Source organism: Anaerococcus sp. NML200537 (assembly GCF_026131715.1).
In the GTDB taxonomy this organism is placed as follows: domain Bacteria; phylum Bacillota; class Clostridia; order Tissierellales; family Peptoniphilaceae; genus Anaerococcus; species Anaerococcus kampingae.
The window spans coordinates 1-57356 of the sequence record NZ_JAMXSL010000010.1 but is presented as its reverse complement, the minus strand read 5'-3'; the positions used below and the strand labels follow the sequence as shown (position 1 = coordinate 57356).

At 34.2% G+C, this 57356-nt stretch carries 68 protein-coding genes (1 of these 68 running past the window's edge); 61 read left to right on the top strand and 7 right to left on the bottom strand.

What is annotated here, in order from left to right; translation table 11 throughout:
• The 19 genes from NH288_RS04360 to rpe all read left to right on the top strand — a co-directional run.
• Positions 1 to 289: the 3' portion of a type II secretion system protein gene (locus NH288_RS04360; protein ID WP_265213376.1), read on the top strand. The gene continues 149 nt to the left of window position 1, outside the view; 289 of the gene's 438 nt are visible here — the last part of the coding sequence; its start codon lies off the left edge, out of view; it ends in the stop codon at positions 287 to 289.
• The gene (locus NH288_RS04355) at positions 279 to 641 is read left to right on the top strand and encodes a type II secretion system protein (protein ID WP_265213373.1); all 363 of its coding nucleotides are present in this window, start codon (positions 279 to 281) and stop codon (positions 639 to 641) included. Before NH288_RS04360 ends, NH288_RS04355 begins: the two co-directional genes overlap by 11 nt.
• The gene (locus tag NH288_RS04350; protein WP_265213372.1) at positions 625 to 1095 is read left to right on the top strand and encodes a prepilin-type N-terminal cleavage/methylation domain-containing protein; all 471 of its coding nucleotides are present in this window, start codon (positions 625 to 627) and stop codon (positions 1093 to 1095) included. Before NH288_RS04355 ends, NH288_RS04350 begins: the two co-directional genes overlap by 17 nt.
• Positions 1092 to 1472, top strand: coding sequence for a hypothetical protein (locus NH288_RS04345; RefSeq protein ID WP_265213370.1), 381 nt, complete (start codon positions 1092 to 1094; stop codon positions 1470 to 1472). Before NH288_RS04350 ends, NH288_RS04345 begins: the two co-directional genes overlap by 4 nt.
• 62 nt (positions 1473 to 1534) lie before the next feature.
• Positions 1535 to 2746 (top strand): acetate/propionate family kinase, encoded by a 1212-nt coding sequence (locus tag NH288_RS04340; RefSeq protein WP_265213368.1) that lies wholly within the window; start codon positions 1535 to 1537, stop codon positions 2744 to 2746.
• Between the two features lie 64 nt (positions 2747 to 2810).
• Entirely contained in the window at positions 2811 to 2990 is a 180-nt protein-coding gene (gene rpmF / locus NH288_RS04335; RefSeq protein ID WP_265213366.1) for a 50S ribosomal protein L32, read from the top strand.
• A 109-nt stretch (positions 2991 to 3099) separates the two neighbouring features.
• Positions 3100 to 4077, top strand: coding sequence for a phosphate acyltransferase PlsX (gene plsX, locus NH288_RS04330; protein WP_265213364.1), 978 nt, complete (start codon positions 3100 to 3102; stop codon positions 4075 to 4077).
• A complete protein-coding gene (locus tag NH288_RS04325) occupies positions 4070 to 4294 on the top strand; it encodes a phosphopantetheine-binding protein (protein ID WP_106460058.1) in 225 nt (74 codons plus the stop codon). The genes plsX and NH288_RS04325 overlap by 8 nt, the downstream gene beginning before the upstream one ends.
• A complete protein-coding gene (gene rnc / locus NH288_RS04320; protein ID WP_106460059.1) occupies positions 4294 to 5007 on the top strand; it encodes a ribonuclease III in 714 nt (237 codons plus the stop codon). Before NH288_RS04325 ends, rnc begins: the two co-directional genes overlap by 1 nt.
• Positions 5000 to 6070: an elongator complex protein 3 gene (locus tag NH288_RS04315; RefSeq protein WP_265213362.1), complete on the top strand. Its 1071-nt coding sequence runs from the start codon at positions 5000 to 5002 to the stop codon at positions 6068 to 6070. The genes rnc and NH288_RS04315 overlap by 8 nt, the downstream gene beginning before the upstream one ends.
• Complete coding sequence (smc, locus tag NH288_RS04310; RefSeq protein WP_265213390.1) at positions 6066 to 9578, top strand: chromosome segregation protein SMC; 3513 nt, start codon at positions 6066 to 6068, stop codon at positions 9576 to 9578. Before NH288_RS04315 ends, smc begins: the two co-directional genes overlap by 5 nt.
• A gap of 72 nt (positions 9579 to 9650) precedes the next feature.
• On the top strand, positions 9651 to 10136 hold the full coding sequence (def, locus tag NH288_RS04305) for a peptide deformylase (RefSeq protein WP_265213360.1): 486 nt from the start codon (positions 9651 to 9653) through the stop codon (positions 10134 to 10136).
• On the top strand, positions 10129 to 11067 hold the full coding sequence (gene fmt, locus NH288_RS04300) for a methionyl-tRNA formyltransferase (RefSeq protein ID WP_265213359.1): 939 nt from the start codon (positions 10129 to 10131) through the stop codon (positions 11065 to 11067). The genes def and fmt overlap by 8 nt, the downstream gene beginning before the upstream one ends.
• Positions 11060 to 12346, top strand: coding sequence for a 16S rRNA (cytosine(967)-C(5))-methyltransferase RsmB (gene rsmB / locus NH288_RS04295; protein WP_265213357.1), 1287 nt, complete (start codon positions 11060 to 11062; stop codon positions 12344 to 12346). Before fmt ends, rsmB begins: the two co-directional genes overlap by 8 nt.
• Positions 12339 to 13361: a 23S rRNA (adenine(2503)-C(2))-methyltransferase RlmN gene (rlmN, locus tag NH288_RS04290; protein WP_265213355.1), complete on the top strand. Its 1023-nt coding sequence runs from the start codon at positions 12339 to 12341 to the stop codon at positions 13359 to 13361. Before rsmB ends, rlmN begins: the two co-directional genes overlap by 8 nt.
• A gap of 2 nt (positions 13362 to 13363) precedes the next feature.
• A complete protein-coding gene (locus tag NH288_RS04285; RefSeq protein WP_265213353.1) occupies positions 13364 to 14089 on the top strand; it encodes a Stp1/IreP family PP2C-type Ser/Thr phosphatase in 726 nt (241 codons plus the stop codon).
• Positions 14090 to 14098: 9 nt separating this feature from the next.
• On the top strand, positions 14099 to 16039 hold the full coding sequence (gene pknB / locus NH288_RS04280; protein ID WP_265213351.1) for a Stk1 family PASTA domain-containing Ser/Thr kinase: 1941 nt from the start codon (positions 14099 to 14101) through the stop codon (positions 16037 to 16039).
• Complete coding sequence (rsgA, locus tag NH288_RS04275) at positions 16040 to 16909, top strand: ribosome small subunit-dependent GTPase A (RefSeq protein ID WP_265213349.1); 870 nt, start codon at positions 16040 to 16042, stop codon at positions 16907 to 16909. It begins immediately after the preceding gene.
• A complete protein-coding gene (gene rpe / locus NH288_RS04270) occupies positions 16903 to 17559 on the top strand; it encodes a ribulose-phosphate 3-epimerase (RefSeq protein ID WP_265213347.1) in 657 nt (218 codons plus the stop codon). The genes rsgA and rpe overlap by 7 nt, the downstream gene beginning before the upstream one ends.
• A 107-nt stretch (positions 17560 to 17666) precedes the next feature.
• On the opposite strand, the gene rpmB is transcribed toward rpe, so the two are convergent.
• Positions 17667 to 17855: a 50S ribosomal protein L28 gene (rpmB, locus tag NH288_RS04265; RefSeq protein WP_265213345.1), complete on the bottom strand. Its 189-nt coding sequence runs from the start codon at positions 17853 to 17855 to the stop codon at positions 17667 to 17669.
• A 149-nt stretch (positions 17856 to 18004) separates the two neighbouring features.
• On the opposite strand from rpmB, the gene murB reads away from it, so the two are divergent.
• The 8 genes from murB to rlmD are packed head-to-tail and all read left to right on the top strand — an operon-like array spanning position 18005 to position 28847.
• Positions 18005 to 18907: a UDP-N-acetylmuramate dehydrogenase gene (murB, locus tag NH288_RS04260; protein ID WP_265213343.1), complete on the top strand. Its 903-nt coding sequence runs from the start codon at positions 18005 to 18007 to the stop codon at positions 18905 to 18907.
• Positions 18908 to 19756, top strand: coding sequence for an RNase adapter RapZ (gene rapZ / locus NH288_RS04255; protein WP_265213341.1), 849 nt, complete (start codon positions 18908 to 18910; stop codon positions 19754 to 19756). It begins immediately after the preceding gene.
• Position 19757: 1 nt separating this feature from the next.
• Entirely contained in the window at positions 19758 to 20474 is a 717-nt protein-coding gene (locus NH288_RS04250) for a tyrosine-protein phosphatase (RefSeq protein WP_265213340.1), read from the top strand.
• A gap of 1 nt (position 20475) precedes the next feature.
• Positions 20476 to 21378 carry a DNA-binding protein WhiA gene (gene whiA / locus NH288_RS04245; RefSeq protein ID WP_265213339.1) on the top strand — a complete coding sequence of 301 codons (903 nt, stop codon included), beginning with the start codon at positions 20476 to 20478 and terminating at the stop codon, positions 21376 to 21378.
• 31 nt (positions 21379 to 21409) lie between these two features.
• Positions 21410 to 24856, top strand: a complete 3447-nt coding sequence (locus tag NH288_RS04240) for a DNA polymerase III subunit alpha (RefSeq protein WP_265213338.1) — start codon at positions 21410 to 21412, stop codon at positions 24854 to 24856.
• A gap of 9 nt (positions 24857 to 24865) precedes the next feature.
• Positions 24866 to 25825 (top strand): 6-phosphofructokinase, encoded by a 960-nt coding sequence (gene pfkA, locus NH288_RS04235; protein ID WP_106460076.1) that lies wholly within the window; start codon positions 24866 to 24868, stop codon positions 25823 to 25825.
• An 8-nt stretch (positions 25826 to 25833) separates the two neighbouring features.
• A complete protein-coding gene (gene pyk, locus NH288_RS04230; RefSeq protein WP_265213336.1) occupies positions 25834 to 27606 on the top strand; it encodes a pyruvate kinase in 1773 nt (590 codons plus the stop codon).
• Positions 27606 to 28847: a 23S rRNA (uracil(1939)-C(5))-methyltransferase RlmD gene (gene rlmD, locus NH288_RS04225; protein WP_265213334.1), complete on the top strand. Its 1242-nt coding sequence runs from the start codon at positions 27606 to 27608 to the stop codon at positions 28845 to 28847. Before pyk ends, rlmD begins: the two co-directional genes overlap by 1 nt.
• 224 nt (positions 28848 to 29071) lie before the next feature.
• On the opposite strand, the gene NH288_RS04220 is transcribed toward rlmD, so the two are convergent.
• Entirely contained in the window at positions 29072 to 30367 is a 1296-nt protein-coding gene (locus tag NH288_RS04220) for an ImmA/IrrE family metallo-endopeptidase (protein WP_265213332.1), read from the bottom strand.
• Positions 30367 to 30714 (bottom strand): helix-turn-helix domain-containing protein, encoded by a 348-nt coding sequence (locus NH288_RS04215; protein ID WP_265213330.1) that lies wholly within the window; start codon positions 30712 to 30714, stop codon positions 30367 to 30369. The genes NH288_RS04220 and NH288_RS04215 overlap by 1 nt, the downstream gene beginning before the upstream one ends.
• A gap of 181 nt (positions 30715 to 30895) precedes the next feature.
• On the opposite strand from NH288_RS04215, the gene NH288_RS04210 reads away from it, so the two are divergent.
• The 14 genes from NH288_RS04210 (at position 30896) to NH288_RS04145 (ending at position 41736) form a co-directional block, all read left to right on the top strand.
• Entirely contained in the window at positions 30896 to 31120 is a 225-nt protein-coding gene (locus NH288_RS04210; RefSeq protein ID WP_049690752.1) for a hypothetical protein, read from the top strand.
• A gap of 261 nt (positions 31121 to 31381) precedes the next feature.
• Positions 31382 to 31969 carry an RNA polymerase sigma factor gene (locus tag NH288_RS04205; protein WP_265213327.1) on the top strand — a complete coding sequence of 196 codons (588 nt, stop codon included), beginning with the start codon at positions 31382 to 31384 and terminating at the stop codon, positions 31967 to 31969.
• Positions 31970 to 32247: 278 nt separating this feature from the next.
• Positions 32248 to 32544, top strand: a complete 297-nt coding sequence (locus NH288_RS04200) for a hypothetical protein (protein ID WP_265213326.1) — start codon at positions 32248 to 32250, stop codon at positions 32542 to 32544.
• Positions 32544 to 33668 carry a DUF2800 domain-containing protein gene (locus tag NH288_RS04195; RefSeq protein WP_265213324.1) on the top strand — a complete coding sequence of 375 codons (1125 nt, stop codon included), beginning with the start codon at positions 32544 to 32546 and terminating at the stop codon, positions 33666 to 33668. The genes NH288_RS04200 and NH288_RS04195 overlap by 1 nt, the downstream gene beginning before the upstream one ends.
• Complete coding sequence (locus tag NH288_RS04190) at positions 33658 to 34203, top strand: DUF2815 family protein (protein ID WP_265213322.1); 546 nt, start codon at positions 33658 to 33660, stop codon at positions 34201 to 34203. The genes NH288_RS04195 and NH288_RS04190 overlap by 11 nt, the downstream gene beginning before the upstream one ends.
• A 9-nt stretch (positions 34204 to 34212) precedes the next feature.
• Positions 34213 to 34434: a hypothetical protein gene (locus NH288_RS04185; protein WP_049690757.1), complete on the top strand. Its 222-nt coding sequence runs from the start codon at positions 34213 to 34215 to the stop codon at positions 34432 to 34434.
• A complete protein-coding gene (locus NH288_RS04180) occupies positions 34409 to 36340 on the top strand; it encodes a DNA polymerase (protein WP_265213320.1) in 1932 nt (643 codons plus the stop codon). The genes NH288_RS04185 and NH288_RS04180 overlap by 26 nt, the downstream gene beginning before the upstream one ends.
• Before the next feature lie 11 nt (positions 36341 to 36351).
• Positions 36352 to 36552: a hypothetical protein gene (locus NH288_RS04175; RefSeq protein WP_265213318.1), complete on the top strand. Its 201-nt coding sequence runs from the start codon at positions 36352 to 36354 to the stop codon at positions 36550 to 36552.
• Positions 36545 to 36931 carry a DUF4406 domain-containing protein gene (locus NH288_RS04170; RefSeq protein WP_265213317.1) on the top strand — a complete coding sequence of 129 codons (387 nt, stop codon included), beginning with the start codon at positions 36545 to 36547 and terminating at the stop codon, positions 36929 to 36931. The genes NH288_RS04175 and NH288_RS04170 overlap by 8 nt, the downstream gene beginning before the upstream one ends.
• Positions 36932 to 39133: a phage/plasmid primase, P4 family gene (locus NH288_RS04165; RefSeq protein WP_265213315.1), complete on the top strand. Its 2202-nt coding sequence runs from the start codon at positions 36932 to 36934 to the stop codon at positions 39131 to 39133.
• A 264-nt stretch (positions 39134 to 39397) separates the two neighbouring features.
• Positions 39398 to 39655 (top strand): sterile alpha motif-like domain-containing protein, encoded by a 258-nt coding sequence (locus tag NH288_RS04160; protein WP_265213313.1) that lies wholly within the window; start codon positions 39398 to 39400, stop codon positions 39653 to 39655.
• Positions 39613 to 39894 (top strand): VRR-NUC domain-containing protein, encoded by a 282-nt coding sequence (locus NH288_RS04155; protein ID WP_265213312.1) that lies wholly within the window; start codon positions 39613 to 39615, stop codon positions 39892 to 39894. Before NH288_RS04160 ends, NH288_RS04155 begins: the two co-directional genes overlap by 43 nt.
• Positions 39895 to 41241: a DEAD/DEAH box helicase gene (locus NH288_RS04150; RefSeq protein WP_265213310.1), complete on the top strand. Its 1347-nt coding sequence runs from the start codon at positions 39895 to 39897 to the stop codon at positions 41239 to 41241.
• Between the two features lie 93 nt (positions 41242 to 41334).
• Entirely contained in the window at positions 41335 to 41736 is a 402-nt protein-coding gene (locus tag NH288_RS04145; protein WP_065735292.1) for a DUF1492 domain-containing protein, read from the top strand.
• A gap of 76 nt (positions 41737 to 41812) precedes the next feature.
• On the opposite strand, the gene NH288_RS04140 is transcribed toward NH288_RS04145, so the two are convergent.
• Positions 41813 to 42079: a type II toxin-antitoxin system YafQ family toxin gene (locus tag NH288_RS04140; RefSeq protein WP_002834890.1), complete on the bottom strand. Its 267-nt coding sequence runs from the start codon at positions 42077 to 42079 to the stop codon at positions 41813 to 41815.
• Positions 42079 to 42336: an AbrB/MazE/SpoVT family DNA-binding domain-containing protein gene (locus NH288_RS04135; RefSeq protein WP_065735293.1), complete on the bottom strand. Its 258-nt coding sequence runs from the start codon at positions 42334 to 42336 to the stop codon at positions 42079 to 42081. The genes NH288_RS04140 and NH288_RS04135 overlap by 1 nt, the downstream gene beginning before the upstream one ends.
• 189 nt (positions 42337 to 42525) lie before the next feature.
• Between NH288_RS04135 and NH288_RS04130 the strand changes: the two genes are divergently transcribed.
• The 19 genes from NH288_RS04130 to NH288_RS04040 all read left to right on the top strand — a co-directional run bounded on the left by NH288_RS04130 (position 42526) and on the right by NH288_RS04040 (position 54945).
• Positions 42526 to 42882 carry an HNH endonuclease gene (locus NH288_RS04130; RefSeq protein ID WP_065735294.1) on the top strand — a complete coding sequence of 119 codons (357 nt, stop codon included), beginning with the start codon at positions 42526 to 42528 and terminating at the stop codon, positions 42880 to 42882.
• Between the two features lie 128 nt (positions 42883 to 43010).
• On the top strand, positions 43011 to 43583 hold the full coding sequence (locus tag NH288_RS04125) for a P27 family phage terminase small subunit (protein ID WP_151409016.1): 573 nt from the start codon (positions 43011 to 43013) through the stop codon (positions 43581 to 43583).
• A gap of 5 nt (positions 43584 to 43588) precedes the next feature.
• Positions 43589 to 44371: an S-adenosylmethionine synthetase N-terminal domain-containing protein gene (locus NH288_RS04120; protein ID WP_265213300.1), complete on the top strand. Its 783-nt coding sequence runs from the start codon at positions 43589 to 43591 to the stop codon at positions 44369 to 44371.
• Positions 44368 to 45603 carry a site-specific DNA-methyltransferase gene (locus tag NH288_RS04115; protein ID WP_265213298.1) on the top strand — a complete coding sequence of 412 codons (1236 nt, stop codon included), beginning with the start codon at positions 44368 to 44370 and terminating at the stop codon, positions 45601 to 45603. The genes NH288_RS04120 and NH288_RS04115 overlap by 4 nt, the downstream gene beginning before the upstream one ends.
• A 43-nt stretch (positions 45604 to 45646) precedes the next feature.
• On the top strand, positions 45647 to 45871 hold the full coding sequence (locus NH288_RS04110; protein ID WP_019125135.1) for a DUF4314 domain-containing protein: 225 nt from the start codon (positions 45647 to 45649) through the stop codon (positions 45869 to 45871).
• Positions 45872 to 45958: 87 nt separating this feature from the next.
• Entirely contained in the window at positions 45959 to 46264 is a 306-nt protein-coding gene (locus NH288_RS04105) for a hypothetical protein (RefSeq protein ID WP_265213295.1), read from the top strand.
• Positions 46265 to 46362: 98 nt separating this feature from the next.
• Complete coding sequence (locus tag NH288_RS04100; protein WP_265213293.1) at positions 46363 to 46650, top strand: transcriptional regulator; 288 nt, start codon at positions 46363 to 46365, stop codon at positions 46648 to 46650.
• Between the two features lie 97 nt (positions 46651 to 46747).
• Positions 46748 to 48337 (top strand): terminase large subunit, encoded by a 1590-nt coding sequence (locus NH288_RS04095; RefSeq protein ID WP_265213292.1) that lies wholly within the window; start codon positions 46748 to 46750, stop codon positions 48335 to 48337.
• Positions 48338 to 48437: 100 nt separating this feature from the next.
• Complete coding sequence (locus NH288_RS04090; RefSeq protein WP_265213290.1) at positions 48438 to 49334, top strand: Fic family protein; 897 nt, start codon at positions 48438 to 48440, stop codon at positions 49332 to 49334.
• A gap of 62 nt (positions 49335 to 49396) precedes the next feature.
• Positions 49397 to 50638 (top strand): phage portal protein, encoded by a 1242-nt coding sequence (locus tag NH288_RS04085; RefSeq protein ID WP_414731749.1) that lies wholly within the window; start codon positions 49397 to 49399, stop codon positions 50636 to 50638.
• Positions 50625 to 51311: a head maturation protease, ClpP-related gene (locus tag NH288_RS04080; protein WP_265213287.1), complete on the top strand. Its 687-nt coding sequence runs from the start codon at positions 50625 to 50627 to the stop codon at positions 51309 to 51311. The genes NH288_RS04085 and NH288_RS04080 overlap by 14 nt, the downstream gene beginning before the upstream one ends.
• A 2-nt stretch (positions 51312 to 51313) precedes the next feature.
• Positions 51314 to 52504 carry a phage major capsid protein gene (locus NH288_RS04075; protein ID WP_265213286.1) on the top strand — a complete coding sequence of 397 codons (1191 nt, stop codon included), beginning with the start codon at positions 51314 to 51316 and terminating at the stop codon, positions 52502 to 52504.
• Between the two features lie 10 nt (positions 52505 to 52514).
• Positions 52515 to 52787, top strand: coding sequence for a head-tail connector protein (locus NH288_RS04070; RefSeq protein WP_068370105.1), 273 nt, complete (start codon positions 52515 to 52517; stop codon positions 52785 to 52787).
• Positions 52787 to 53119 (top strand): phage head closure protein, encoded by a 333-nt coding sequence (locus NH288_RS04065; protein WP_070611487.1) that lies wholly within the window; start codon positions 52787 to 52789, stop codon positions 53117 to 53119. Before NH288_RS04070 ends, NH288_RS04065 begins: the two co-directional genes overlap by 1 nt.
• A complete protein-coding gene (locus NH288_RS04060; RefSeq protein WP_070611488.1) occupies positions 53116 to 53496 on the top strand; it encodes an HK97 gp10 family phage protein in 381 nt (126 codons plus the stop codon). Before NH288_RS04065 ends, NH288_RS04060 begins: the two co-directional genes overlap by 4 nt.
• Complete coding sequence (locus NH288_RS04055; RefSeq protein WP_070611490.1) at positions 53489 to 53815, top strand: hypothetical protein; 327 nt, start codon at positions 53489 to 53491, stop codon at positions 53813 to 53815. The genes NH288_RS04060 and NH288_RS04055 overlap by 8 nt, the downstream gene beginning before the upstream one ends.
• Positions 53808 to 54404, top strand: coding sequence for a major tail protein (locus NH288_RS04050; RefSeq protein WP_265213280.1), 597 nt, complete (start codon positions 53808 to 53810; stop codon positions 54402 to 54404). The genes NH288_RS04055 and NH288_RS04050 overlap by 8 nt, the downstream gene beginning before the upstream one ends.
• A 2-nt stretch (positions 54405 to 54406) precedes the next feature.
• Positions 54407 to 54763 carry a hypothetical protein gene (locus NH288_RS04045; protein ID WP_019117844.1) on the top strand — a complete coding sequence of 119 codons (357 nt, stop codon included), beginning with the start codon at positions 54407 to 54409 and terminating at the stop codon, positions 54761 to 54763.
• Between the two features lie 17 nt (positions 54764 to 54780).
• A complete protein-coding gene (locus tag NH288_RS04040; RefSeq protein ID WP_004816339.1) occupies positions 54781 to 54945 on the top strand; it encodes a hypothetical protein in 165 nt (54 codons plus the stop codon).
• Here NH288_RS04040 and NH288_RS04035 read toward each other — a convergent pair.
• Positions 54942 to 55271 carry a type II toxin-antitoxin system RelE family toxin gene (locus tag NH288_RS04035; RefSeq protein WP_265213276.1) on the bottom strand — a complete coding sequence of 110 codons (330 nt, stop codon included), beginning with the start codon at positions 55269 to 55271 and terminating at the stop codon, positions 54942 to 54944. The genes NH288_RS04040 and NH288_RS04035 overlap by 4 nt on opposite strands.
• A complete protein-coding gene (locus tag NH288_RS04030) occupies positions 55268 to 55591 on the bottom strand; it encodes a type II toxin-antitoxin system Phd/YefM family antitoxin (protein WP_009430049.1) in 324 nt (107 codons plus the stop codon). Before NH288_RS04030 ends, NH288_RS04035 begins: the two co-directional genes overlap by 4 nt.
• 89 nt (positions 55592 to 55680) lie before the next feature.
• On the opposite strand from NH288_RS04030, the gene NH288_RS04025 reads away from it, so the two are divergent.
• Positions 55681 to 57261, top strand: a complete 1581-nt coding sequence (locus tag NH288_RS04025; RefSeq protein WP_265213275.1) for a phage tail tape measure protein — start codon at positions 55681 to 55683, stop codon at positions 57259 to 57261.
• Positions 57262 to 57356 lie beyond the last annotated feature (95 nt).

Sequence of the window (57356 nt, the reverse complement as noted above, 5' to 3'; positions counted from 1 at the left end):
ACGAAAAAAAGCTATGGCTTTAGGGATTTCGTATTATCTTGATTTAAGGAAAGATTTTTACAACCTAAATACTAATCATAGTTATGAGACCACTATGAAGGATCCAAAATCCAAGGCCTTTAAACATATAAGCTACGCGTATTCAGATACTGTTGTAGAATTTAAATCAGATGGCTATGCGAGTACTATTAATAACGGGACATACGAGCTGGTATTTATAAACAATAAAAGCAAAAAAATTAGAAAATTTACCATAAGCGCACTGACAGGATATTTAAATGAAAAGTAAAGCCTTTAGCCTAATAGAAATAATTGTATCACTTATGATTTTAAGCCTTATAGCCTTATTTGTATTTCCTTCTGCTAGGAATAGTATGAAAATCTCAGAGAAAATAAAAGATAAGGCCCAAGTGACATTTGCCCTTCAAGCAGGACTAGAGCTTGGTAAGGATATGGCAAGGAAAAATAAGAATGTAGATAAACTAGAAAATGAAGTACAAATTGGGGATTATAAGATAAAAATCTCAATAGGTCCTTATAAAAATTCAGGACTTAAGTCAGATAGATACATAAAAGTAAAGGCATCTTATGGAAATGATAGCTTAGAAGTAATAGAGGTTAGAGATGAAGAAAGCCTTTAGTCTTTTAGAATTGATAATAAGCCTTGCTATAATCTCAATCTTAGTCGTTATTTTATCATCTTTTTTCAAGGTGAATTTCAATATTCTTTCATCATCCATTACTAGAGAGGCCGAGTATAAGGAAGCATGTACCGCCATGCTTTATGTTGATACTAATATCAGAAGGTCAAAAAAGATTGAAACTAGGGATAATGAAGTGTGTAATTTTTATTTTTATAAGACTAATAGGGATGGTAAAGATTCAAAATGCTATTTTTATCGTGACAATAAATTTCTAAAAATTAATAGAGATAACCTGTCAACAGATGCTTCTGGCAGAGATAATAATATAGCTAAAATTAAAGATATAAAATTAGTATTGGATGAGGATAGTAAGCTAATTAGGGTTTATATAAGAAGTTTAAGAGGCAATTTCAACTTTGAAACAGCCATTGATGTGGGAGATAAGCTATGAAAAAAGCCTTTATTAGTATATATGTGCTCATAATATTATTATTACTTTCCCTTAGCGTCAGCTTTATAGCAGGACAAAATGAAGTGGATACAGAATTATCAAATGATATTAGCGATAAAAAACAAAGCTTATTTGATGCAGAAAGTTTTGCAAATGTACTTATAGAGGAATTAAGTCTTGATAAAAACCTTGACCCAAATTTTATAAAGGAAGTTCTATATTTAAAATCTGACATTGAAATCTACCAAGCTAAGGAGGAAGGTAACCTACAGATAAATTTAAAAGCAAAGTACAAAAATACAATAAGCAAAGCTCAAATAAAATACAAATACGACGAAAATAATAAATTCATTCTTATAAATAAGCGAATTTATTAATATTGCTAAAGTAACATTTAAGGTATAATGTAGGTAAATAGAAGAAAAATATTGGAGGAAAAATGAAAGTATTAGTAATTAATTGTGGTTCTTCATCACTAAAATATCAATTATTCAACATGGAAAATGAAGAAGTAATGGTAAAAGGCCTAGTAGAAAGAATTGGTATCGAAGGTTCAAAACTTATCCAAGAAAAGGGTGATGACGAATATATAATAGAAGAAGCTATGAAAGATCACACAGAAGCTGTTGCTCATGTATTTGATGCTCTAGTTGATAAAGACAACGGTGTCATAGCAGACCTTTCAGAAATTGACGCAGTAGGCCACAGATTTGTACACGGTGGCGAAAAAATCACTAAATCTGCCTTAATAGATAAAGAAGTAAGAGATGCTATAGAAGAATATACAAAATTTGCACCACTTCATAACCCAGCTAACCTAATGGGACTTGAAGCTTGTGAAAAATTACTTCCAAACGTTAAAAACGTAGCAGTATTTGATACAGCTTTCCACCAAACAATGCCTGCAAAAACTTATTTATATGGTATAGACTACAAATATTACGAAGAAGAAGCTATAAGAAAATACGGCTTCCACGGCACAAGCCACAACTTTATTACTAATAAAGCAGCAGAAGTACTTGGCAAAGATGTAAATGATTTAAATATCATTTCAGCCCACCTTGGTAATGGTTCATCAATTTGTGCTGTTAAAAATGGTAAATCATTTGATACATCAATGGGACTTACTCCACTTGAAGGACTTGTAATGGGAACAAGATCTGGTGATATAGATCCAGCTGCTGTAACCTACATCATGAAAAAAGAAAATCTTTCTCCAGAAGAAATGGAAAATGTCCTAAATAAAAAATCAGGTGTTCTAGGAGTATCAGGTGTTCTAGGAGTATCAGGTGTATCATCTGACTTTAGAGACCTAGAAAATGCTGCAAATGAAGGCAATGAAAGAGCCAAAGCTGCCCTAGACATGTTTGCTACAAGAGTAAAAAGATATATAGCAGGATATATGGCAGAAGTAGGAGCTTGTGATGCTATAGTATTTACAGGTGGTATCGGCGAAAACTCAATTTCTATGAGAGAAGATATCATGGAAGGCTTTGAATTATTTGGTATTAAAATAGACAAAGAAAAGAACAACGTACGTGGTGGTTGCCATGTAGTTTCTACAGATGATTCTAAAGTTAAGGTTATGGTAATAGCTACAAACGAAGAATTAATGATAGCAAGAGATACAAAATCTCTCGTAGAAGCTTGACAAGCAAAGTTTTAGCTTATATAATATAAAGGATTGCTAAAACTGATAAGAGGAGGTGTCATAGATGGCAGTACCAAAAAGAAGAACATCAAAAACAAGAAAAAATAAAAGAAGAGCCTCAGCTTATACTTTGAACAAATCAAACTATGTTGAGTGTCCAAATTGCCACGAAATGAAGCTACCACACAGAGTTTGCCCATCCTGTGGAGAGTACAAAGGCGTAGCAGTAGTTGAAGAAAATTAATTTTTAAAAGAGATAGTGTTTTTGCACTATCTTTTTTATTACCTAAAGATAGCCTAAGTTTGTAAGAAAAGTATAATATGTATAAATTATTGTAGATAAAGAGGATTAAATGAAAATTGTTATAGATACCTATGGTGCAGATGAAGGCGCTAGGGTCTTAGTAGAAGGTGCCATACTTGCACTAAAGGATGAGGACTTTATTCCTGTATTTGTAGGAAAGGAAAGTCAATTAAAAGAAATCATAAATGGAAGGATCAAAGATTACGAGATAGTTCATACAGATGAATTTATATCAAATGATGAAGAGCCTGTAAGGGCTATTAGAAGGAAGAAAGATGCATCAATAGTCTTAGCCTATAATAAATTAAAGGAAGAAGGCTATGACGGACTCTTATCAGCTGGTTCCACTGGTGCCCTCCTCGCAGGTGGCATCTTTATTTCAAAGAGAATAGAAGGTGTAGATAGGCCATCCCTAGCAGCGAGTCTGCCAAGCACAGGTGAGATATGTATGCTCATGGATACAGGTGCAAATATGGACTGCAAGCCAGCTTATCTTGAAGAATTTGCTATTATGGGTAAGATATTTTTACAAAATGTCCTAGGAGTTGAAAATCCTAAGATAGGCCTTTTAAATGTAGGGGTTGAAAGCCATAAGGGTAACAAGCTTACCAAAGAAACCTACAAGCTCTTAGAAGAAAGAGACATCAACTTTGTAGGCAACATCGAGGCAAGAGATCTATTTACAGGCAAGGTCAATGTACTTCTTGCTGATGGTTTTGCAGGAAATGTAGCTATAAAGACTGCAGAAGGAGTCCTAGACCTCCTTAAGGGCGAGCTTAAGGGAGTATTTTATAAGTCATTTAAGAATAAAATGGCAGCCCTTGCTATAAAAAATGACCTTAAAGAATCCTTAGGCAAATTCAGTGCCCAAAAAGTTGGAGGAGCTCCTTTATTAGGGGTAAAATCCTATGTATATAAGGCACATGGTAATGCAAATGAAATAGCCATATCAAATGCCATCAAAGGCCTAATTAAATATATAAACATGGATGTAATTAATAAAATTCAAGGAGAATTAAATGATTAGAGAACAATTAACAAAATTAGCAGAAGAAAACTTAGATATTGATGTAGCAAATATCGATTTTGAAAGCAAGATTTCTGACTTAGACATTGATTCAATCGACCTTGTAGACTTTATAATGCTTGTTGAAGAAGAGTTTGAGATTGAGTTTTCCGAAGAAGAACTTGATGAAATTGAAAGCTTAGCAGATATAGTAAGCCTCATAGAAAGTAAAAACTAATGTCTTTGTCAAAAGATAGACTAGAAAAAATAGAAGAATTTGAGAAAAATATAGGCTACACATTCAATGACAAGGCGTTGATAGATGTAGCCTTAACTCATTCTTCCTTCACAAATGAAGCAAGAGGAAACATTAAGTCAAACGAAAGGCTAGAATTTTTGGGAGATACCATCCTAGATATGGTAGTAAGCGAGTATTTATTCAAACACTACACACAAAAGCCTGAAGGTTGGCTAACAAGAACAAGGTCAAGAATAGTCTGCACAGATTCCTTTGCCAAGGCAAGCGAAAAATTTGGCTTAACTAAATATTTAAGATTTGGAATGGGAGAGAAAAAACAAGGTGGCAAGCTTAAAAAGCATGTCAAAGCAGATACTTTTGAGGCAACTTGTGCTGCAATTTACCTAGATTCCTCCTATGATGACTTGTGCAAATTTTTATACAAAAATTATAAGGATGAAGTATTAGAGATAATAAATGATGATTCATTATTCTTAGACTATAAGACCCGTCTGCAAGAGTATTACAATGCCAAGAACAAGAAAAATTTGACCTATGAACTTATAAAAGAAGAAGGTCCTGAGCATGATAAGACTTTTACTATGGAAGTTAGGTTAAATGGCAAGGCCTTAGCAGAGGGAATTGGCAAGAATAAAAAAACAGCCGAGCAGATGGCAGCAAAACTTGCCTATGAGCGTATCAAAAATGTCTAATCAAATAATACCAATCTTTATTCCATTTTTGGGCTGCCCTCACGATTGTGCCTTTTGTAACCAGGTAAAGATTACAAATTACAAAGATAAGGCAGATGAGTCAAGTATTGTAAGGCAAATAGAAGACTACCTAAAATATTTTAAAGATAAGCAAACAAGCAAGGAAATAGCCTTCTATGGAGGATCTTTTACAGGACTTCCCCTTGATACAATGATTTCATACTTAAAAATAGCAAGGGCCTACAAAAAGAAGGGAATTATTGATAGAATCAGACTTTCAACTAGACCTGATTATATAAATAATTCCATTCTGGAAATCTTAAAATCTTATGAAGTCGATACCATAGAACTAGGAATCCAATCCTTTGATCAAGAAGTACTAGATTCAAACGAAAGGGGCCATAAGGTAAGCGATAGCGAGAAAGCAAGTAAGCTAATAAAAGAATTTGGATTTAAGCTTGGCCATCAAATAATGCCAGGCTTATATAAGGATTCTAGGGAGAAAATAATTACAACAGCTCTAAAATCAGCAAAGATTGGCCCAGATATAGCTAGGATTTATCCAACCTTAGTAATCAAGGACACCAAGCTTGAAAAACTCTACCAGGCAGGTCTTTACAAGCCTCTAAGCCTGGATAATGCCATAGAAATATCTGCAGAAGTCCTAATGATTTATGAATATAGAAATATTAATGTCATTAGAATTGGCCTTCAGCCTACAGAAAATATCAACGAAGGAGCAGATGTAGTTGCAGGACCCTTCCATCCGGCCCTAAGGCAAGAAGTAGAATCCTATATCTATAAGTTATATTTAGAAAAGCTCATTAAAGAATTAGATTTAAAGGATGACCTAGAAATTTTTAAAAATGATAGGGATATTTCAATAATTGCAGGCAATAAAAAATCAAACAAGAATTACTTTTATCAAAAATATAAGGTTAAGCTTAAATTTAAATCAAGCGATTCATCTTATATTATTTCTTGTGGGAAAAAATACGACTTAGATATAGATAAATTTATCGATGATTATGTAGAAGAAAAATACGGTGGTGATTTAAATTAGACTAGAAAGTATAGAACTAAAGGGTTTTAAATCCTTTGCAAATAAAACAAAAATTGAATTTGATAGTCAAATTACTGCTGTAGTTGGACCTAATGGATCTGGCAAATCTAACATTTCTGATGCTGTAAGATGGGTCTTGGGAGAGCAATCTATAAAGAGCCTCCGTGGTTCAAATATGAAGGATGTAATCTTTCAAGGTGCAAAAAATGCGATGAACATAGCAGAAGTCTGTCTTAATTTCTCAAACGAGGATAAAAGGCTAGACCTTGCCTATGATAAGGTGAGCATCACCAGGAGAATTTATCGTTCTGGGGAAAATGAATACAAGATAAATGGCAAAAGGTGCAGGCTTAAGGACATTAGAGAATTATTTTTCGACACTGGTGTAGGAAAAGAAGGCTACTCAATAATTGGCCAGGGTAGGATTGATGAAATAATTATGTCAACTCCTGCTGATAGGAGGGCGATTTTTGAGGAAGCTGCCGGAATTTCAAAACACAAGTACAGAAGAGAAGAAGCTGATAAGAAATTAAAAGCTGTAAGCGAAGACCTAGAGATAATCGAAAAGGAATTAGAATATAAGAAAAAGGATTATGACCTTCTCAAGGCCTACAAGGATAATTACCTAGCCCATAAAGAATTAAGCGAAGATATTAACAAAAAAGCTTACTTCTACCTTAAAAATAAATCCTACGATTTGATTAAAAAAAGGGATGAGATAAATTTAAAACTTAAGGAAAGCGAAAAAAAATTAGCAAGCCTAGAATCAAGTCATTCTGAAATTTTAGAAAAACTTGGACCTTTTAAGAAAAAATATGAGACTTTAAGAGAAGACCTAGATAGGTCCAAGGCAGAAGCAGAGACTTATGAGAAAAACATCGAACGCTCTAAGGCGAATCTTGACCTAAATATCCAAAAAAAGGATTACGATCTTAGAGATAAGGCTAGGATAGAAGAAGATCTAGAAAATTTAAAGGATTCTTTAATAAGTGAAAATAAATCCTTTGACCTAAAAAATAAGGAACTAGGAGAAATTGCCGAAAAGATATCATCCTTAGAAAATGATTTGGGAAAGGCCAAAGATTTAAAAATATCTTTAGAAAAAGAGATATCAGAATTAAATACTATCTTAGATAGTCAAAGGTCAAGTGCAAAAGAGATAAAAGAACAAATTTTAGATTATGAAGTCTTTGAAAAATCTAGGGCTATTATTGATCAAAAAAGACAAAAAGATTTGGCAGAGAAAAAACAAAGATTAGAGGCCCTAGATAAGGAAATTTTAGATTTAAGTCAAAAGCTTGATTCAAGCAAAGAAAATCAAGAGATTTTATTTAAAGAAAAAAATGACCAAGAAATGGCTATAACCACTCTAGCAAACGACATCAAAAATGCGGATGAAAAGTATAGAGAAACTTTAAATGAATTAAACAATTTGAAGCTAGAAAATAAGTCGTTAATGGCTGATATGAGGATAGAAAAAGATAGCCTTGATAAAAACCAGGGATACTTTTATCAAATCCAAGACTTCCTCAAAAAGACCAAAGAAAGCGCCATGGCAGGTTTTTATGTAGACACTCTTGCCAATCTAATCTCAGTTAAAATTGGCTATGAGGAAATAATTGATAACCTAATGGGAGCTGGCCTACAAAATATTGTCACAAGGTCAAAAGAAGATACTAGAGAGCTTATTAACTTTATAAATAGGGAAAAGCTTGGAAGGATTACCTTCCTGCCTATAGATTCGATCAATTCATATAGAAAAGAAAGGCCAAATTTTCCAGAAGTAATAGCTATGGCCTACGAGCTCGTGGCTTACGATGATAAATTATCTGAGGTAATTAACCATTTCCTAGGTTCTACCGTTGTTGTAAAAGACATTGATGCTGCAATCAATCTATCAAAAAAGATAAAGGGTTATAGGATAATAAGTCTTAACCTCGATATCATCAATAATTGGGGATCAATGGTAGCAGGTTCTGATAAAAATAAGAGGTCAAATGTAAATCTTTTAAATCGAAAGAAAAAACTAAGAGATTTAAGTCTTAATTTACAAAAATCGGATGAGAAAAGACAGGAACTAGAAGAAAACTTAAGCAAGTTAGATTCTGAAATTAATAACAAAAGAGAAAGACTTTTTAGAGAAAATGAAGCCTACGATTTAAGAGAAGGAAAAATCAAAGAGATAAGTGATGAAATCTCAAGACTTAGTTTAAGGATAGAATCTTTAACAAGTCATAAGGAAAGTTTAAATAACTCTAATCTTGACTATGAAGAAGCAATAAATAACATCGATATAGAATCTTTAAGAAATGATTTTGATAGACTTAGTCAAAGCTTATCTGAAAATGAAGCGAAATTAGAAGACAAAAATAAAATAATTGATAAATTAAGAGATGAAATATCAGCTCTTACAAATAAGCTAGAGATAAGTAAACGTGATAAGGTCTTAGCTGGAAATGTAAGGGCAAATATTGAAGAAAAACTTGCAGATATAAAAGAAAATATCAGAATCCAAGAAAAACTTGCCAAAAATTTAAATAAGGACCTTGAAGAATCCTTATTAAAAAATGATAAACTTATAGCTTCGATTGACCTATACGTAAAAGAATTCGATAATCTCAAAGAAAAAATAAAAGTCTTAGGTCAAGATATTGAAGCTTGCGAGTCAGAAAATTCAAAATTGATTGACCAAAATACTAAAATTGAAGAAGACCTTAACAAGGAAAACCTCGAAAAGGTAAAACTTTCCTATAAATTAGAAAATTTAAATGAGTCTTACAGTCAATTAGAAGATGAAATATCACCATTTATAAGCATTTCCATAAAGGACTTGTGGGAAAAATACAAGGATTGCCAAAAGCTTGAAGTAAAGAAAAATGACCTCATAGATTTACAAAAAAGGATAAATGAGATTGGATATTTTACTCCTACAGCTCTTGAAGACTTCGATAATGTTGCCAAAGAGCTTGATTTTGTCGAAGTTCAGATAAAAGATTTGAAAAATGCTAAAGAAGATATAGAAAAAATGATCCTAGCCCTAGAAAAGGAAATGAAGGAAGAATTTTCAAAAAACTTCGCTATAATTAATGAGAACTTCACCAAAATCTTCAAAATCCTCTTCATGGGAGGAGATGCAAGGCTAATCTTAGACAGCGAGGACTTCCTTACAGCTGGTGTTGAAATTGAAGCGAAACCACCATCAAAGTCCTTAAAATCAATCTCACTTCTATCAGGTGGGGAGAAGGCTCTTACTGCAGTAGCCTTACTTTTTGCAATATTTGAACAAAATCCAGCCCCATTCTCTATCTTAGATGAAATTGATGCGGCCCTTGATGAATCAAACATAAAAAGATATATAGAATACCTAAAAAGCCTATCTGATAAGACCCAATTTATAATGATAACCCATAGACAAACAACCATGCAGCTTGCAGAAAAAATTCACGGTGTAACAATCGATGACCAGGGTATAAGTAGGCTATACTCTATAGCCTTTAAGGATAATTGAAAATTAGCCTAAAACCAGTAAAATATAAAGGATAAAGAGAGATAATATTGCAACTCTAAATAAGGAGGAAATATGGCAATTAGAAATATAAGAATAGATGGAGATCCAATCTTAAGAAAGGTCTCAAGAGAAGTAGACCAAGTTACCGATAGGATTAATATTTTATTAGATGACATGGCAGAAACAATGTATGATGCAAACGGAGTAGGCCTTGCCGCTCCACAAGTAGGAATACTTAAAAGAGTAATAGTAGTAGACCCTCAAGATGGACAGACAGGCCTAGTTAAGCTTGTAAACCCTGAAATAATAGAAAAAGATGGTGAACAAATCGGAGTAGAAGGTTGCCTATCTATACCAGATTTCAACGCTACAGTTAAAAGAGCTGAGCATGTAAAGGTAAAATACCTTGATGAAGAAGGTAAGGAACAGATTTGGGATGCTCATGGTTTCCCAGCAGTTATTCTATCACACGAAATCGACCACTTAGACGGAATATTATTTAAGGATAAATACATCGAAGAAATTAAATTTGAGGACCAAGAAGAAATAAATGATTAATATATGTTTTATGGGCAATCCAAAGTTTGCAGTGCAGACTTTGGATGTTCTTTATAATGATGAAAATATAAATGTAAGCCTAGTTGTATCTAGCAAGGATAAGAAGAGGTCTAGGAATAAATTTTCTCCAACAGAGATTAAAAAGTATGCAGAAGATAAGGGAATTAGAGTTGAGACACCAGATTCTGTAAATACAGAAGAATTTGTGGGCCTACTTAAAGACCTTAAAATCGACTTTATAGTAGTTGTTGCTTTTGGTCAACTTCTAAAAGATGTCCTATTAGATAATTTTAAGGATAGGATAATAAACCTCCATCCTTCAAAATTACCGCTTTATAGGGGAGCAAGCCCTATACAATTTTCTCTACTAAATGGAGAAGAGGAAACATCAGCCACAGCCATGCTCATAGAAAAAGGTATGGATTCTGGTGATATCTTAATCCAAAAAGATTATAAAATAGATCCTAGCGAAGATTATTTTGATTTGGAAGAAAAGTTGGGAGCCCTAGGAGCTGAAGCTATCAGAGAAGCTATTTTAAACTTTGATGAAGTCTATGCAAAAAGAATTAAACAAGATGATTCAAAGGCGACCTTCTGCACAAAGATATCAAAGGAAATGGGAAGGATTGATTTTACAAGGACAAGTAGGGAAATTTTAAACCAAATAAGAGCCTTTGTTGGCTTTCCTGTGGCATATTTTCCTTATAAGGATGAAAATATTAAAATCCATAAGGCAAGCCTAGCTTCCGATAAAAAAGGCAAGGCTGGCGAAATTCTAGCAGCAAATAAAAATGACCTAATTTTAATAGGAACAGGAGATTCTGCTATAAGAATCGAAAAAATCCAAGTTCCGGGCAAAAAGGCCATGGATACAAAGAGCTTCTTATTAGGAAATGACCTAGAAATAGGATATATCATAGAAAATGACTGATTTAAAGATAATATTTAATATTCTCTACGCCATTGTCTACCAAGATAAAAAATCTAACGACATGATAAATAAGTATGCTGACAAGGCAGAAAACTTAGCCTTCGTCAGCAAAAATGTCTACGGAGTATTGGAAAATAAAATCTATATAGACTATATGATAAGAAAATTATCTTCTATAAGGCTTAAAAAAATCCACAAGTCAATCCTTCTTATCCTAGAAATTGGAATTTATAACATTCATTTCTTAGATACAAAAGATTATGCAACTGTTGATAAGCTTGTTGACCTAAGTAAGGAAAAAAACAAAAAGTCTTCAGCCTTTGTTAATGCCATTCTTAGAAATTTCATAAGGGATGAAAAGGAAATAGCAACTATCTATGAGACTGATGATATAAAAAGCCTTTCGATAAGATATTCCTTCCCGGAAGAAATTACCAGATATATCTATGACAATTATGGGATGGACTATACCAAGGCCTATCTTAGAGATGCAAATAGCCTTAAAAATCTTTCAATAAGGGTAAATAAGCTAAAGATAAGCAAAGATGAATTAAGAGAGAAGTTAGAAGCAGAAGGCTATCAAATAGAAGATGGAAAAATTGCGAAAAATGCCTTGATAGTCAAAAATCCAGCCTCCCTTGCAGCAAGCAAATATTTTAAAGAAGGTTATTTTATTATCCAACAGGAATCATCAATGAAGGCTGTAGAAGTCCTAGATCCTAAGGAAAATTCTAAAATATTAGACTTATGCGCTGCACCAGGTACAAAGACGTCATATTTGGCAGAGATAACCAATAATACTAGCCAAATAATCGCAAATGACATATCTTCTTCTAAAAATAAACTTATTGAAGAAAATATTTTAAGGTTGGGACTAAAAAATATTTTCATTACAAACCACGATGCTTCTACATTTGTAGAGGATTTTGAAAATAAATTTGATTATATTTTAGTAGATGCTCCATGTTCTGGTCTTGGGGTAGTAGGAAGAAAAGTAGAAATACGATATAATAGAAATAAGGAAACGATTGTAAAGCTAGCTAGCCTGCAAAAAGAAATCCTTGACCAAGCTATAAAATACCTTAAAAAAGACGGAATCCTACTCTATTCAACTTGCACCATTGGTCCTTTAGAAAATAAAGAGAATTTTTTATATCTAAAGGCTAAGGCAAATCTAGAAAGTATAGACATTGAAGGAGAGGCTTTTAAGGAATACAGGAGTTTTGAAGATGGATGTGATGGATTTTTCATATCCAAGTTTAGGAAGATAAATGATTAGTATAAATGATAAAAATATAAGTCAAATTGAAGACTTATTCAAAGAAAAATCTTATCAAAAATTTAGGGCTAAACAGGTATTTCATAATATCCATGTTAATAGGATAAATGATTTTGATCAGATGACAGACCTTCCCCTAAAGATGAGAGAAGAGCTTAAGAAAGACTTTAAGATTGATAGTGTGAAGCTTTTAGAGACTTTTAGCTCAAAGCTAGATTCTACAAAGAAATATCTTTTAGAATTAGATGATAAAAATATTATAGAAGCAGTTTATATGGATTATAAGGATAGGTCTACAATCTGCATATCAAGCCAGGTTGGCTGCAGGATGGGGTGCACTTTCTGTGCATCTACCAAAAATGGCCTAGTAAGAAATATGACAGCATCTGAATTAATAGAAGAGGTTTACCTCCTAGAAAGATTAAATGGACCTATTTCAAATATTGTAATAATGGGCATAGGCGAGCCTTTGGATAATTTTACAAATATAGAAAAGTTTATTGAAATTATCACAGACCCTAAGGGTAGAAATCTTTCTCATAGGTCAATAACCCTTTCAACTTCAGGACTTGTTCCACAAATTTACAAGCTAGCTGATACAAAATTAGATGTAAACTTAGCTGTCTCTCTTCACTATGCAGATGATAAAAAAAGAGCTAAGTTTATGCCAATAGCCAAAAAATATTCTATTGACCAGCTTATAAAGGCTACAGATTATTACTTTGATCAAACAGGCCGAAGGGTTTCCTTTGAATATGTTGTAATCGATAAGGTAAATAACCTAGATGAAGATGTAGAAAATTTACACGATCTCTTATTTGGCAAAAATGTACATATAAACCTAATTCCTCTAAACCCAATCGAGGAGTTTAAACATGATAAACCAAAGATGAGTGCTTTAGATGAATTTAAAAATAAACTAAGCAGAAGGGGCCTAAATGCCACTATAAGAAAATCCATGGGTCAAGATATAGACGCTTCCTGTGGCCAGCTTAGAAATAATTATGCGAGGTAAGAATGAAATTTTCTTCAATTACAAATATTGGTAAAATAAGAAGCGAAAATGAAGATTCATTTTCAAATATTAGTTTAGATAACGTTGACTTCTTCATAGTAGCTGATGGTATGGGAGGCCATAGCAAGGGAGAAATTGCAAGCAAAATGGCTGTAAATTTATTTATAGATTATGTTAAAAAAGCAGATTTAAATGCCTATGATTCTCTATTAAAGCTCCAAGAAGAAGCTATAATCTATGCAAACAAAGAGATTTTCTCACTATCTTCTCAAGAAGACTATGACAGGATGGGAACAACAGTAGTCTGTCTTTGCATAGATCACAACAATAAAGTCTATCATTTGTCACATCTTGGTGACTCAAGAGCTTACATCTATAGAAATAGCGAGCTTAGAAGGTTAACTCGTGATCACTCTCTTGTAAATGATTTACTAGATTCCGGCTCTTTAACAGAAGATGAAGCTGAAAATTTCATAAATAAGGCAGCCATAACCAAAGCGGTGGGAACAGAAGCAAAAGTAACGCCAGATAGTAGAAGTTTTGATATGGAAGATAAGGACCTTATTTTAATGGTAACAGATGGCTTGACAAATGAGATTACAGATGAACAAATAGAAAATATAGTAAAAGATAAGACTGACCCTTATGAAATTTCGTCTCTTTTGATAGAAGAAGCTATAGAAAGTGGAGGAAGAGACAATATTACGGTTACAACTATTTTACTATAAGAGGGTAATATGGAAAATATAGTTTTAGATAGTAGATATGAAATTATAAAGGAAATCGGCGTAGGAGGCATGGCCAAGGTCTACAAGGCCAAGGATAGGCTTCTGGGAAGGTTTGTGGCAATTAAAGTACTCAAAGACCAATACGCCGAAGATGACGAATTTTTAAAGAAATTTAATAATGAGGCTCAGTCCGCAGCAAGACTTAGCCATATAAATATTGTTAATGTATATGATATTGGAAAAGACATGTTAAATGGCAAGCTTATCCAATATATAGTAATGGAGTATGTAGAAGGAGAGACCCTAAAAGATCTAATAGATAGGGAAAAAATCCTATCCAATTATGATATTATTGATTATTCTACACAAATAGCTCAGGCTTTAAAATCAGCCCACGCTTCAGGTATAATCCATAGAGATATCAAGCCACAAAATATACTTATAGATAAGTTTGGTCTAGCAAAGGTAACCGATTTTGGTATAGCTAGGGTATCGTCCAACGCAACCATAACATATACAAGTTCGATACTAGGCACAGTCCATTATATATCACCAGAACAAGCAAAGGGAAAGATTGTAGATCAAAAGTCAGATTTATACTCTCTAGGGGCCGTAATGTATGAGATGGCAACAGGAAGGGTGCCTTTTGATGCAGACAACTCGGTTGGAATTGCAGTTATGCATATACAAGATAATCCAATTCCACCAAGAGAATTAAATCCTGACCTATCCCTACACTTGAATTATATAATAATGAAACTACTTAAAAAGGATCCAACTGAGAGATTCCAAAATGCAAGTGAATTGATAGAAGCCTTAGATGATGAATCCTTAGTTAAAAATACTGAAGAGATTGAAGATACAGCAAGAATCCCTATAGTAGTACCTAAAAAGAAAAGGGAAGAAGTAGACGACTACTACGAAGACGACAGGGAAGCTATCTATGTATCCACTCAAGAAGAGAAGTCGAAGAAAGAATCCAAGAAAACATCAATAAAGATTTGGCCACTAGCTTTATTGGCCTTTATATTAGTAGGGGCTGTCTATTTCTTCTCAACAATGTTTAACCAAGATGAAATAGAAATACCTACAGTGGTAAACTTAACTCAAGAACAAGCAGTAAAACAACTTGAAAGTAGAGGCTTTAAGGCAAATATTTCAAGAACTGCAGAAAGTGATGAATATGAAAAGGGTAAGGTTATGAGTCAAGACCCTGATGCATCCACTAAAGCTAAAAAAGGTAGTGTAGTTTATCTTGTAATTTCTTCTGGAAGAGAAGTAGAAGTCCCTCAGCTAAAAAACATGAACCTAAGCCAGGCAGAAGATACCCTAAAGGAACTAGGATTAAAACTTGGAACAACATCTACAGATTATTCTAATACAGTTGAAAAAGACCTAGTAATTAGACAAGAGCCATCAGCAGGAGCAAGCGTTCAGTCTGGTTCTGAGATTAGCCTTGTTATATCTGTAGGTCCAGAAGACACAACAGAAATAGTAAAAGTGCCAAATCTCTTAGGTATGGGCGAGCAGGATGCAATAGCAGCCGCAAAAAACGCTGGCCTAAAAGTAAGAAATGTAGACTACAGAAATTCATCAAATACTCAAAGAGGCCTAGTAATGAATCAGTCGATTGGAGCAGGTACTGAAGTAAAAGAAGAATCAGCCATAGATTTAACAATAAGTTTAGGTGAAGAAGAAAAAGAAGCGACAAATCCTAATAGGGAAGTCCAGCTTAAATTAAATATTGGAAATGCTAAAGATAATTTCAATGTAAAAGTCTACCAGATTGATAGGAAAGGTAATAGATCAGAGCTTATTTATGATGATTACCATTCTTCAGTAGAATTAAATGAAAATGGTGTTTTAGTTCTTAAAGTAATGTCACAAGCTTCTAGCAGGCTGGAAGTTTTAGTTGATGATGAATCTTATGGAGTATATACAGTTAATTAGATGATTGGTAAAATAATTAAAAGTCAAAAAGAATTATATTATGTAGACACTGAAGAGAGCTTATTAATGGCCAAGGCCCGTGGGAACTTTAGAGTCAAGGATAAAAAGCCACTGGTAGGTGATAATGTCGAAGTGGATGTTCTTGAAGATGAAAAGGCCTATATCACAAAGCTTCTACCTAGAAGAAATGAGATAAAAAGACCAAATATTGCAAATGTAGACCAGCTACTAGTTTTTATAACCATAGACCACCCACCACTTAATCTCTACAACCTTGATAAATATCTTGCTATGTGTGAGTATTTAAATATCGACGTAGTAATAATTTTAACGAAAATAGACCTAGTAAGCCAGGAAAAAATCAAAAAAATAGCAGATATTTACATGAATTTATCATACAAGCTAATAGAGATTGATAATTACAAGGACTTCCCAAAAGATGAAATTCTAGAAGTCCTTAAAGGAAAGACCTCAGCAGTATCCGGAGCAAGTGGTGTTGGAAAATCAACCTTCCTATCAAATGTTTTGGATAGGGAAATAGAAATAGGCGAGATAAGCCAAAAGTCTAGAAGAGGAAAAAATACAACAAGACACACAGAAATTTTTAAGATTTCTAAAGATACTTTTATCTTTGATACGCCAGGCTTTGATAGCTTTGAATTTGATTTTCTAGAAGATGAGAATGATCTTAAAAATACCTTCGTAGAGCTAAGGAATAGAGACTGTAAATTCAAGGATTGTAATCACATCAATGAGCCATCATGCAGGGTCAAAGAAGACTTAGAAGTTGGCAAAATCGCCCAATCAAGATATAAAAATTACCTACAACTTTTTGAAGAATTAAAACAAAGGAGACTTAACAAATGGTAAAACTAGCACCATCAATACTTTCATGTAACTTTGCTAATTTACAGGCTGACCTTGACCAGACAAGGGGTACAGGACTTGAGATAATCCACATAGATGTTATGGATGGGATATTTGTTCCAAATATTTCCTTTGGTTTTAAGGTAATATCTGATATAAGAGATAAAAATGATTATTTTTTTGATACCCATCTTATGATAGAAGATCCAATTAGGTATATAGATGATTTTAAAAAGGCAGGATGCGATAGGCTAACAGTTCATTATGAGGCCTGTAAAGATTTAAAAAAGACCCTGCTTGCTATAAAAGAAGCTGGGATGGAAGTAGGGCTTACATCAAAGCCAGCTACAGATCCTAAAAAGCTCTTAGAGTATTTTGACTATATAGACCTAGTGCTCGTAATGAGTGTAAATCCAGGCTTTGGTGGTCAGAAATTTATGGAGCAAAGTATAGATACTGTCAAATTGTTTAGAAATTACATCGATGAAAATAAGAAGGATATTAAGATTCAAATCGATGGGGGAATTAAGACTGATAATGTCGAAAATGTCTTAGCACTCGGTCTTGATGAGATAGTTGTAGGCTCTGATATATTTGCTAAAGATATAAAAAAACAAATAGAAAAATATCACGAAATATTTAATAAATATTAAAAGAGAGGGTCACTTGCTAAAAATTGCAAGTGACCCTTTCTTTTTACTAAAAAAAACTGACCCTAGGGCCAGTAAATTTTTTAATTTAGTACTAAATTAAAAAAAGCTTAAGCTTTTTCTACTTTTCCACTTTTAACGCATTTTGTACATACGTTAATAGTTTTTGGAGTGCCGTCTACAACAGCTTTTACTTTGTGCACGTTTGCTTTAAAAGTTCTGTTTATTTGTCTATGTGAGAAAGTAACAGATTTTCCTGCTTTTGTACCTTTGCCACATATATCGCATGCTTTTGCCATAATTACACCTCCTCCTTATTCATCTTTATTATTCTACCAAAGTTTAGGCGAAATTACAAATTTTTTCTTTATTTTTTATAGGGAGATTAAGCCTATAAAGAGTATAGTGATTAGTGGAAAGATAAAAATAAGAATTTAAGGGGGATTAAATGGATTATAAATCTCTTTATGAAAATAAAAACTTCGGCCAAATTCTATTTGGCGAAGAATTAAAAAATTACACAAATTTTGGCATAGGAGGACTGGCAGATGCTCTAGCCTTACCAGGCACAGTTGACGAGCTTGAAGCCCTTCTAAAATTTAACTATGAAAATAAAATAGAAACTAGTGTTATAGGCAAGGGAACAAATCTTTTGGTGTCTGATAATGGTATTAGGGGTTGTGTAATAGCCCTTGCGGATAATTTTGACGATGTTAAGATAGAAGATGATTGTCTGATAGCCTTATCAGGAACAGCTCTTATTAAAGCAAGCAGGGCAGCAATAGAAATAGGCCTTGCTGGCATGGAAGAGATTTCAGGTATACCTGGTTCTGTTGGAGGGGCCATCGCTATGAATGCTGGAGCCTATGGTGGTGAAATCAAGGATATAGTTGTAGAAGTAAAGGCCTTTGATTATGAGGGAAATCTTCACACCTTTAACAATGATGATATGCATTTTTCCTATAGGCACTCTAGAGTTTTTGAAGATAATTTGATAGTTGTAAGTGCTAAATTTAAATTAAAACCGGATGACAAAAGACTTGTTATAGATAGGTTTAAAGACTACAGAGATAGACGTACAAGCAAACAACCTCTTGATAAAAAATCTGCAGGGTCAACCTTCAAAAGACCGGAAGGATCCTATGCATCAAAGCTAATTGATGAATGTGGCCTAAGAGGTTTTAGAGAGGGAGATTGCCAGGTTAGCGAAAAACACTGTGGCTTTATTATAAATGCAGGAGAAGCTACTTGCACTGAAATGCTTGCTTTTATTAATCATGTGGCAGCAATTGTTAAGGAGAAAACAGGCTTTACACTGGAGCGAGAGGTAAAATTAGTCGGAGAATTATAGATGAAATTAAAGATAATTACTGGTTTATCAGGTTCAGGTAAGACAACAGCCTTAAGGGCTTATGAAGATATGGGCTATTATGCTATGGACAATACTCCATCATATTTAGTTCAGAAATTTATAGAATTAAATAATAATCAAGAAAAGCCAATAGAAAAAATGGCGGTTGTAATTGATTTTAGGTCATTTTCTATAGACAATAATATCTACGAATCAATCAAAGATCTAAAAAATGCCAATGAAGATACAGAAATTATCTTTATTTATTGCAATGATGAAATCATTCAAAAAAGATACAACGAATTAAGAAGACCCCACCCACTAGGAGAATTTGGTAGTGTAACAGACGGCCTAGAAAAGGAGAAAGCTCTCCTAAAACCTATAAGAGAGATATCCGATACTACAATAGACACTACTAACTACAAGATAGCAGAGCTTAGGTCTGTTATAGAAAATTCTTTAGATAAGAAGTCAAAAATGATAGTAAATCTTATATCATTTGGTTTTAAATATGGGATTAGCTCTGATTTTGACTTTGTATTTGATGTAAGATTTGTCCCAAATCCTTTTTATATCGATGAGCTTAAGCCATTAAATGGTACTAGTGAGCCATTAGCGGCTTATCTCGATCAATTTCATATTATCAAGGATTTTGAGGAAAAGGCATATGATATGCTTATATCGCTCTTGCCTGATTTTCAAAAGCAGGGCAAAAATATACTAACCATAGGATTTGGGTGTACAGGTGGTAAGCATAGGTCTGTCTATATGGTAGAAAAAATGTATGAGAGAATGAAAGATGATGATTATATATTAATTAAGAGACACAGAGAAAAGGATAAGTGGTAAGATGAGATATTTAAAAAGATTAGACCTAGAAAATATAAAAAATGCGAGAGATATGGGAGGGGTAGCAACTCTAGATAAGAAAGCTACAGCCTGGCATAAGATTATAAGATCTGCAAGTCTAGATGATGTAAAAGAAGTTGATATAAAGGACCTAAAAGAATTAAATATCACAACCATCATTGATTTAAGAAGAGAAAATGAATTAAAACTTGAAACAGAAAGTCATAAGCTAATAAAAGATAATTTTGATTTTCATCATATATCATTAGCCCCAGATAAGGAATTTAGACAAGAAGAAATAGATAAAATTATCTCAGGCAAGATGACCGTAGGCCAGTCTTATAGAAATCTTATAGATCATTTTGTGGCTGTTAAAGAAATCATGGAAGTAATAGCAAATGCAGAAGGATCTGTACTTTATCATTGCCAGGAGGGAAAAGATAGGACAGGAATTATTTCAATGATTATTCTTGGCCTTGCCAATGCCTACAGGGGAGATATCATAGCAGACTATGAGGTATCTTCAGCTCATCTTGGCTATATCGAAAGATATGGAGAAGACGAACCATACTCAGTATTCAGGATTACAGACCCATATTATATGAAAGAAGCCTATGACTATGTTATTAGAAAATATGGTACATTTGAGGATTATCTAGCTTATGCCAAGGTTGATGCTAAGGTAATTCAAGCAATAAAGGATAAGATAGTAGAATAAGATGAGCTTTTCCCAAAGATGCAAAAAAGAAGTCCTCAAAAAAGACGCTCTTGACCTAAAGGGTGAGCTTATAAGTCTGATACACTTTATAGGTTCAATAAGGATTTCTGAAGGAAAGCTAAATGTGATTTTTAAAACAGATTCAAATGGAGAGGCTAGATATATTTATAAGCTAGTAGCTGACCTTTATGGATATTCGCCAACTTTTGAAATCCAAGATAACCCTGACAAGAAAAATAAGAGGGACTATGTAATAATTGTTGAAGACAGTGATGTTTCCGATAAATTAGTAGGCCTAATGGCAGAAGGGTTTATAGAAAATTATGAAGATATAGAAGATGTAAGGCTCGATGAGATAAAAAGCTTTCTAAAAATTGCCTTTATATTTAGGGGATCTGTAAACGATCCACAAAGAGGTTATAATCTTGAGATAGTTTCAAAGGATGAAAATGAAGCAAGTCTTTTAAAGGAATCCATGGATACCTTTAGTCTCAATTCAAAATTATCAACAAGAAATGACTATTATATAGTCTACCTAAAAGATTCTGACAAGATTTCTGATTTTCTTGCTATAATTGGTGCTACAAAATCCTTATTTGAGCTTGAAAATGTAAGGGCCATTAAGTCGCTTAGAAATGATATTAACAGAGTAAATAATTTTGATAATGCCAATATCGATAGGACTGTAAAGGCTGCGGCTAACCAGCTTACAGCTATAAACAAGGTAAAGGAAGCAGGAGTCTTTGAAGACTTAGATGACCTAAGCAAAAAGCTTGCCAATCTAAGGCTAGAGAATCCATACCTATCATTAGAAGAGCTTGGGGAGATGATAAATCCGCCCCTATCCAAGGCCAAGGTCAATTATAGACTTCAAAAATTTATCAAAATAGCAAAGGATTTGTAAATATTTACAAATCTTTTTTTGAAAGGAAATTATGACTACAAAATTTACCCACCTCCACCTACATACAGAATATTCCCTCCTAGATGGCTACTCAAGGATAGATAAACTCCTTGATAAGTGCCTCGACCTAGGGATGGATTCGGTTGCCATAACTGACCATGGTTCTATGTATGGGGTCATAGAATTTTATAAGCAAGCCACAAAAAGGGGCATAAAACCAATTATAGGTTGTGAGGTCTATGTTTCAGAAAAAGACCATAAGATAAAAGACCCTACAAATAAACGCTATTACCACCTTATTCTTTTGGCAGAAAATGAGACTGGCTATAAGAATTTGGTCAAAATTGTATCAGAAGCCTATGTAAATGGTTTTTATTACAAGCCAAGGGTAAGCTTTGATTTTATAAAAGACCACACAGAAGGCCTTATAGCCCTTTCAGCTTGCCTAAATGGGGAAGTCAACCAAAGAATTCTAGAAAATGATATGGAAGCTGCTATAAGCACTGCAAAGAAATATGAAGATGCTTTTGGTAAGGGCAATTACTTCCTAGAAATCCAAGACCATGGGATTCCTGAACAAAAACAGGTAAATAAAGGAGTTACTTATCTTCACAGGAAATTAGGCATTGAGATGGTTGCAACAAATGATGTCCACTATATAGAAAGGGAAGACTCCTACCTTCAAGATGTTCTTTTATGTATACAAACAGGTGCTCTAGTCAAAGATGAAAATAGGATGAGGATGCCTAATAGGGAATTTTACCTCAAAGACCCAGATACCATGTCTGAAATTTTTAAAGACTATGAAAGAGCTGTTGAAAACACCACAAAAATTGCAGACAGGTGTAAGCTTGAGATAAAATTCCACGAGCCCCATCTTCCTTACTATACCAAGCTTCCTGAAGGCCTTAGCAATCTTGATTATCTAAAACTTTTGGTAAACCAAGGTATAAGCAAAAAATATAAAAATCCTACAAGTGAAATAGTCGAGAGAGTTAAAAAGGAAATAGAAGTTATAAACTCAATGGGTTATGTAGATTATTTTCTAATTGTTTGGGATTTTGTAAATTATGCTAGAAATAACGATATAGCAGTGGGTCCTGGTAGGGGATCTGCAGCAGGTTCTATCGTATCCTATGCCCTTGATATAACACAAATTGACCCGATTAAATATAATCTAATCTTTGAAAGATTCTTAAATCCAGAGAGGGTATCCATGCCTGATATAGATATAGACTTTGACTATGTCCTTAGGGATAAAGTGGTTGAATATGTAAATGACCTTTATGGTAGAGACCATGTTTCACAAATCATTACCTTTGGAAGGATGCAGGCAAGAAATGCCATTAGGGATGTGGGCAGAGTCCTAGATATTGCCTATGGCAAGGTAGATACCATAGCCAAACAAATCCCAGCCACAATTGGTATGACCATTGACAAGGCTTTGGAAGAATCTGATAGTTTTAGGGCATCCTACCATAAGGATGCGGAAAGCAAGAGGCTAATTGACACAGCTAGGAAATTAGAAGGTCTTCCTCGCCATACATCAATCCATGCGGCAGGAGTAGTTATTTCAAAAGATCCGCTCACAGAAATAATTCCCCTAGCCTTATCAAATGACCTGGTAGTAACCCAGTTTGATATGACAGAAATCGAAGAGCTTGGCCTTTTAAAGATGGACTTTCTTGGTCTAAGAAACCTCACAGTTATAAAAGATACTATAAAGGATATAAAGAAAAATTACGGATTAGATATAGACATCGAAAATATCGACGTAAACGATAAAAATGTCATCAAACAATTTAACAAGGCTCAAACCATTGGTCTTTTTCAGTTTGAATCTGCTGGCATGAGGGCCTTCCTTAAAAACCTTAAGCCAACAGTATTTGATGATTTAATAGCTGCAAACTCTCTATTTAGGCCAGGACCAATGGATGAGATTCCTAAATATATCCATAACAAAAATAACCCAGAAGATGTAAGCTTTCTTGATGAAAAACTTAGGCCAATCCTAGGGGTGACCTACGGAATAATCGTCTACCAAGAGCAAGTAATGCAGATAGTTCAACAGCTAGCAGGCTATTCGCTTGGAGAAGCTGATAACCTCAGACGAGCCATGTCAAAGAAAAAGATGAGCGTCATGGAAGAAAATAGGGATATTTTTATAAATGGCAAGGTCGATGAAGATGGGCAAATCCTAATACCAGGAGCTATTAGAAATGGTGTTGATAAAAAGGCAGCCAATACAATTTATGATGAAATGATATCTTTTGCTAAATATGCCTTTAACAAGTCTCACTCAGCAGCCTATTCCCTTGTAGCAGTTCAAACAGCTTATCTTAAGCACTATTATCCTGAAGAATATATGGCCAATCTAATTTCTTCAGTGATGGACCAATCATCAAAGCTATACTTATATGTATCAGAAACTAAAAGGCTTGGTATTGAAGTCCTTGCTCCAGATATAAATAAGTCCTACGGACCATTTGAAGTAGCAGATAAAAAGATAATTTTTGGCCTATCAGGTATTAAAAATCTTGGAGCCAATCTAATAGCCGCAATTATAAAGGCAAGGGATGCTGGTGGAGAATTTATAAATTTCAAAAATTTCCTAGAAAGAGTTGAAGATGTCGATTCAAGGGCTCTTAATAAAAAAGGAATCGACTCTTTAATCAAAGCAGGTGCCTTTGATAGCTTAGGTTATACTAGGTCATCGCTTATGGCAATCTATGAAAAAGCCATAGCTACAGTCCATGACAATAATAAAATAAATGTGACAGGTCAAATTAATCTCTTAGATATGGCAGGAGATGTCGATACTAGGGATATAGATATGCCGAATATTGCAGAATATCCTAAAAATATAAAACTTAAATTGGAAAAGGAAGTCTTGGGTTTTTATATATCAGAACATCCTCTAAGTGAAAACGCTGAAGCCCTTGAAAACATAGTGAATTTTACTACAGACTACAGAGAAAACCTTGATGATAGGCAAATGGCAAGGCTTGATGGAAAATATGTTACAATGGCAGGTATCCTAAATAATAAAAAGGAACTAACAACCAAAAAAAGAGATCTTATGTCCTTCGCCTCCCTAGAAGATATGTATGGAAATATTGAAATGGTTATATTTCCTTCAACTTATAAACAGTATAGAAATCTCATCGAAGATGATAATGTACTAATAGTTAAAGGTAAATTGCAAACTGATGAAAGTGATGTAAAATTATTAGCGAGTGAATTTATTGACATAAAAAAAACAAATTTGTCAACTTTATACTTAAAAATGAATTTTATAGAGTATAATGAAATTAAAGGCTTAATTCTAAGCCACAAGGGAAACAATCCTGTAAAAATATATTTTGAAGATAAGAAGAAGTTAGTAAGCCTTGATCCTAAATTATATTTTGAAATCAATGATGCAAATATAAAAATTTTGGAAGACAGGCTTGGAAAAGAAAATGTTAAGGTCAAATAAGGAGTTATAATGAAGACAATAGGTATACTTACAAGTGGTGGCGACGCACCAGGTATGAACTCTGCCATAAGAGGTGCTGTAAGAACCGCATTAAATAAATCCATGAGGATAAAGGGTGTAAGAAATGGCTATGATGGTCTTATGAAAGGCGATATTTATGAAATGAATATCTCATCAGTAGCTGATATCATCCACAAGGGTGGTACCATCCTTGGAACTGCAAGAAGCCTTGAATTTACTACACCAGAAGGCCAAAAAAGAGGGGCTCAAATCCTAGCAGACTATGGTATTGAAGGCCTAATAGTAATAGGTGGTGACGGATCCTTCAAGGGAGCAAAAGCCCTATCAGATCTAGGAATAAAGACAGTAGGAATCCCAGGAACTATCGATAACGACATGGGATATACTGATTACACTATAGGATTTTTTACAGCTATAGAAACTGTATCTGATGCCATAGGTAAGCTTAGAGATACATCAAGTTCACATGGTAGAGCCGTAGTAATAGAAGTAATGGGCCGCCATTGCGGAGACCTAGCCCTATTTTCAGGTCTAGCTGGAGGAGCTGAATCAATAATTGTTCCAGAACATGAATTTTCAATCAATGAAATAATTGCCAAGATGGAACATGGTAGAAAAAGAGGGAAGCTACACCACCTAATAACCCTAGCAGAAGGTGTAGGCGATCCATATGCCCTAGCCAATGAGCTTGAAGAAAAAACAGGCATAGAAACAAAGGTAACAGTTCTAGGTCACGTCCAAAGAGGTGGTTCACCATCAGCAGTTGATAGATTACTTGGATCAGCAATGGGAGCACGTGCCGTAGAATTATTATCAGAAGAGCAAACAAACCTAGCCATTGGTTATAGAAATGGAAAATTAATAGAAGTAAGTATAGACGAGGCAACATCTGTTAAGTCAACATTCCCAGAAGATCTTTATGACTTAGCAAATAGCTTGTCAAGATAGGAGTAAAAATGCAACCAGAAATTTTAAAGAAAACCAAAATAGTTTGTACAATAGGACCAGCAAGTGAAAAACCAGAGGTTCTTGAAGAGTTAATCAAAAATGGTATGAACGTCGCAAGACTAAACTTCTCCCATGGAAGCCATGAAGAACATTTAGAAAAAATCAAGACAATCAAGAGATTAAGAAGAAAACTAAACGCACCAATAGCGATCATGCTAGATACAAAGGGACCAGAAATAAGAACTGGAAACTATGATGTAAAAGAAATCTTCCTAAAGCCTGATGACATTTTTACCCTAACAACAAGAGACGTAATGGGTAACCAAGAAATAGTATCAGTATCTCACAAGGGTCTACCACAAGATGTTAAAGTTGGTAGTGAAATCTATATAGACGATGGTCTAGTACAACTTGAAGTAATTGAAATAAAAGATGGCACAGATGTTGTATGTAGAGTTCAAAACAACGGTGTTCTATCAAACCACAAGGGAGTAAACCTACCAGGTTCAAAGACAAATCTTCCATCACTAACACCAAAAGACGTTGATGATATCAAATTTGGTATAGAAAATGGAATCGACCTAATCGCAGCATCATTCGTACGTAAAAAAGAAGACGTATACGATATAAGAAAAGTCCTAGAAGACCACGGTGGAGAAAACATCAAAATCATCTCTAAGATAGAATCTCAAGAAGGTGTAGACAATATCGAAGAAATAATCGAAGCATCTGACGGAATCATGGTAGCAAGGGGAGACTTAGGTATAGAAATCAAAACTGAGCTAATCCCAATGGTACAAAAAGACATCATTAGAAGATGTAATGCAGCTGCAAAACCAGTAATCACAGCAACACAAATGCTAGATTCAATGATAAGAAACCCAAGACCAACCAGAGCAGAAACAACAGACGTAGCAAACGCCATCATAGACGGTACAGACTGTGTAATGCTATCAGGTGAAACAGCAGGCGGAAAATATCCAGTAAATGCAGTAAAAACAATGAGAGATATCTGTATCACAACAGAATTATCAGATGACTTCATCGAAAAAGTATACAACACCAAGATAGAATCTAGAAGAAATACAACCAACTCAATAGCAAGATCAACCTGTCAAATAGCAAGAGAACTAGATGCAAGAGCAATAATCTCATGTACATCAAGTGGTAATACATCAAGAATAATCTCTAAATTTAGACCAAGAACAAATATAATTGCCGCAACAACAACAGACAGAGTAGCAAGACAACTATCAGTAGTATGGGGCGTATATCCACTAGTAATCCAAGAAGCTCACGAAACAGATGAATTAATCGAAAGAGCAATAGTAGGAGGCCTATCAGAAGGATACCTAGAAGAAGGTGACCTAACAGTAGTAACAGCTGGTGTACCACTAGGTGTAAGTGGATCATCAAACCTAATAAAAGTTCACGTAATAGGTGATATTATCACATCAGGAACAGGAATAGGTGCTAAATCTGTATCAGGAAAAGTAGTAATCGGTTCAACAAGAAAAGAACTAGAACACAAATTTGAAGATGGCGACATCATAGTAGCCAAATTCACAGATTCAGATATTACAGAATTCATCGAAAAAGCATCAGCAGTAGTCACAGAAACAGGCGGCCTAACAAGTCATACAGCAGTAGCTGCGGTACACTTTGGAATCCCAGCAGTAGTAGGTGCAGCAAATGCTCAAAGCCTGATGGAAGATGGTCAAACAATCACAGTAGATCCAATAGGCGGAGTAATCTACAGCGGAGAAACAAAAGTAATATAATGAAATACACAGATATCAAAATAACTGATATCCTACAAGACGGGCGAGGAGTCGGAAAGACACCCGATAAGATTGCCTTCATCGAAAAAGCTACATTCGGTGAGATATGCGAAATAGAAATAATAAATGAAAATAAAAATTTCTATGAAGCCAAAAAAATAAAAACAATCAAAGAAAGCCCAGTACAAAGACAAGCTCCATGTCCATATTATTATGAATGTGGAGCTTGTACTATTATGGATATCACATACAATGCTCAAATACAATTAAAGAAAAACCTAATCCTATCAGCCCTCAAAAAAACAGCAAATATAGAACTAGAGGACATAGAAATAATAGAATCTGAAAATCTTCACTATAGGAACAAAATCAGACTCCAAGTAACAAAAGAAGGAAAGCTAGCCTACAACAAAATAGGCTCAAATGATTTAGTAGAGATAAAAGATTGCCTATTAGCAAGAAAAATAATCTCAGAAAATCTCCCATCAATTGAAGAAATAACGAAAGATATAAATAACAAATATCCTTCCTTCATAAAAGAAATAACAATCAGAACAAATAGCAAAGAAATAATGCTAAATCTAGAAGTAGAAGAAAATAACAAAGCCCTAGCCTACATAAGAGAAAAATATGCAAGCAGTAAATATAGTATAAACATAATAGGACAAGGCAATATATCAGGCAAAGACTATCTAGAATATCAAATATTTGATAAGATATTTAGGATAAGCTTAAATGACTTCTACCAAGTAAATGATAATCAGATACAAAATCTCTATCAGACAGCAAGAGACTTCCTAGGGGAAAATAAAAGAGTTCTAGACCTATACTGCGGATCAGCAACATCCTCCATAGCCATAAATGGAGATAATCTGGTCGGAGTAGAAATAAACAAAAATGCAATAAAAGATGCCAAAATAAACGCAGAAATAAATGATCTAGATAACTTCAAATTCCTAGCCAAAAACGCCAAATATATAGACGAAAACTTCATAAAAAATGAAAAAATAGACACAATAATAGTAGACCCACCAAGAGCAGGCCTAGACAAAGCCCTAATCAAATCCATAGGCAAAACAAGCACCAAAGAAATAATATACATCTCCTGCAACCCTCAAACCCTAGCAAGAGACATAAAAAGATTTGTAAATGAAGGCTACAAACTTGAAAAAATCAAGGCAGTAGATATGTTCCCTCAGACCATGCATGTTGAGACGGTAGTATTGATGTCAAGAAAATAAGATAAGATGTTATAAGACTGTTGAAATCAATGGCTTTTAGGATTTTAAAAGAAATCTTAAAAGCCATTTTTCTATTTGGAAAACACCTTTTGGGAACATATTAATAGTAAAAATTGTAGAGGTGTGTAGACAAGATAGATATTTATAGGAGAGTGGACAGAATAGACATATAAAATATACTAAAAAAAAGAGCTAGCCAAAAATAAATAGGCTAGTCCTTTTAGCTAGAAAGGAATCTGATCATCACTTGAAAAATCAAATCCTGAATTAGAATCATCAGTAAAATCTTTATTGTATTCACTGTGGTCGCATAAGATTCCATCTATAAAAAATCTTGTTTTAGCCCCACAAGTTTCGCAGTATCTGGCATTACTTGGGTTATGATGTATTTCACCAATATCATCAAAACCATTAAAACTCTGAGTGTGAATTCCTTCACAATCATTATATAAGTTCGTTCCACATATTTTGCAAAATAATGCATTATCACTAAATTCTTCGTTTCCACATTTAGGACAAATTTTTACTTTCATTGTTGATTCATCAAATTCTACACCATCTTCATAAAGCATATCTCGTTCACCTCTTTTTTCTGTAATCTCTTTAATATAATCTTTCATAGTAGTGGGACTTCCACATGTTGAGCAGTAATAATCAGTTAGTCTAACTTCGTGATCCTTGTTATCATAACAAGAGTTATATATAGGAACCCCACATATAGGACAAAATTTTGCATGACGATTAAAGTTGTTATGACCACATATAATACAAGTACTATACTTAATAGAATTGTTACTATCAGATAAACGCTTATATTTAAATCCAAAAGCTAAAGATTTAGAGCCACAATTAGCACAATAGTTTGTTCCTTTTTCGTGTTCAACACCACATTCAGGGCAATATATACTCAGAGGATTAAATGTGTTTTTGAAAAAAGCTAACATAGAATTAGAAAAATCTCTTAAATCTCTTGATATATATTTTAATCTTACTTCTGCAGCATTATAAGTAATTTCAAATAAACTAGAAAGCGTAGAAGGATTTTCCTTTTTTTCAAATGCTACAACTTGTTCAGCAAGTGGTGCAGGTGTTAGTAAATTTCTAGCAAAATTATTTGCTTCTTTTTCAAGTTCTTCGTATTTATGTTTACCAACACCCTTTCTGGATAGAACATCAACACCATACATTTGGTGATGACCAATAAAAATATGTCCTAGTTCATGAGCGATGGTAAATCTAATCCAGTTCTCAGTTTTATCCACGTCATTATAATAAATAATATACTTATTTGTATCGTGCCTATAACTACAGGCACCTAAATCACTATCGAAAAAATCAATCACATCTTGTAAAGAACAGTTAGCATCATTCATGTATTCAGAGTAAGTTTTTACACTGATTTCATTGCTAAAGCAATCAATAATTTTATTTAAATCAACAGGAATTTCAGAGATATCGGCATCTTCCAATAATTCATATGATTTCTCTAGGGAAATCTTATAATCTGGAGTATACCTCACTATTGCATATCTCCATCTGCGCTTCCAAATTCTTCTTCAAAATGCTGCTTTAATACCTTTAACATCTCTTCTTTTTTTCCTTGATCCATGTTTCTTGCTGCTCTCTGAATAATACGAATTTCTGGTTCATCATCTATTTGCTTATTTAAGGCAAGCAGATAGTTATAGTCGACTTGTAGAACTTCAGATATAGCCTTAAGAGTGTTATTATCTGGAGTGATTTTATCATCATTTTCAATTCTCGAAATAGTAGAATTACTAATTTTTACTTTTTTTGCCAGTTCACGCTGAGAGATTCCAAGCTCTTCACGTCTATTGGATATAACTTTTCCCAAAGTGTCTTTCATAAACTTCCTCCTTATAATAATATTATAGCACAAGTGTTGCATATAATCAACACATGTGGTACAATTTATGTTGAATAGATGGAACGAGATAGCTTCTATTTTTTTTAAGTTGCACGTTCCATTAAATCAACACTAATGTAGAAGTTATTCTACCGCAAGCTAAAATATAAAAGAAAGGAAGATGCCTATTAAAGAAATTCAAGAAGTAAAAGATGCAAATAATAAACTTATTTGTAAAATTGAAGCGGAAACTGGGATATTACAAAATATCTATAAAAAACAAGAAATTAAAGTTAGACTTGAAGTCGGACAAAGTATTCAACTAGCTAGAGGTGGATGTATCACCTTAGTTAAAAGAATAGATAAAACAGAGTATGACATAAAGAGTTACAAAAAATCAGCGTAAATTTTTAAGAGCTGCAAGACGGCCTAATTTATCTTAACGGATGAATTAGGCTTTTTTTATTACAAATTACATCAAGCCTGATTAGCTATAAGGGCGTGAGATACACACATAAACTAATTTCAATCAATTTTGAAAGAAGTATATGGAGTACCTCTAGTTTCTTATGGCCTTTTTTAGGTGAAAGACAACTATGCTCCATAAACTGTAGGTAAAATTTGTATTTCTCGCTACTTGCTATCAGGGAAGAAAGCGAGGAATATTTTGAAAATTAGAAAGACTAGATCTGATGAAAGAACCATGTATGTTTATAGGTTTGCAGATGAAACAAAATTGGAATTAGAACCAGGAAAAGATGGAATTACAGAAGTAGATATCAAAAAACTACATGCTTTAGATGATAGTGAAGTTTACTTTAACAACAAGAATCTAAGGCCTGAACGAACTAAAGAAGAGAAAGCTGAAATAGATGCGTGGAAACAAGAATTTATAAGCGACTTTAAAAAGAGTCATGGATATGAACCTAATGAAGATTTGTTAAAAGGAGAAGTAGAGGAAAGATTCCCAAGAAACTATAACTTATCTCTTGATTTCGATAACGATGGCGAAATTGATCCCGATAAAAGATTAATAGCAACTATTAAATCCAAAGACATGAATGAAGAATTTGAATGGTCTGAGCATATGGAAGATGTACTTTCTTTATTAACGGATAAACAGAGATTGGTAATCAAGTTGATGTATGTAGATGGATACAAGCAGTCAGAAATTGCAGATTTAATGAATATATCTTCAGCTGGTGTTAAGAAACATTTGGACAAGGCGAAAGAGACAATCAAAAATAATTTTTAAATATTTTAGGACGAGGTTAAAAACTCGTCCTTTTTCTTTGCCTGTGATTTGTAAGGGAGATGACCCTTTCAGAAAGGAGGAAAACATGAGGCACAAAATAATCATCAATGTAACAAATGAGAAAGGATAAACGACAAATGTCCTTAAAGGTGCAGTCAGAAAAATTCCAAGTAGATTAATAAAATTTTTGTTTGGAGACTACAGGCAAATTTATTTATTAGATCCTGGGATGACAGTTGAATCAGTTGATATTAAGGAAATCGAAATAGGAGATAATGATGTCAAGAATTAAGTTATTAATGGAAATTAAAGAAGATGCAGAGAATCTTGCATCTAGTATAGGTGTCCTTCTTACAGCACTAGAAAGTGATGAGGAAGTACCTAAAGAAGAAAAAGTAAAACAAGAGAAAAAGATCTATGAAATTGAAGATGTTAGAAAGATACTAGCCGATAAATCAAGATTAGGTCATACAGCTAAAATAAGAGAACTCTTAGAAAAGTATGGGGCTAAAAAGTTATCTGAGATTGATTCAGGTAACTATAAAGACTTGGTAGCAGATGTGGAGAAACTCTAATGTGTGCTCACGCAATATTGTCTGCCTCAAGTAGTTCACGTTGGATTCACTGTCCACCAAGCGTTAGGCTTTCTGAAAAATATGAAGATGAGGTTAGTCCGTATGCACTTGAAGGTACATCGGCTCATGCCCTAGCAGAATATAAATTAAAAAAGATATTAGGATTTGATGTAAAAGATCCTACTGATGATTTGGATTTTTATGATGAAGAAATGGATGAGCTAATTGATGGATATGCCTCATATGTAGCAGAAGTTATAAGTAGATACGAAAGCCCAGCCGTCTTTGTGGAAGAAAGACTTGACCTATCAGAACATGTTAAAGAGTCATTTGGTACAGCTGACTGTGTGGTTGTTGGAGGAGAAGACCTTCATGTAATTGACTTAAAGTATGGCCAGGGAGTTTTGGTAGATGCTAAAGAGAATTCACAACTCATGTTATATGGACTTGGCGCATTAAGTCTCTTTGATGGAATTTATGATATCGAGAAAGTAATTCTTCATATCTATCAACCAAGAAGGTGTAATATATCAACTTATGAGATCAATAAGATAGAACTTTATAATTGGGGAGAAAGCGTACGAGAGATTGCTGAGAAAGCATATAAAGGCGAGGGAGAATTCTCGTGTGGAGAATGGTGCATCTTCTGCAAAGCAAAGAATAAATGCAGGAAAAGGGCAGAAGAAAACCTGAAACTAGCACAAGAAGAATTTACCCTACCACCAGAACTATCTGATGATGAAATTGAAGAAATCTTACCAAAACTAGACGAACTGGAACAATGGGTCAAAGATATCAAGGCCTATGCTTTAGAAAGAGCAATGAAGGGCCATAGATGGAAGAACCTAAAACTTGTCGAAGGCAGGTCAAATAGAAAATACCGAGATGAAGATGAAGTTGTAAAAAAAGTAAAAGAACTGGGATTCAATCCCTTTGAAGAAAAGATACTTGGCATCACAGCTATGACTAAGTTACTAGGTAAGAAAGTCTTTGATGAAAATATCAGCGACTTATTAGAAAAACCAAAAGGAAAGTTAACCTTAGTAAGCGTTGATGACAAGCGAGAAGAAGTTGTAATTGAAAATGTGAAAGAAGAATTTGGAGGATTTAATAATGCAAAATAAAACAAAAGTAATTACAGGTGAAGTTAGATTAAGCTATGCGAATGTTTGGGAACCAAAGTCAATCAATGGTGGTAAAGAAAGATACTCAGTATCTGTCATTATTCCAAAGAGCGACCAAAAGACAATTGAGAAAATTGAAAAAGCAGTAGATGCTGCTATTGATGAAGGACTTTCTAAATTCAATGGAAAGAAACCAAATAAGAAAGCTATTAAACTTCCATTAAGAGATGGTGACACAGAAAAAGATGATGAGGCTTATGCAGATGCATATTTCTTAAATGCCAACTCTATGACAGCACCTCAAATTGTGGATAGAAATGTAGAACCTATTCTTGATAGAAGTGAAGTCTACTCAGGAGTTTATGCGAGGGTATCTCTTAACTTCTACGCCTACAATGTAAATGGCAATAAAGGCGTTGCCGTTGGTCTCGGAAATATTCAAAAACTAAGAGATGGACAACCTTTAGGAAATAGGTCTAATGCAGCAGATGACTTTGATTCTATGGACGATGATGACGAAGATTTCTTAGCATAGGAGGTAGAAATGGAATATTTTATAACAGCGTCTATATTAGGAATCTGGGCATTTGTTTGGTACAAGTTTGGTTATGTTCAAGCTGAGTTAAAAGAATCAAACACAAGAATTAGAGAAATATATAGAAAAATTCAATTTGGTATAGAAGATATTAAACGTGAAGTTAAGGAATGCAAAAGGCTATTAGAAGAATTAAGTGATAACTATGAAGAGAATATCAATAGACCTTGAAACCTATTCTTCAGTTGATTTAGGTAAAAGTGGTGTATATAAATATGCCGAGAGTGAGGATTTTGAAATCCTCCTCTTTGCATATTCATTAAATGATGAGAAAGTACAAGTTATTGATTTAGCAAGTGGAGAGATTATTCCTAAAGAAATATTATCAGCACTTAGTGATAAAAGTATAGAAAAGTGGGCCTTTAATGCAAACTTTGAAAGGGTGTGTCTATCTAGGTTTTTAGGTAAGAGGCTAAATCCAAAAGGCTGGTACTGCACCATGATTTGGTCAGCCTATCTAGGGTTACCTCTATCGCTTGAAAAAGTCGGAGAGGTTTTAAAACTAGATAAGCAAAAGATGAATGAAGGCAAGGCTCTTATAAGATATTTTTCTATTCCTTGTAAACCAACTAAGACAAATAGTATGAGAACAAGAAATTTACCACATCATGATTTAGAAAAGTGGTCAACCTTTAAGGAATATAACCAAAGAGATGTAGAAACAGAAATGGCTATTAAGAAAAAATTATCAGCTTTTCCTATTCTTAAATCAGAATGGGAAAACTACTGGGTAGACCAAAACATCAATGACAGAGGAATCTTAATTGATGAAGTTTTAGTTGATTCAGCTATTAAATTTGATGAGATATTACGAGATGAAAATATGGACAGAGCCATAGAATTAACTGGTCTTGAAAATCCAAACTCTCCCTTACAGCTAAGAGAATGGCTTAATAAAAAAGGCTTAGAGATAGATTCCTTAGCTAAGAAAGATGTAGAGTCTGCTCTTAAAAATGCTGAAGGAGATATTAAAGAAGTACTGGAACTTAGACAGGAATTATCTAAGTCTTCAGTTAGAAAATATGATGCTATGAAAAATGTAAAAGGAAAAGATAATCGAGCAAGGGGTCTTATCCAATTTTATGGAGCAAATAGAACTGGAAGATATTCAGGAAGGCTAATTCAAGTTCAAAACTTAAGAAGAAACAATCTAAAGGATTTAGATCTAGCAAGAAGTCTTGTAAAAAATAGAGATTACGAAACTATGGAAATTCTCTATGAATCACCCTCTGATATTTTATCCCAGTTAATAAGGACAGCCTTTATAGCAAAAGAAGGTACAAGATTTATTATCTCAGACTTTTCAGCAATAGAGGCTCGTGTCCTTGCATGGCTTGCAGGAGAACAATGGGTACTGGACGCTTTTGAAAATGGAGAAGATATCTATTGCAGAACAGCATCAAGGATGTTTGGAGTGCCAGTTGAAAAGCATGGAGTAAATGGTCATCTTAGACAAAAAGGAAAGATAGCGACTTTAGCTTGTGGTTATCAAGGGGCATTAGGTGCTCTTAAAGCAATGGGTGGTATTGAGATGGGTTTATCTGAAGATGAACTTCAATCAATAGTTGATTCCTGGAGAGAGGCTAATCCAAATATAGTGAGTCTTTGGTGGGATATAGATTCAGTCGTGAAAAGAGTTGTAAAGACTAGAACTAAAGAAGAATATAAGAACCTAGCTATTAGCTATGAAAGAGGGATTCTTTTTATAGAACTTCCTTCAAAGAGAAGACTTGCTTATCCAAAGGCAAAGATAGGGACGAATCGATTTGGTGGAGAGTCAATAGTCTATGAAGGAATCGTAGTAGGAAATAAGTGGGATAAGATTGAATCCTACGGTGGGAAATTTGTAGAGAATATAGTTCAAGCCATCGCAAGAGATATTTTAGCTGAGGCTATGATGAGACTTGAGAAAAGAGGATTTAATATCGTCATGCATATTCATGACGAAGTTGTAATAGAAAGTGATTCATCTAGTATCGAGGAAGTAAATCAAATTATGTCCGTTGTTCCAGAATGGGCGGATGGACTTATCTTAGATGCAGATGGATTTGAAAGCGAATTTTATAAAAAAGATTAGAGGGGTTATTCATGTTTTATGTTAAAGAAAAAATCAATGATGTCATGGAAATAAGCATTGAGATAAATGATGAGAATGTCTTTTGCACCTGTCCAAAGTGTGGGAAAGAAGTTCAAGTAGACTTAAATGAAGTATTGGAAGATGGCGATTTATTTTCTACTCAAGTTTGCTGTAATACTTGTAGTGAAACAATGAGGGATATTTATGAATAAGGAACTATACAACGGGAGTGGGTGCAAGGATCCCACTCCTTATCAAGCAATTAAAAATGCAGAGAAGAGATACTATCCCTTGGTATATATCTGCAGTCCATTTTCTGGAGATCTAGAAAATAATGTCATCAAGGCACAGAAGTACTCTCGCTATGCTTTGGATAAAGGAAATATTCCCATAGCACCACATCTTTTATTTCCACAGTTTATGAGTGATGAAAGTGAGAGAAGACTTGCCATGCATTTTAATTATGTCCTTCTTGGTAAATGTGAAGAAGTATGGGTCTTTGGTGACTATATAAGTCTAGGAATGGCTGAAGAAATAAGAGTTGCTGAGAAGAGAAAAATGAAGATTCGCTATATAAAGGAGGTATCCTAATTGAAAATATACACCTCAAATTTAATAGGAGTGGAGTCAAACTGTGTTTATCCAAATGAGGTTAATGCAGTAGATGTAAGGTCTTTTGAGAAAGCAGCAAGTTTTGATCATGTAATGGCTAAGTATAAAAATTCCTATCGATCCAACGATAATTTTATAGAGTCAGAATGTGTTCCCATGGATATAGACAACGACCATTCAGAAAATCCAGATGATTGGATTTCAACTAACGATTTAAAGAGAATATTTGATGGAGTTAAATTTGCCATAGTTTACAGCAGAAACCATAGAAAAGAAAAAAATGGAAAAGCTGCAAGACCAAGAATGCACATATATTTTCCAATTCCTAAGATCACAAATTTAGCTGAATATGTAGGAATAAAAGAAAGCTTGGCGGAGGCTTATACTTTCTTTGATGGTAATGCCTTAGATGGAGCGAGGTTTTTCTTTGGAGTTAAGAATCCTGCTGTTGAAATAGTTAGGGGAAGGAAATATGTAACAGAAATTCTAAAAGATGACTTTGAAGACTTCGATAACTCTCAAGACTTAATTCAGCAAGGCTCTAGAAATTCAACTATGAACCATTTTGCTGGTAGGATTCTAATTCGATATGGAAATACAGATGAGGCAAGAGAATTATTCGATAAAAAAGCATCACTTTGTTCGCCGCCACTCCCAGATGATGAACTGGAACAAATCTGGAGGTCAGCTTGTAAATTCTATAAAAAGGTAGCAGCAAGTGAAGATTATGTACCACCAGAAGAATACAATGAAAGATATGAGGAATATAAGCCAGAGAAACTTACAGATATAGCAATGGCTGAAATCTTTACTAAGCATAACAAAGATAAAGCTATCTACACGATATCTCAAGGTTGGCTTTATTGGACGGGCAATAAGTGGGAAGATTCTGAACTAAAAGTAATGAGTCTTTATATGGAGACTGCCAAAAAAGTTTTAGAAAATGCAAGCATTGAATTTAAAGAGACCTATCAAGAATTAGCAGATGCTGAAATGATAGGAAATAAGGAAGAAAAAGCACAAGCAAAATTAAAAGTAGATACTGCAAAAGCTTATCTCAATTTTGCTAAAAAGATGAACGACCATGGAAAAGTATCTGGAATATTAAAACTAGCTAAGTCTTTGTTAGAAGTTAAAAATGAAAAACTTGATGCAGATGCTTTTATTTTAAATACCCCTGTTGGAGTTATTGATTTAAAAACAAGTGAAATAAAAGAGCATGACCCGTCTTACTATTGCACGAAGATTACTGCCCTAGCTCCAAGTAAGGATAATATGGATATGTGGATAGCTACTTTAAGGGATGTAACTGGTGGAGATGATGAGTTTATTAATTTCTTAAAGTTCCATGCAGGGTCTACATTAATAGGTCATGTTTATGAAGAAGCACTCCTTATAGCTTATGGAGACGGAGGAAATGGGAAGTCTACTGTTTTTAATTCAGAGGCTCATGTTCTTGGAGACTATGCAGGTAAAATCCCAGCTGAGTCTTTAACAACAAGAGCAAAGAATGTGAAGGTTGATCTTGCTGAGTTATGTGGTAAGAGATTTATTCTAGCCTCTGAAACAGAAGAGGGTCAAAGATTATCAAGCTCTATGCTAAAGCAGATAGCAAGTGTTGATGATATTTCAGCAGAAAGAAAATACTATGCACCATTCTCATTTACGCCAACGCATTCTACTATTCTCTATACAAACCACCTACCAAAGGTGGGATCTAATGATAGAGGAACCTGGAGAAGAATTGTGGTAGCTCCATTTTCTGTTGCCATTAAAAATCCCAAGACAGATTATATAGATAAGCTTCTAGAAAAAGCAGGAGGAGCAATTCTACAGTGGATGATTGAAGGAGCAAGAGAATATATAGATGCAGGCTTTAAATATCCAAAGTGCAGTGTTGTAGATGATGCTAAAAGCTCATATAAGGAAGAGAATGATTGGATAAACCATTTTATTTCAGATAAATGCATAAAAGGTACAAATTATAAAGAGATGAGTGCAAGGTTATACCAAGTTTATCGTGAGTGGGCTGGTTCAAATGGAGAATACATTAGGAACAATAGAGATTTTTCACGAGCCCTTATAGCAGAAGGTTATGAAAAGAAAAGGACAAATAGGGGCATTGAATGGAGCGGTATAACCATCAATGATTTAATGGAGTCAGTAGACGACTTTTTATAAATGTATCTTAGTGTAGCATTTATAGGCTAAATAAAGATGATTATATAGAAAAAAGTTTTTCTTAATTAGTGAAAAATATATACACTAAACTACAAAAAGACATGACTATTTACACTTGATTTAACACTGAAATGGCTTAATATAGGCGTTTTGTATGGTGTGAATGGTTATAGCCTACTTTCTTTCATATAATATTTTTATTCTCTCGTGTAAAAGGTTTATATATAGCTACACTATACAACACTTTAGAAAAATGGAGGATTTATGAATTTCTATAACCATATGATGAAAAATCATTTAAATGAAAAGTCTCCAAGAGGAGATTTAGCAAGAGATATGAGGGAAGATAGAGACTTTCCTAAAAATAAAACAGGGAAATTTAAAGGTTGGAAAAGACTGATTAAAAATTATTTAGAAAGTCAGGGTGCTTGTTATGATTGTATGATGACTTTTGAAGAAGCGTGGAGGGAGTATGAAAATTGCGAGAGAAAGAAATTGAATCTGCCCTTGTTAAAAGAGTAAAAGAGAATAATGGTCTTTGCCTTAAATTTACATCCCCTTCAATGACGGGAATACCAGATAGGATAATACTTCTACCTAAAGGAAAGATAGGATTTGTGGAAACAAAAAGACCTGGAGGAGAACCAAGACCAATTCAGATAAAAAGAATAAGACAATTTAAAAATTTAGGCTTCAAGGTATATGTTCTTGATACCAAAGAAAACATTGATGAAATAATAAAGAGAATTGGAGGTGACTAATTGGAATATACTCCACATAAATACCAGAGTTATGCTACTGAATTTATAAAAGAAAATAAAGAATCAGCACTTCTACTGGACATGGGTCTCGGCAAGACGGTTATAAGCTTATCAGCTATAAAAGATTTACTCTTTGATTCTTTTGAAATTTCTAAAGTTTTAATCATAGCACCACTAAGAGTTGCCAGGGACACTTGGAAGGAAGAAATAGAAAAATGGTCTCACCTTGATATCTTAGAGTATTCAGTAGCAATAGGTAGTGAAAAAGAAAGAATAAAAGCATTAGAAGAACAAGTAGACATCTATTTAATCAATAGGGAAAATGTAGACTGGCTAATAAATAAGAGCGAACTACCATTCAACTACGACATGATCGTAATTGATGAACTATCATCCTTTAAATCTCATAGGTCAAAGAGGTTTAAAGCCTTGATGAAAGTAAGACCAAAGGTAAAAAGAATAGTTGGTCTTACTGGAACTCCATCATCTAACGGCCTAATGGATTTGTGGGCTGAGTTTAGACTGCTCGATATGGGAGAGAGACTTGGAAGATTTATTGGTCAGTACAGGGAAATATACTTCAAACCAGATAAGAGAAACGGACCAATCATCTATTCCTATAAGCCACTTCCTTTTGCTGTAGATGCAATCTATGAAAAAATATCAGATATCACAGTTTCTATGAAAGCTGAGGACTATCTAAAAATGCCAGAGAAGATAAACAATGAAGTTTTTGTAAATCTATCAGATAAAGAAAGAGATATCTACGAGACCTTAAAAAAAGACTTGGTCGTTAGTATTAAGGATAAAGATATAGATGCAGTTAATGCTGCAGCCCTTTCTAATAAGTTACTTCAAATGGCATCAGGTTCTGTTTATGATGAAGATAAAAATATGATTCATATCCATGATAGAAAGCTTGATGTCTTGGAAGATTTAATAGAAGGAGCAAATGGTAAGCCCGTTCTTGTAGCTTATTGGTATAAGTCAGATTTGAAAAGAATAAAAGACAAGTTTGATGTAAGAGAACTTAAGACAAGTAAGGATTTTAAAGAATGGAATCAAGGTAAGATTCCTGTAGCCATTATCCATCCAGCATCTGCTGGTCATGGACTTAACCTACAAGCGGGAGGTTCAACACTTATTTGGTTTTCTCTTACTTGGTCCTTAGAACTTTATGAACAAACCAATGCCAGACTATATAGGCAAGGGCAGAAAGAAACAGTTGTGATTCATCATATCTTAGCAAAAGGAACTATTGATGAAGATGTGATGAAAGCATTAGAAAATAAGAATAAAACACAAGCTGCACTTATTGATGCAGTGAAAGCAAATCTGGAGAGTTAATGTCATAGAATGTCACTAAGAACATTTGATAAGCTTAATATACGAGCAGGAGTTCTATGGAGAACTTACCTCAAAAAATTATGGAGGTAAGAAATGAACGCAAAAGAATATTTAAAACAAGCTTTTTATTTAGACAAGAGAATTAATAGCAAGCTAGAGCAAGTTGAATCACTCAACGCTCTAGCAACAAAAGCTACATCGACCTTATCAGATATGCCTAAGAGTCCTAATAGAGGATTATCAAAACTTGAAGATACTATTGTTAAGATTATAGATCTCCAAGAAGAAATTAATAGGGACATAGATAAGTTGGTGGATTTAAAGAAAGAAATCGTAAGAACAATAAAAAAGATTGAAGATAAAGAGCTTCAAGTCGTTTTAGAAAAAAGATATCTTTGTTTTGAATCTTGGGAGAAGATAGCAGTTGAAATGAATTACTCAATTCAGCATATCTTTAGACTTCATAGTAAGGCTTTAAAAAATATAGAAGTATAAAAAAATCGGGTGACGCATAAATGCATCACCCGTAAAACTTTCGTTTTCAATTCGTGTTTTTATTATAGTATTAAATTTAAAACTTGTCCAGGATATCGTGGTGTCCTATATCTAAAAGAAATATTAATTCATTATTTTCGTAGAACCAAATAATTCGAATATCCATATTAACAGAAGACTCCCATATTCCATCTGTACCTTGTATCTTTTTAGTTCTTAAAGATGGATGAGTAGGATTCTCTACGAAAAATTTAAGTTTCTTTTTCGTTTGTTTCTTTTCAGTATCAGATAGTTTTTTGTAATGTTTTTTAAAGGCCTTCGAATAAGTAATTTTATAGGACATTACTTATCTAACTCCTCAAATAGAGAGTCAATGGAATCAAAGATTGGCCTTTCTCCATTTTTAATAGATTCTTTAATCTCTTTTACTTCAGCTTTTAAATTTTTTATGACGTGTTCTGGATAGATTGCAACTGGAACAAGTACAATTTTTCCATCATCTTCCATGACTTCAAATTGGTCGCCTTGATTTAATTCCATAGAGTTTACTATGTCTTTTGGGATAGTAACTTGTGATTTAGCTTTTAGTTCAACTAACATAACAAAACCTCCTTAGTTAGAAATTCATACTTTCTAACTAAATTATATTTTCTTCTAAGAAAAAAGTCAAGTGGAGAGTAAAGTTGATAGAATGAGAGTAAGTAGTTGTAGTATAGTTAGAATAGCAAAAGAATAATTAAAAGAGCCTTAAAGATTTAATCTTCAGGGCTTTATTTATGGAGTGATAAAGTGCCAAGCAAACCTAAGAGACCATGTTCACATCCAGGTTGTCCTAAATTAGTTGATGGACGATTCTGTAAGAAACATGAGAAAGAATATAACAAAAATTATGAAAAATATAAAAGGGATCCTAAAACTCATAAGCGTTATGGAAAAGCGTGGAGAGCTATAAGGAAAAGATATGTAGCAGAGCATCCGCTTTGTGAAATGTGTTTAAAAGAGAATAGAATGACAAAGGTAGAGGAAGTACATCACATACTTCCTCTTTCTCGTGGTGGAACTAATGACGAAGATAATCTTATGAGTCTTTGTAAATCTTGTCACTCAAAGATTCATGCAAAGAGTGGAGATAGGTTTGGAGGATAGTTTTACGTGGGGAGGGGGAGTCTTAATCTCTACGATTGATTTCCCTACCAACGGTGCCGCCCTCTCACGCACAAAAAAACGGGTTCAAAGGCCCTATTAAAGAAGATGATGAATTAGGAGGTGATACTATCGCTAAGGACGGAACATACAGAGGTGGAAGAAGAGTAAAAGCAGGAGGGAAACCACAGCCTGCTGCTGAAAAAATAGAAAAAGGTAAAAAGGTAGAAATTTTAATGAATGATATTCCTACATTCACTCCAGAAGAAATAGATGCAGTTGACTTACCAGATGGTGCAGTTCTTGATGGAACAGATATGCCAACACCTAGTGATTATCTATCTGCAAAACAAAAAAATGGTATACCACTTGGTGCTGATGAAATATATAAAGAGACTTGGAGTTGGTTAAAACAGAGGAACTGTGAAAACTTAGTAAATCCAAGATTATTAGAATCCTACTCCCAGGCTTTTGCAAGATACATTCAATGTGAAGAGGCAATAAGTCAATTTGGACTTTTAGGAAAGCATCCTACAACTGGTGGAGTTATTGCATCTCCATTTGTACAGATGTCTAGCCAGTTTCAAAAGACGGCCAATCTTCTATGGTACGAGATTTATGACATAGTGAAAGAAAACTGTACTGAAGTTTATGAAGACTATGGAGAAGATATGATGGAAAAATTACTAAGGCAAAGGAGGTAATTATATTGTTTGAAAAAGTAAATCCAAAGCATCCAGATAAAATAGCAGATTGCATAGCTGGTGCAATTGTAGATTTAGCATATAAAAATAAAGAGAATCCTAAAATAGCAGTTGAAGTTTTGCTGGGGCATGGAAATTGCCATGTAATTATTGAAACGGATTGTAAGTTAAATAAAAAAGAAATTGGATCAGCAATTAAGAGGATAGCAGGATATGCCATAGTAGATATTAAAATTGTAGAACAGGATATCTACCTATCAAATAATCAAAAAGAAAAGATAAGATGTGGTGACAATGGAATTTTTAAAGGAGTACCCACATCAGATGAAGAAAAGAAACTATCTTTAATTGCTCGTGAAATTTATTCCAATTATCCCTACGATGGGAAATACATCCTTGATGGAGATAAACTCATCATCTGTCAGTCAAATGTATCTACGGAAATTTTAAAATCAATTTATCCAAGAGCAATTGTAAATCCATTAGGAGATTGGACTGGAGGATTTAATGTAGATACTGGAGCAACAAATAGAAAACTCGGCTCAGATATGGGACGAGCAGTAACGGGTGGAGGACTTCATGGTAAAGACCTATCCAAGGCTGATGTATCAGTTAATATTTATGCCCATCTAAAAGCACAAGAGGAAAATAGGAATATTGAATTATCCTGTGCAATAGGAGCTGAAACTGTAGATGATAGACCATATTCAGAAATTGTAGAAATTGCTAGAAACTACATTAACTCTATCGGTGGTTTTGAAGAATTTGCTAAGTGGGGGCTTATATGATTACAACCAAAGAAATGAAATTAGTTGATATTGAAAAACTTGTACCCTATGTAAATAATGCAAGAACTCACTCAGCAGACCAGATTAATAAACTACGATCATCAATCAGAGAGTTTGGTTTCATCAATCCTGTAATTATTGATAAAGACTACGGAGTTATTGCAGGCCATGGAAGAATTATGGCAGCAAAGGAAGAAGGTATAAAAGAAGTACCTTGTGTCTTTGCAGACCATTTAAATGAGGCACAGAAGAAAGCATATATCTTAGCTGATAACAGAATGGCTCTTGATGCTGGATGGGATGAAGAACTATTAAGAGTAGAAATTGAATCCCTAGAAGATTATGGATTTAATGTAGAGCTCACAGGATTTTCACCAGATGAACTATCTAATATTTTTGATTTAGGAAATGATACAGAAGATGACGGCTTTGATGTAGACAAAGAATTAGAAAAGCCTACTTTTTCAAAGCCTGGAGATATTTGGACCTTAGGTAAGCACAAACTTATTTGTGGAGATTCTACAGATGAGGTTACTTACGAAAAACTTATGGGAGAATTAAAAGCAAATCTTATCATCACAGACCCTCCATACAATGTAAACTATGAAGGATCAGCTGGAAAAATTAAAAACGATAATATGGAGCAAGATAAATTCTATGAATTTTTACTGAGCTCTTTTTTAAATATGGAAAATTTTCTCGCAGATGATGGTTCGATATATGTTTTTCATGCAGATACAGAAGGACTTAATTTCAGAAAAGCATTTCAAGACGCTGGATTTTATTTATCTGGTACTTGTATTTGGAAGAAACAGTCCCTTGTACTTGGAAGAAGTCCATATCAATGGCAACATGAACCAATTCTCTATGGTTGGAAGAAAAAAGGAAAACACAATTGGTATACAGGAAGGAAGGAGTCTACCATTTGGGAATTTGATAAACCAAGAAAAAATGGCGACCACCCTACTATGAAACCTATCCCACTTTTATCTTATCCAATTAAAAATTCATCAATGACAAACTCCATTGTACTTGATCCATTTGGTGGAAGTGGAAGTACACTAATAGCTTGTGAACAGACTGATAGAATTTGTAGGATGATAGAACTTGATGAAAAATTTGTAGATGTCATTGTAAATAGATTTATTGAATTAGTTGGTAGAGATGAAGATGTAAGCCTATTAAGAAATGGAAAAGAGTATAAGTATAAAGATGTTATTAATCTGACTTGATATAAATCTTAGATTGAGTGATATATGTATGTGAGGTGATTAGATGATTTCAAGGGAAATTATAGAAAAATTAAAAGAAACTTATCCTGTAGGTACAAGAGTAAAACTAATCCAAATGGAAGATGAGCAGGCTCCGCCAGTTGGAACCTTAGGCACAGTTTATGGGGTGGATGCCATTGGATCAATCCTAGTAAAATGGGATAATGGTTCAATGTTAAATGTAATTTTCAGAGTGGATAGAATAGAAAAAATAGCGAGTAAAGGTTGAAATATAGCCATTATATCCTCTAATTAACTTGACTTATTTTTGGTTGTACGGTTATATGTACATACAAAAAAAGATAAGGAGAAAAATATGGCATACAAATACATGAAAACACAGAAAGATTTAAATGAGTTAATCGACTCTTCAGCAATTACAATGCTTGGACTTTACGAAGGAGAAAATGGAGACTTAGCTTTCCAAGATTATTTAAAAGACTACCTTGAAGATGACACAATTTATATCACAATGGGAAAAACAATTAACGAATTTTACGAAAGCGACCTTCCTGAAGACTTAAGGATAGTAAGTTTAAAGTACAACAAGTTAGGAAGACTTCCAATTATAAGACTTGAGATTGGAGCGAAATGGTTTGACGACTTTATAGATAATCTTTAAAAAGATTGAAAAATAGCCGATTTATAGGCATAAAAGACTTGACTAATACTCTCCTATACGGGAATATGCATATAACAAAAGCAAAGGAGAGTAAAACCATGAAAAAAGAGCTTTTAGAAAGATTAGAGACAGAAGTTAAAGCTTGCAAAAGATACGCAGAAAACTCAATAAAAAAATCAAAAGAAGGCAAGACTGGAGCAGCCATTAACCTTTTAGACATAGCAGGAACAGCAAAGAAATGTGCAGACCAAGTTTATGAAGAACTTTGGGAGGTATCAAAAGGAAATTTAACAGATGAAGAATTTCAACTTTTTGCAGAATCAGAAACACTAGATAGAGAACTTAAGAAAGCTTACAAAGAATTAAAGATAGCAAGAAAAAGATAAAAATAAAATTCCAAATAGAGTTTAGGCTCTATTTGTCGTAGTAGAAGTCACAATCAGGTGGCTATTTTTATGCCTATTTTTCAAGGAAGGAGGTCAAATGAAATATAAACCAACAAAATTTATGCTACCTACATCTCACTATGATAAAAATAAAGCAGACTATGCTGTCACTTTTATAGAATGCCTTAAACACACAAAAGGTAGATGGGCAGGTAAAGACTTTAAGCTAATTGAATGGCAAGAAGAAATCATAAGAGACTTATTTGGCATTGTAAAAGATACAGGATACCGTCAATTTAATACAGCCTATATTGAAATACCAAAGAAAATGGGAAAGTCAGAACTTGCAGCTGCTGTAGCACTCCTCCTTACTTGTGGTGATGGAGAAGAAAGAGCAGAAGTTTATGGTTGTGCTGCCGATAGACAGCAAGCAACTATAGTTTTTGATGTTGCAGCTGATATGGTAAGGATGAGTCCAGCCCTATCTAAAAGAGTAAAGATACTCGCATCTCAAAAGAGAATGATATATAAGCCGACCAATTCTTTCTATCAAGTTTTATCTGCAGAGGCTTATTCTAAACATGGATTTAATATTCATGGTGTGGTCTTTGACGAACTTCATACCCAACCTAACAGAAAACTTTTTGATGTTATGACAAAAGGTTCAGGAGATGCAAGAACTCAACCCCTATATTTTCTTATTACAACCGCAGGAACAGATACCAAATCAATCTGCTACGAAACACATCAAAAGGCAGTCGACATACTTGAAGGAAGAAAAACTGATCCAACTTTCTATCCTGTAATCTATGGAGCAGACAGGGAAGATGATTGGACAGATGAAAAAGTATGGCATAAGGCAAATCCGTCTCTTGGAATTACAGTTCCAATAGAAAAAGTAAGGCAAGCCTGTGAATCAGCTAAGCAAAATCCAACTGAAGAAAATGCCTTCAGACAGTTAAGATTAAATCAGTGGGTCAAGCAAGCAATTAGATGGATGCCTATGGAAAAGTGGGACCTATGTAATTTTGCTGTTAATGAAGAAGAATTAAAAGGTAGAGTTTGCTATGGAGGTCTTGACCTATCATCTACAACAGATATTACAGCCTTTGTTTTAGTCTTTCCTCCAATAGGTGAAGATGATAAATATCAAATATTACCCTACTTTTGGTTGCCAGAAGATAATCTCGACCTAAGAGTAAAAAGAGACCATGTGAACTACGACTTATGGAAAAAACAAGGCTATATTATGACAACAGAAGGTAATGTAGTCCACTATGGTTTTATAGAAAAATTTATAGAGGACTTAGGTGAGATATATAACATTAGAGAAATTGCCTTTGACAGGTGGGGAGCAGTTCAGATGGTTCAAAACTTAGAAGGCATGGGATTTACAGTTGTTCCTTTTGGTCAAGGATTTAAAGATATGTCTCCACCAACTAAAGAACTCATGAAACTAACCCTTGAAAGAAAAATAGCCCATGGAGGTCATCCAGTTCTAAGATGGATGATGGACAATATTTTTATAAGAACTGATCCTGCTGGAAATATAAAAGCAGACAAGGAAAAATCTACAGAAAAGATAGATGGTGTAATTGCTACAATAATGGCTCTTGATAGGGCTATAAGGTGTGGAAATGATACAAGTGAGTCAGTTTATGATGATAGGGGATTGATTGTTTTTTAATATCTCTTAGCATTATTCCTAAAACTGGTATATTCCATTCCGATACTCTTGACATTATTCCGATGAAATAATAACATAAATTATGAATAGGAGGAGAGTTATGTTTACAGGAGTAAGCGAAATTGCAAAAAAATGGGGCATATCAGAAAGAAGAGTTAGAATTTTATGCAGTGAAGGAAGAATTCCCAATGCCTATAAAGAAGGTAAAATATGGAAAATTCCATCCAATGCAATAAAGCCGACAGATGAAAGATTTACAAAGCCTAAAACTCTTCTTCCAATAATTGATGAAAAATTAGCAAAATTAAACACTCTAAGACCTCTTACAGAGGGAGAGGTTGCAAGGCTTTTAGAAGATTTCATGATTGAATACACATATAATACGAATGCGATTGAAGGAAACACTCTTACTTTAAGAGAAACAGATATGGTTCTTAGAGGGCTTACTATTGATAAAAAGCCATTGAAAGATCATATAGAAGCGGTTTCTCATAAAGAAGCTTTTTACTTTGTTGTAGATTTAGTTAAAGAAAATAGAGAATTGACAGAGAGTCTAATAAAGCAAATTCATTATCTTGTATTAGGAGATAAAAAAGAAGATAGGGGAGTTTACAGAAAAGTTCCTGTTCGTATAATGGGGGCAAGTCATGAACCTGTGCAACCATATTTAATTGAGCCCAAAATGGAGGAACTCTTAATAAATTATAAAGCATCAAGTGAGCATATTATAACTAAACTTGCAAAATTTCATATAGAGTTCGAGGGGATTCATCCTTTTATTGATGGAAATGGAAGGACTGGCAGACTTTTAGTTAATCTCGAACTTATGAAAGAGGGTATTCCACCGATAGATATTAAATTTACCGACAGAATAAAATATTATGAGGCATTTGATGAATATCACGTAAAAAATAACTTGAGCGAAATGGAAAGCTTATTTGCGTCTTATGTTAATGAAAGATTAGATGAGTATCTAGGAATACTTGAAATGAAATAAATTATATTTAGCACTCTTTTAGATGAGTGCTATTTTTATACCTAAATTTAGGAGGTGGTAATATAAACATTTTAAATTTAATATTCAAGTCAAGAGACAAACCTAAAGACGGGGAGAGGATATCTTCATCGTCTTTTTTATTTGGAAGAACAACAGCAGGAAGGAATGTCAACGAATTTACTGCTATGCAAATGACGGCAGTTTACTCATGTGTGAGGGTTCTTGCTGAAACCTTAGCAGGACTTCCTCTTCATCTATATAAAAGAGGGGATTCAAACTCTAAGGAAAAAGCAAAAGAACACGCCATATATTTTCTCTTACACGATGAACCAAATACTGAGATGACTTCGTTTGTATTTAGAGAAACACTGATGACCCATTTATTACTTTGGGGTAATGCCTATGCTCAGATAATTCGTAATGGAAGAAATGAGGTTATTGGTCTCTATCCACTAATGCCAAATAAAATGACTGTAATGCGAAGTGAAGATGGGGAAATATTTTATAAATACAACCACAAATCAGAAGAGATTTATCTATTAAAAGAAGATGTCCTTCATATACCAGGGCTTGGTTTTGATGGCCTTATTGGCTACTCGCCAATCACCATGGCTAAAAATGCCATTGGTATGGCTATGGCATGTGAAGATTATGGAGCGTCATTCTTCCAAAATGGAGCACAACCAGGTGGAGTTTTAGAGCATCCAGGAATTATTAAAGATCCAGAAAGAGTTAGAGCGTCATGGAATGCTGCCTTTCAAGGGCCTAAGAACGCCAACAAAGTGGCTGTACTTGAAGAAGGGATGAAATACCAACCGATAGCAATAGCGCCAAGTGAGGCCCAATTTTTGGAAACAAGAAAATTTCAATTAAATGAGATAGCAAGGATATTTAGAATACCACCTCATATGATTGGAGACTTGGAGAAGTCATCATTTTCAAATATAGAACAGCAGTCACTTGAATTTGTTAAATATACTCTCGATCCTTGGATTGTTCGTTGGGAGCAATCTTTGGAAAGAGCACTACTAACAAAGAAAGAAAAGGAATCCCTCTTTATTAAATTCAATCTTGATGGACTTCTAAGAGGAGACTATGAATCAAGAATGAATGGATATGCTGTAGGAAGACAGAATGGGTGGATGAGTGCAAATGACATAAGAGAATTAGAAAATCTAGATAGGATATCGGCTGAAGAAGGTGGTGACCTATATCTTGTAAATGGAAATATGCTACCACTTGATAAGGCAGGTAGTTTTTATCAGCAGAAAGGAGAAGAGATAAGTCCTAATGAAGAACAATAAAATATTTTGGAATTGGAAAAAGGATTCAAATGAACTCTATATAGATGGAGTTATTGCAGAAGAGTCTTGGTTTGATGATGAAATCACGCCAAGGCTCTTTTTTGAAGAATTAAAAAATAAAAGTGGAGACATAACTGTATGGATTAACTCCCCTGGTGGGGATTGTATTGCAGCATCAAGAATTTACACCATGCTTTTAGAGCACAAGGGAAATGTGACCATTAAGATTGATGGGCTTGCAGCATCAGCAGCATCGGTTGTTGCCATGGCAGGAACTGAAGTATTGATGAGTCCTACTTCATTAATGATGATTCATAACCCCTTAACTGTAGCCATTGGTGACTCAAAAGAAATGCAAAAAGCTATAGACATGTTAAAGGAAGTCAAGGAATCAATCATCAATGCCTATGAGATTAAGACAGGTTTATCTAGAGAAGAGATTTCTAATCTAATGGATGGAGAGACTTGGTTTGATAAGAACAAGGCTATTGAGATGGGCTTTTGTGATGGAACTCTCACTGACAAAAGAAAAGATGAAAAAGTCACTAATATGGTTTTTTCAAGACGAGCAGTCACAAACTCGCTCTTAACAAAAATAAATAAGGAAGTAAAAACTCACTCAATGAATGAGGTAGAAGAAAGATTAAACAAAATTAAAAATACTTGGAGGTAATTATGAACATTAAAGAACTTTTAGAAATGAGAACTAAAGCTTGGGATGAGGCAAAAGCATTTGCTGAATCTAAGAAAGATGAAAATGGTCTAATGTCTGACGAAGACTTTAAGACCTATGAAGAGTTGGAAAGAACTATCGAGAATTATACTCGTGAAATCGAAAGAAAGAAGAGGGAAGAAGAGATGGATAAATCCTTGGAAAAACCTACAACTCAAGCACTAACAAATGAACCTATTACTTTTAATGAAGAAGATAAACCAATGAGAGCAAGAAATGTCTATAAGAAGTCTATGATGAAGGCATTAAGAACTAACTTTAGAGATATTTCCAATGAATTAAAAGTTGGCACAGATGAAAGTGGTGGATATTTAGTTCCAGAAGAAATGGAAACAGATATTGTAAATGGTCTTGAAGATGAAAATATTGTAAGAAAATTAGCTACAAAAGTTCAAACTTCTGGACTTCATAAAATCAATATTGCAGCTACAAAGCCAGCAGCCCTATGGGTAGAAGAAGGTGGCCAACTTACCTTTGGAGATGGCACATTCGATCAAGTATCTCTTGATGCACACAAACTCCACGTTGGAATTAAAGTTACTGAAGAACTTTTATATGATTCAGCCTTTAATTTAGAAAAATACATCACTGAAGAATTTACTAGAGCGTTAGCAAATGCTGAAGAGGACGCTTTCTTAAATGGAGATGGAGTAAATAAACCTACAGGAATTTTTGACTTTAAAAAAGGTGGAGAACTTGGGGTAACAACAAAGGCTCAAACAATTACTGCAGATGAACTCATTGATTTAGTTTACTCTTTAGACAGACCTTATAGAAAGAGAGCAGATTTCATTTTAAATGATGCAACAGTTGCTCAGATTAGAAAGCTTAAAGATGTTAATGGTGCATATATTTGGCAACCATCACTTAAAGATGGAGAACCAGATAGACTTTTAGGTTATCCTGCTTATACATCAGCCTTTGCTCCAAAAGCTGAAAAAGGAAAATTGGCAGTAGCATTTGGCGATTTTTCTTACTACAAGATTGGAGATAGAGGAAATAGGTCTTTCCAAGACTTAAAGGAACTATTTGCTGGTAATGGCATGGTTGGTTTCTTAGGTAAAGAAAGAGTAGATGGAATTTTAGTTTTAAGAGAAGCAGTTAAACTTTTAAAAATCGGTGCTACTGCATAAGGAGTAAATTATGATTACTCTTGAGGAGGCAAAGTCCTATTTAAGGGTGGATTTTGATGATGAGGATGAGATGATTAATTCTCTCATCCAATCATCAATAAAGCACTCCATGGATGTAGCAAGGGTTGATAGTGAAGAAGATCTTTCTAAAAATCCAAATGGGAAGATAGCAGTCCTATATATGACTGCTTATCTTTATGAACACCGAGAAGAGGCAGACTATTCTGAACTAAACTTAACTCTAAGGGCTTTATTGTTTGGAATGAGAAAGGCTGAGTTTTAGTGAAGATATCGGATTTAAATAGAAAAATAACCTTTCAAAAGAAAAATGTTGAGGTAGATGGAATTGGTAACCATAAATCAGTATGGATAGATTATCTGAAAACTTCAGCCTATATATCTTTTCAAGGTAAGGGAGAAGAAGTTTTTCTTGGGATGGAAGTAGACAGGTCAGATATTTCTTTTACTGTAAGATTTCAAAATAGTCTAAAGAACATTAATACTTCAGAATATAGAATTCTATTTGATGATGAAAAGTACAACATCATCTCAAATGACTTTATGAACTATAAAAATAGATTTATAAAGTTTAGGTGTAGGAAGGTGAGTAGATGAATGTAAAAATTGAAAACCTCGCCAGTGAAATAATGAAAGGCTTAGAAGAATATTCTGATATGGCAACAGATGAAGTCAAAAAGGAAGTCAAAAAAGCTGGTAGCAATATTAGAAAAGATATACAAGAAAATGCACCTGTAGGAGAAACAAAGAAATATTCTAAGTCTTGGTCTGTCAAAACTATGAAAGAAACTTCAAACTCAATAGAACTCGTAGTTCACTCAAGGAATAGATATCAACTGGCTCATTTACTTGAGAAAGGCCATGTTCTTAGGCAGGGAGGAAGAGTATCTGCTAAGCCACACATTGGACCAGCTGAAGAGAAAGGAGTAAGAGAATTGGAAGAAAATATAATGAGGAAATTACAAGATGGATAGGCTATTAAAAATAATTGAAAAGATAGGACTTCCATTTGCATACTCGCACTTTGCTGAGGGAGAAAGTCCAGACCCACCATTTATGGTCTATCTATTCCCAAAGAATAAACACTTTGGTGCAGATGGAGTAGTTTTCTATAAGAACACCCAGATAGACTTAGAACTTTACACTGATAAGAAAGATTTAAAATTAGAAGAAAAAATAGAAGAGATACTTGATAGAGAAAAAATCTATTATGAAAAATCTGAAGTTTGGATTGAATCAGAAAGACTTTATGAAGTTCTCTATGAATTTACTATGGAGGTAAAAAATGGCTAATAAAGTTAAATTTAATATTTGTAATGTTCACTACGCTCTCTTTGATAAAGCCGAAGAGGGCGTTATTAAATATAAAACACCAGTGCTAATGCCTGGTGCTGTTTCAATTTCATTGGATCCTAATGGAGAGCCTGAAAGCTTTTATGCAGATGGAATTGAATACTACACTATTTCAAACAATATGGGATATGACGGAGATTTGGAAATCGCCCTTATTCCAGAATCCTTTAGGACGGATGTTTTGATGGAAAGATCAGATTCAAATAAAGTTCTTATTGAGTCTTCAAATTCCGAAACTGCAAACTTTGCACTGTTATTTGAGTTTGATGGTGACCAAAAGAAAATCCGTCACGTCATGTATAACTGCTCAGCAGCAAGACCTACTCTTGAAGGAGAAACCAACGAGGAATCAAGAGAAGTCCAACCAGAAACCTTGTCTATTCAAGCAAGACCACTTCCAAATGGAAATGTAAAGGCTAGAACAGGCGAAGAGACTACAAAGGAAACTTATGATGGTTGGTACAAGTCAGTCTATATGCCAACAGAAAATACAGTAACACCTTCAAGAGCAAGTGTTGGAGGTAAATAAATATGGCACTAACCAAGAAAATTCAAATCGATGGGAAAGAAGTTGTTTTCCGTGCATCAGCAGCAATCCCAAGAATCTATAGACTTAAATTTGGAAGAGATATCTTCAAAGACTTAATGGAACTTGAAAAATCCATGAAGAAAAATGATGAAGATAAATCCAATCTAGATATAGGCTCATTAGAACTATTTGAAAATATAGCCTATGTAATGGCAAAGCATGGAGATAAATCTGTACCAGATAGTCCAGAAGAATGGTTGGATAATTTCTCAACCTTTTCAATTTATCAAATTCTACCTCAGCTAATTGAATTATGGGGACTTAATATAAAATCGGAAGAAGTTCCTAAAAAAAAGTAAGGCCAACAGAAAGACCAATGACTACACCCTTGTTTCTATTAAGGGCAGTGGAACTTGGTCTTTCTGTTTCTGATTTATCTCTACTAACAATTGGACTTGTAAATGATATGTTTACAGAAAAGAATAATGACGACTATAAATATAAAGAAGTAGCTACGCAAGAAGACTTTGATAAATTTTAATCTTCAAGCTTAGCTACTCTTTTTTCAGCGTCTTTATAGACTTTGGATTCCGCTCTTGCACCGATAATAATGACAAGAACTTCGTCATCTGATTTTTCCAATTTATAAACGATCCTAAGACCTGAACTCTTAAGTTTAATTTTCATAAGACCAGCAAGCTTAGAATCAGAAAGGTTAGAAAGAGGCTTGCCATACCCACCTTCAGTATTAGGAAGAGGATTTATTAAGATCCTCTTAAGTGCTTTACCGACAATTTTTCTTTGAGATCCATCTAAGGCTTTATAGTCTTGGATGGCTTCTTTTATAAAGGATAGTTTATAGTTCATTCAATTTCGTCCTCATCAAGAGGAGAGACTTCATTTAAATTGATATGAAAGGCTTCTTCAAATTCATCTTGAGAAATTAAATCGGATTTATCCATTGATGACATCCTTGTATTGGCAAGCATAAGATCTCTTGCATCTTCGAGCTCATCAATGAGTTTCGTATATTCATCAGGGGAAACAAGAATGCACTCAGGAGTGTTGTTCTTTAATACGACCTTAGAACCGTTCACTTTGACATCATCGAAAATACGTCCAGCTAGGCCTCGATTAAATTCAGAAATGGATACAGTCTTATTGGATAATTCTTTTACAAAATTCATACTTATCACCTCAAGATAAGTATAGCAGAAATAGATAAAAACATCAATAAAGACACTGATAAATATATCTCTAAAGAGGAGGTGAGATATTGGCAAATAGAATAAAAGGGATAACTGTTGAGATTGGTGGGGATACTACCAAATTACAGACTGCACTAAAACAAGTAAATACGGAGATAAAACATACTCAATCTGAACTTCGTGATGTTAACAAACTTCTTAAACTTGACCCTGGAAATACAGAACTTATCTCCCAAAAGCATAAGCTATTAGGACAGACTTTAGAAGAAACAAAGAACAAATTAACATCTTTAAAAGAGGCACAGAAACAAGCTGAACAGGCTCTTGCAGAAGGAAAGATTTCCCAAGAGCAATATGATGCCCTTAAACGTGAAATTATTGAAACAGAACAAGCCCTAAAGTCTCTAGAAAGACAAGGAGCAACCACTAATCAAACCCTGCAAAACATAGCTATTACTGGAGAAAAATGGCAAAACACAGGGCAAAATATAGAAAACGTAGGAAGAAAAATGATGCCAGTATCTCTTGCAGTAGCAGGTCTTGGGGCAGCAGCTGTAAAGACTGCGTCAGATTTCGACTCTGGTATGTCAAAGGTAAAAGCAGTGTCTGGTGCAACAGGGTCCGATTTTGATGCTCTGAGGGAAAAGGCTCGTGAAATGGGAGCCAAGACAAAGTTCTCAGCATCTGAAGCGGCAGAGGCTATGAATTATATGGCCATGGCTGGTTGGAAAAGTAAAGACATGATTAGTGGTATTGAAGGAGTCATGAACCTTGCTGCAGCTAGTGGTGAGGACTTAGCGACTACTTCAGATATCGTTACAGATGCTCTTACAGCTTTTGGTTTAAAAGCTGAAGACTCTTCTCACTTTGCTGATGTTCTTGCTGCTGCATCATCTAATGCCAATACCAATGTTTCATTAATGGGCGAAACCTTTAAATATGCTGCACCTATTGCTGGGACCCTTGGATATTCAGTTGAAGATACAGCAGTAGCTATAGGTTTAATGGCTAACGCAGGAATAAAAGGTTCACAAGCAGGGACAGCTTTAAGGTCTGGGCTAACAAGACTCGCATCACCAACTAAAGAAGTTATGAATGGAATGTCCATGTTGGGCTTATCTATTGAAGATGTACAGGGTCTTTCACTTGATGAGACTTTAAGTACCTTTAGAGTTGCTTTTGCTAATTTAGATGGAACTCAAAAAGCACAAGCAGCATCCATGATATTTGGTAAAAATGCCATGTCTGGAATGTTGGCAATCATAAATGCCAGTGAGAAGGACTACAACAGCTTAAGTGATGCCATATATAACGCAGATGGAACAGCAGAAAAAATGGCTGCTACTATGCAGGATAACCTAGCTGGTCAATTAAAGATTTTACAATCTGCCTTAGAAGAATTAGCCATATCCTTTGGAGAACTTTTGATGCCTGCTGTTAGAAAAGCAGTAGATATATTAACAAAACTGGTTAATGGACTTAATGCACTTCCAGGACCAGTAAAAGGTATTATTGCAGGTATCGGTCTTTTTATAGCTGCTCTTGGACCTGTACTTATGATTGTAGGAAAACTTATCTGGTCAATAGGAACTATTATGACCAAAGGACCTTTAATAGTAGACCAGCTATCAAATGTCAAGAGAAAATAAAAAATAATTAATCTTGTAATTTATGGCACATCAAATAAGCCTAAAAATTAGGCTTAGAAAAACTAAATAACAACTAAATATTCGGTATGTAAGTT

Bases quoted from the DNA above. Each gene is read 5' to 3' on its own strand.
- NH288_RS04355 (WP_265213373.1), top strand. From the start codon at position 279: ATGAAAAGTAAAGCCTTTAGCCTAATAGAAATAATTGTATCACTTATG.
- NH288_RS04350 (WP_265213372.1), top strand. From the start codon at position 625: ATGAAGAAAGCCTTTAGTCTTTTAGAATTGATAATAAGCCTTGCTATA.
- NH288_RS04345 (WP_265213370.1), top strand. From the start codon at position 1,092: ATGAAAAAAGCCTTTATTAGTATATATGTGCTCATAATATTATTATTA.
- NH288_RS04340 (WP_265213368.1), top strand. From the start codon at position 1,535: ATGAAAGTATTAGTAATTAATTGTGGTTCTTCATCACTAAAATATCAA.
- rpmF (WP_265213366.1), top strand. From the start codon at position 2,811: ATGGCAGTACCAAAAAGAAGAACATCAAAAACAAGAAAAAATAAAAGA.
- plsX (WP_265213364.1), top strand. From the start codon at position 3,100: ATGAAAATTGTTATAGATACCTATGGTGCAGATGAAGGCGCTAGGGTC.
- NH288_RS04325 (WP_106460058.1), top strand. From the start codon at position 4,070: ATGATTAGAGAACAATTAACAAAATTAGCAGAAGAAAACTTAGATATT.
- rnc (WP_106460059.1), top strand. From the start codon at position 4,294: ATGTCTTTGTCAAAAGATAGACTAGAAAAAATAGAAGAATTTGAGAAA.
- NH288_RS04315 (WP_265213362.1), top strand. From the start codon at position 5,000: ATGTCTAATCAAATAATACCAATCTTTATTCCATTTTTGGGCTGCCCT.
- def (WP_265213360.1), top strand. From the start codon at position 9,651: ATGGCAATTAGAAATATAAGAATAGATGGAGATCCAATCTTAAGAAAG.
- fmt (WP_265213359.1), top strand. From the start codon at position 10,129: ATGATTAATATATGTTTTATGGGCAATCCAAAGTTTGCAGTGCAGACT.
- rsmB (WP_265213357.1), top strand. From the start codon at position 11,060: ATGACTGATTTAAAGATAATATTTAATATTCTCTACGCCATTGTCTAC.
- rlmN (WP_265213355.1), top strand. From the start codon at position 12,339: ATGATTAGTATAAATGATAAAAATATAAGTCAAATTGAAGACTTATTC.
- NH288_RS04285 (WP_265213353.1), top strand. From the start codon at position 13,364: ATGAAATTTTCTTCAATTACAAATATTGGTAAAATAAGAAGCGAAAAT.
- pknB (WP_265213351.1), top strand. From the start codon at position 14,099: ATGGAAAATATAGTTTTAGATAGTAGATATGAAATTATAAAGGAAATC.
- rsgA (WP_265213349.1), top strand. From the start codon at position 16,040: ATGATTGGTAAAATAATTAAAAGTCAAAAAGAATTATATTATGTAGAC.
- rpe (WP_265213347.1), top strand. From the start codon at position 16,903: ATGGTAAAACTAGCACCATCAATACTTTCATGTAACTTTGCTAATTTA.
- rpmB (WP_265213345.1), bottom strand. From the start codon at position 17,855: ATGGCAAAAGCATGCGATATATGTGGCAAAGGTACAAAAGCAGGAAAA.
- murB (WP_265213343.1), top strand. From the start codon at position 18,005: ATGGATTATAAATCTCTTTATGAAAATAAAAACTTCGGCCAAATTCTA.
- rapZ (WP_265213341.1), top strand. From the start codon at position 18,908: ATGAAATTAAAGATAATTACTGGTTTATCAGGTTCAGGTAAGACAACA.
- NH288_RS04250 (WP_265213340.1), top strand. From the start codon at position 19,758: ATGAGATATTTAAAAAGATTAGACCTAGAAAATATAAAAAATGCGAGA.
- whiA (WP_265213339.1), top strand. From the start codon at position 20,476: ATGAGCTTTTCCCAAAGATGCAAAAAAGAAGTCCTCAAAAAAGACGCT.
- NH288_RS04240 (WP_265213338.1), top strand. From the start codon at position 21,410: ATGACTACAAAATTTACCCACCTCCACCTACATACAGAATATTCCCTC.
- pfkA (WP_106460076.1), top strand. From the start codon at position 24,866: ATGAAGACAATAGGTATACTTACAAGTGGTGGCGACGCACCAGGTATG.
- pyk (WP_265213336.1), top strand. From the start codon at position 25,834: ATGCAACCAGAAATTTTAAAGAAAACCAAAATAGTTTGTACAATAGGA.
- rlmD (WP_265213334.1), top strand. From the start codon at position 27,606: ATGAAATACACAGATATCAAAATAACTGATATCCTACAAGACGGGCGA.
- NH288_RS04215 (WP_265213330.1), bottom strand. From the start codon at position 30,714: ATGAAAGACACTTTGGGAAAAGTTATATCCAATAGACGTGAAGAGCTT.
- NH288_RS04210 (WP_049690752.1), top strand. From the start codon at position 30,896: ATGCCTATTAAAGAAATTCAAGAAGTAAAAGATGCAAATAATAAACTT.
- NH288_RS04200 (WP_265213326.1), top strand. From the start codon at position 32,248: ATGTCAAGAATTAAGTTATTAATGGAAATTAAAGAAGATGCAGAGAAT.
- NH288_RS04195 (WP_265213324.1), top strand. From the start codon at position 32,544: ATGTGTGCTCACGCAATATTGTCTGCCTCAAGTAGTTCACGTTGGATT.
- NH288_RS04190 (WP_265213322.1), top strand. From the start codon at position 33,658: ATGCAAAATAAAACAAAAGTAATTACAGGTGAAGTTAGATTAAGCTAT.
- NH288_RS04185 (WP_049690757.1), top strand. From the start codon at position 34,213: ATGGAATATTTTATAACAGCGTCTATATTAGGAATCTGGGCATTTGTT.
- NH288_RS04180 (WP_265213320.1), top strand. From the start codon at position 34,409: ATGAAGAGAATATCAATAGACCTTGAAACCTATTCTTCAGTTGATTTA.
- NH288_RS04175 (WP_265213318.1), top strand. From the start codon at position 36,352: ATGTTTTATGTTAAAGAAAAAATCAATGATGTCATGGAAATAAGCATT.
- NH288_RS04170 (WP_265213317.1), top strand. From the start codon at position 36,545: ATGAATAAGGAACTATACAACGGGAGTGGGTGCAAGGATCCCACTCCT.
- NH288_RS04160 (WP_265213313.1), top strand. From the start codon at position 39,398: ATGAATTTCTATAACCATATGATGAAAAATCATTTAAATGAAAAGTCT.
- NH288_RS04145 (WP_065735292.1), top strand. From the start codon at position 41,335: ATGAACGCAAAAGAATATTTAAAACAAGCTTTTTATTTAGACAAGAGA.
- NH288_RS04140 (WP_002834890.1), bottom strand. From the start codon at position 42,079: ATGTCCTATAAAATTACTTATTCGAAGGCCTTTAAAAAACATTACAAA.
- NH288_RS04135 (WP_065735293.1), bottom strand. From the start codon at position 42,336: ATGTTAGTTGAACTAAAAGCTAAATCACAAGTTACTATCCCAAAAGAC.
- NH288_RS04115 (WP_265213298.1), top strand. From the start codon at position 44,368: ATGATTACAACCAAAGAAATGAAATTAGTTGATATTGAAAAACTTGTA.
- NH288_RS04110 (WP_019125135.1), top strand. From the start codon at position 45,647: ATGATTTCAAGGGAAATTATAGAAAAATTAAAAGAAACTTATCCTGTA.
- NH288_RS04105 (WP_265213295.1), top strand. From the start codon at position 45,959: ATGGCATACAAATACATGAAAACACAGAAAGATTTAAATGAGTTAATC.
- NH288_RS04100 (WP_265213293.1), top strand. From the start codon at position 46,363: ATGAAAAAAGAGCTTTTAGAAAGATTAGAGACAGAAGTTAAAGCTTGC.
- NH288_RS04095 (WP_265213292.1), top strand. From the start codon at position 46,748: ATGAAATATAAACCAACAAAATTTATGCTACCTACATCTCACTATGAT.
- NH288_RS04090 (WP_265213290.1), top strand. From the start codon at position 48,438: ATGTTTACAGGAGTAAGCGAAATTGCAAAAAAATGGGGCATATCAGAA.
- NH288_RS04080 (WP_265213287.1), top strand. From the start codon at position 50,625: ATGAAGAACAATAAAATATTTTGGAATTGGAAAAAGGATTCAAATGAA.
- NH288_RS04075 (WP_265213286.1), top strand. From the start codon at position 51,314: ATGAACATTAAAGAACTTTTAGAAATGAGAACTAAAGCTTGGGATGAG.
- NH288_RS04070 (WP_068370105.1), top strand. From the start codon at position 52,515: ATGATTACTCTTGAGGAGGCAAAGTCCTATTTAAGGGTGGATTTTGAT.
- NH288_RS04060 (WP_070611488.1), top strand. From the start codon at position 53,116: ATGAATGTAAAAATTGAAAACCTCGCCAGTGAAATAATGAAAGGCTTA.
- NH288_RS04055 (WP_070611490.1), top strand. From the start codon at position 53,489: ATGGATAGGCTATTAAAAATAATTGAAAAGATAGGACTTCCATTTGCA.
- NH288_RS04050 (WP_265213280.1), top strand. From the start codon at position 53,808: ATGGCTAATAAAGTTAAATTTAATATTTGTAATGTTCACTACGCTCTC.
- NH288_RS04045 (WP_019117844.1), top strand. From the start codon at position 54,407: ATGGCACTAACCAAGAAAATTCAAATCGATGGGAAAGAAGTTGTTTTC.
- NH288_RS04040 (WP_004816339.1), top strand. From the start codon at position 54,781: ATGACTACACCCTTGTTTCTATTAAGGGCAGTGGAACTTGGTCTTTCT.
- NH288_RS04035 (WP_265213276.1), bottom strand. From the start codon at position 55,271: ATGAACTATAAACTATCCTTTATAAAAGAAGCCATCCAAGACTATAAA.
- NH288_RS04030 (WP_009430049.1), bottom strand. From the start codon at position 55,591: ATGAATTTTGTAAAAGAATTATCCAATAAGACTGTATCCATTTCTGAA.